This is a genomic window from Pseudomonas sp. B392_1p (genome assembly GCF_052245235.1).
In the GTDB taxonomy this organism is placed as follows: domain Bacteria; phylum Pseudomonadota; class Gammaproteobacteria; order Pseudomonadales; family Pseudomonadaceae; genus Serpens; species Serpens gallinarum.
In genome coordinates this window covers 1-54013 of the sequence record NZ_JBQPXM010000015.1, presented here as the reverse complement: position 1 = coordinate 54013, position 54013 = coordinate 1, and the positions used below count along the sequence as shown (strand labels likewise).

The 54013-nt window shown below is 61.9% G+C and carries 59 protein-coding genes (1 of these 59 cut by a window edge); 23 read left to right on the top strand and 36 right to left on the bottom strand.

Annotation, left to right across the window (positions count from 1 at the left end; translation table 11 throughout):
* A protein-coding gene (locus tag ACTV8E_RS18465) for a NapC/NirT family cytochrome c (protein WP_273534893.1) crosses the window boundary here: on the bottom strand, positions 1 to 435 show its 5' portion. It extends 174 nt beyond the left edge of the window; the window shows 435 of its 609 coding nt (coding positions 1-435); its start codon is at positions 433 to 435; the stop codon falls past the left edge of the window.
* Positions 436 to 498: 63 nt separating this feature from the next.
* Positions 499 to 2178, bottom strand: a complete 1680-nt coding sequence (locus ACTV8E_RS18460) for a nitrite reductase (RefSeq protein ID WP_273534894.1) — start codon at positions 2176 to 2178, stop codon at positions 499 to 501.
* A 293-nt stretch (positions 2179 to 2471) separates the two neighbouring features.
* On the opposite strand from ACTV8E_RS18460, the gene ACTV8E_RS18455 reads away from it, so the two are divergent.
* The 3 genes from ACTV8E_RS18455 to ACTV8E_RS18445 are packed head-to-tail and all read left to right on the top strand — an operon-like array spanning position 2472 to position 4039.
* A complete protein-coding gene (locus ACTV8E_RS18455; protein ID WP_251836429.1) occupies positions 2472 to 3206 on the top strand; it encodes a CbbQ/NirQ/NorQ/GpvN family protein in 735 nt (244 codons plus the stop codon).
* Complete coding sequence (locus ACTV8E_RS18450; protein WP_443200433.1) at positions 3190 to 3777, top strand: cytochrome c oxidase subunit 3 family protein; 588 nt, start codon at positions 3190 to 3192, stop codon at positions 3775 to 3777. The genes ACTV8E_RS18455 and ACTV8E_RS18450 overlap by 17 nt, the downstream gene beginning before the upstream one ends.
* 10 nt (positions 3778 to 3787) lie before the next feature.
* Positions 3788 to 4039, top strand: a complete 252-nt coding sequence (locus ACTV8E_RS18445) for a cytochrome C oxidase subunit IV family protein (RefSeq protein WP_251836366.1) — start codon at positions 3788 to 3790, stop codon at positions 4037 to 4039.
* Between the two features lie 53 nt (positions 4040 to 4092).
* Here the strand turns inward: ACTV8E_RS18445 and thiM are convergent, their stop codons facing one another.
* The 4 genes from thiM to ACTV8E_RS18425 form a co-directional block, all read right to left on the bottom strand.
* A complete protein-coding gene (gene thiM / locus ACTV8E_RS18440; RefSeq protein ID WP_251836365.1) occupies positions 4093 to 4944 on the bottom strand; it encodes a hydroxyethylthiazole kinase in 852 nt (283 codons plus the stop codon).
* A gap of 449 nt (positions 4945 to 5393) precedes the next feature.
* Positions 5394 to 6401, bottom strand: a complete 1008-nt coding sequence (locus ACTV8E_RS18435) for an NADP-dependent oxidoreductase (RefSeq protein ID WP_251836364.1) — start codon at positions 6399 to 6401, stop codon at positions 5394 to 5396.
* 169 nt (positions 6402 to 6570) lie between these two features.
* Positions 6571 to 7407, bottom strand: a complete 837-nt coding sequence (locus ACTV8E_RS18430; protein ID WP_251836363.1) for a pirin family protein — start codon at positions 7405 to 7407, stop codon at positions 6571 to 6573.
* Positions 7408 to 7457: 50 nt separating this feature from the next.
* Positions 7458 to 9041 carry a glycoside hydrolase family 17 protein gene (locus ACTV8E_RS18425; RefSeq protein WP_443200432.1) on the bottom strand — a complete coding sequence of 528 codons (1584 nt, stop codon included), beginning with the start codon at positions 9039 to 9041 and terminating at the stop codon, positions 7458 to 7460.
* A 227-nt stretch (positions 9042 to 9268) separates the two neighbouring features.
* Between ACTV8E_RS18425 and ACTV8E_RS18420 the strand changes: the two genes are divergently transcribed.
* The 3 genes from ACTV8E_RS18420 to actP all read left to right on the top strand — a co-directional run bounded on the left by ACTV8E_RS18420 (position 9269) and on the right by actP (position 11783).
* Positions 9269 to 9628, top strand: coding sequence for a DUF485 domain-containing protein (locus ACTV8E_RS18420; RefSeq protein WP_443200431.1), 360 nt, complete (start codon positions 9269 to 9271; stop codon positions 9626 to 9628).
* Positions 9629 to 9816: 188 nt separating this feature from the next.
* On the top strand, positions 9817 to 10122 hold the full coding sequence (locus ACTV8E_RS18415; RefSeq protein WP_443200430.1) for a DUF485 domain-containing protein: 306 nt from the start codon (positions 9817 to 9819) through the stop codon (positions 10120 to 10122).
* A complete protein-coding gene (gene actP / locus ACTV8E_RS18410) occupies positions 10119 to 11783 on the top strand; it encodes a cation/acetate symporter ActP (RefSeq protein WP_443200429.1) in 1665 nt (554 codons plus the stop codon). Before ACTV8E_RS18415 ends, actP begins: the two co-directional genes overlap by 4 nt.
* A gap of 88 nt (positions 11784 to 11871) precedes the next feature.
* Here the strand turns inward: actP and ACTV8E_RS18405 are convergent, their stop codons facing one another.
* Positions 11872 to 12786, bottom strand: a complete 915-nt coding sequence (locus tag ACTV8E_RS18405) for a LysR family transcriptional regulator (RefSeq protein WP_251836358.1) — start codon at positions 12784 to 12786, stop codon at positions 11872 to 11874.
* Positions 12787 to 12895: 109 nt separating this feature from the next.
* Between ACTV8E_RS18405 and ACTV8E_RS18400 the strand changes: the two genes are divergently transcribed.
* The 4 genes from ACTV8E_RS18400 to ACTV8E_RS18385 are packed head-to-tail and all read left to right on the top strand — an operon-like array spanning position 12896 to position 15453.
* Positions 12896 to 13711 carry a DODA-type extradiol aromatic ring-opening family dioxygenase gene (locus ACTV8E_RS18400; protein ID WP_251836357.1) on the top strand — a complete coding sequence of 272 codons (816 nt, stop codon included), beginning with the start codon at positions 12896 to 12898 and terminating at the stop codon, positions 13709 to 13711.
* A gap of 46 nt (positions 13712 to 13757) precedes the next feature.
* A complete protein-coding gene (locus tag ACTV8E_RS18395) occupies positions 13758 to 14552 on the top strand; it encodes an SDR family NAD(P)-dependent oxidoreductase (protein WP_443200428.1) in 795 nt (264 codons plus the stop codon).
* 57 nt (positions 14553 to 14609) lie between these two features.
* On the top strand, positions 14610 to 14900 hold the full coding sequence (locus ACTV8E_RS18390) for a DUF2218 domain-containing protein (RefSeq protein WP_251836355.1): 291 nt from the start codon (positions 14610 to 14612) through the stop codon (positions 14898 to 14900).
* A 28-nt stretch (positions 14901 to 14928) separates the two neighbouring features.
* A complete protein-coding gene (locus tag ACTV8E_RS18385; RefSeq protein ID WP_251836354.1) occupies positions 14929 to 15453 on the top strand; it encodes a cytochrome b in 525 nt (174 codons plus the stop codon).
* 134 nt (positions 15454 to 15587) lie between these two features.
* Here ACTV8E_RS18385 and ACTV8E_RS18380 read toward each other — a convergent pair whose 3' ends face one another.
* The 5 genes from ACTV8E_RS18380 to ACTV8E_RS18360 all read right to left on the bottom strand — a co-directional run bounded on the left by ACTV8E_RS18380 (position 15588) and on the right by ACTV8E_RS18360 (position 18655).
* A complete protein-coding gene (locus ACTV8E_RS18380) occupies positions 15588 to 16772 on the bottom strand; it encodes an MFS transporter (protein ID WP_443200427.1) in 1185 nt (394 codons plus the stop codon).
* Positions 16773 to 16897: 125 nt separating this feature from the next.
* Positions 16898 to 17371 (bottom strand): DUF3291 domain-containing protein, encoded by a 474-nt coding sequence (locus tag ACTV8E_RS18375; protein ID WP_443200426.1) that lies wholly within the window; start codon positions 17369 to 17371, stop codon positions 16898 to 16900.
* Positions 17372 to 17552: 181 nt separating this feature from the next.
* A complete protein-coding gene (locus ACTV8E_RS18370; RefSeq protein WP_443200425.1) occupies positions 17553 to 17873 on the bottom strand; it encodes a hypothetical protein in 321 nt (106 codons plus the stop codon).
* 52 nt (positions 17874 to 17925) lie between these two features.
* Positions 17926 to 18411: a DUF421 domain-containing protein gene (locus ACTV8E_RS18365; RefSeq protein WP_443200424.1), complete on the bottom strand. Its 486-nt coding sequence runs from the start codon at positions 18409 to 18411 to the stop codon at positions 17926 to 17928.
* Between the two features lie 85 nt (positions 18412 to 18496).
* On the bottom strand, positions 18497 to 18655 hold the full coding sequence (locus ACTV8E_RS18360; RefSeq protein ID WP_251836349.1) for a DUF3309 family protein: 159 nt from the start codon (positions 18653 to 18655) through the stop codon (positions 18497 to 18499).
* A 252-nt stretch (positions 18656 to 18907) separates the two neighbouring features.
* On the opposite strand from ACTV8E_RS18360, the gene ACTV8E_RS18355 reads away from it, so the two are divergent.
* The 4 genes from ACTV8E_RS18355 to ACTV8E_RS18340 all read left to right on the top strand — a co-directional run bounded on the left by ACTV8E_RS18355 (position 18908) and on the right by ACTV8E_RS18340 (position 21796).
* Positions 18908 to 19714 carry an SDR family oxidoreductase gene (locus ACTV8E_RS18355; protein WP_251836348.1) on the top strand — a complete coding sequence of 269 codons (807 nt, stop codon included), beginning with the start codon at positions 18908 to 18910 and terminating at the stop codon, positions 19712 to 19714.
* A 99-nt stretch (positions 19715 to 19813) separates the two neighbouring features.
* Positions 19814 to 20089 (top strand): hypothetical protein, encoded by a 276-nt coding sequence (locus ACTV8E_RS18350; RefSeq protein ID WP_273534909.1) that lies wholly within the window; start codon positions 19814 to 19816, stop codon positions 20087 to 20089.
* Between the two features lie 69 nt (positions 20090 to 20158).
* Entirely contained in the window at positions 20159 to 21301 is a 1143-nt protein-coding gene (locus ACTV8E_RS18345; RefSeq protein WP_443200423.1) for an MFS transporter, read from the top strand.
* A gap of 69 nt (positions 21302 to 21370) precedes the next feature.
* Positions 21371 to 21796, top strand: coding sequence for a hypothetical protein (locus tag ACTV8E_RS18340; protein ID WP_443200422.1), 426 nt, complete (start codon positions 21371 to 21373; stop codon positions 21794 to 21796).
* A 174-nt stretch (positions 21797 to 21970) separates the two neighbouring features.
* Here ACTV8E_RS18340 and ACTV8E_RS18335 read toward each other — a convergent pair whose 3' ends face one another.
* The 4 genes from ACTV8E_RS18335 to ACTV8E_RS18320 form a co-directional block, all read right to left on the bottom strand.
* Entirely contained in the window at positions 21971 to 22201 is a 231-nt protein-coding gene (locus ACTV8E_RS18335; RefSeq protein WP_443200421.1) for a YheU family protein, read from the bottom strand.
* A gap of 105 nt (positions 22202 to 22306) precedes the next feature.
* The gene (locus ACTV8E_RS18330) at positions 22307 to 23506 is read right to left on the bottom strand and encodes an osmoprotectant NAGGN system M42 family peptidase (protein ID WP_443200420.1); all 1200 of its coding nucleotides are present in this window, start codon (positions 23504 to 23506) and stop codon (positions 22307 to 22309) included.
* Between the two features lie 23 nt (positions 23507 to 23529).
* Positions 23530 to 25275, bottom strand: a complete 1746-nt coding sequence (gene ngg, locus ACTV8E_RS18325) for an N-acetylglutaminylglutamine synthetase (protein ID WP_443200419.1) — start codon at positions 25273 to 25275, stop codon at positions 23530 to 23532.
* A 173-nt stretch (positions 25276 to 25448) separates the two neighbouring features.
* A complete protein-coding gene (locus tag ACTV8E_RS18320; protein WP_443200418.1) occupies positions 25449 to 27218 on the bottom strand; it encodes an N-acetylglutaminylglutamine amidotransferase in 1770 nt (589 codons plus the stop codon).
* A gap of 186 nt (positions 27219 to 27404) precedes the next feature.
* Between ACTV8E_RS18320 and ACTV8E_RS18315 the strand changes: the two genes are divergently transcribed.
* Complete coding sequence (locus ACTV8E_RS18315) at positions 27405 to 27872, top strand: MarR family winged helix-turn-helix transcriptional regulator (protein WP_273534916.1); 468 nt, start codon at positions 27405 to 27407, stop codon at positions 27870 to 27872.
* 470 nt (positions 27873 to 28342) lie between these two features.
* Here ACTV8E_RS18315 and dacB read toward each other — a convergent pair whose 3' ends face one another.
* On the bottom strand, positions 28343 to 29815 hold the full coding sequence (dacB, locus tag ACTV8E_RS18310) for a D-alanyl-D-alanine carboxypeptidase/D-alanyl-D-alanine endopeptidase (RefSeq protein WP_273534917.1): 1473 nt from the start codon (positions 29813 to 29815) through the stop codon (positions 28343 to 28345).
* Positions 29816 to 30006: 191 nt separating this feature from the next.
* Here dacB and ACTV8E_RS18305 point away from each other — a divergent pair, with 191 nt between their 5' ends.
* The 4 genes from ACTV8E_RS18305 to ACTV8E_RS18290 all read left to right on the top strand — a co-directional run bounded on the left by ACTV8E_RS18305 (position 30007) and on the right by ACTV8E_RS18290 (position 32344).
* Complete coding sequence (locus tag ACTV8E_RS18305) at positions 30007 to 30351, top strand: YggL family protein (protein ID WP_443200417.1); 345 nt, start codon at positions 30007 to 30009, stop codon at positions 30349 to 30351.
* A 156-nt stretch (positions 30352 to 30507) separates the two neighbouring features.
* Positions 30508 to 31377: an alpha/beta hydrolase family protein gene (locus ACTV8E_RS18300; protein ID WP_443200416.1), complete on the top strand. Its 870-nt coding sequence runs from the start codon at positions 30508 to 30510 to the stop codon at positions 31375 to 31377.
* Positions 31374 to 31799: a MarR family winged helix-turn-helix transcriptional regulator gene (locus tag ACTV8E_RS18295; protein WP_443200415.1), complete on the top strand. Its 426-nt coding sequence runs from the start codon at positions 31374 to 31376 to the stop codon at positions 31797 to 31799. Before ACTV8E_RS18300 ends, ACTV8E_RS18295 begins: the two co-directional genes overlap by 4 nt.
* 161 nt (positions 31800 to 31960) lie before the next feature.
* Positions 31961 to 32344 carry a hypothetical protein gene (locus tag ACTV8E_RS18290; RefSeq protein ID WP_443200414.1) on the top strand — a complete coding sequence of 128 codons (384 nt, stop codon included), beginning with the start codon at positions 31961 to 31963 and terminating at the stop codon, positions 32342 to 32344.
* An 86-nt stretch (positions 32345 to 32430) separates the two neighbouring features.
* On the opposite strand, the gene ACTV8E_RS18285 is transcribed toward ACTV8E_RS18290, so the two are convergent.
* A complete protein-coding gene (locus ACTV8E_RS18285) occupies positions 32431 to 32841 on the bottom strand; it encodes an SDR family oxidoreductase (protein ID WP_443200413.1) in 411 nt (136 codons plus the stop codon).
* Between the two features lie 11 nt (positions 32842 to 32852).
* Between ACTV8E_RS18285 and ACTV8E_RS18280 the strand changes: the two genes are divergently transcribed.
* A complete protein-coding gene (locus ACTV8E_RS18280; protein WP_443200412.1) occupies positions 32853 to 33248 on the top strand; it encodes an SDR family NAD(P)-dependent oxidoreductase in 396 nt (131 codons plus the stop codon).
* Here ACTV8E_RS18280 and ACTV8E_RS18275 read toward each other — a convergent pair.
* From ACTV8E_RS18275 to ACTV8E_RS18260, 4 genes are all read right to left on the bottom strand, one after another.
* The gene (locus tag ACTV8E_RS18275) at positions 33200 to 34489 is read right to left on the bottom strand and encodes a serine hydrolase domain-containing protein (protein ID WP_443200473.1); all 1290 of its coding nucleotides are present in this window, start codon (positions 34487 to 34489) and stop codon (positions 33200 to 33202) included. The two genes, ACTV8E_RS18280 and ACTV8E_RS18275, sit on opposite strands and share 49 nt — an antisense overlap.
* Positions 34490 to 34710: 221 nt before the next feature.
* Entirely contained in the window at positions 34711 to 37671 is a 2961-nt protein-coding gene (locus ACTV8E_RS18270) for an HD domain-containing phosphohydrolase (protein WP_443200411.1), read from the bottom strand.
* Positions 37672 to 37741: 70 nt separating this feature from the next.
* On the bottom strand, positions 37742 to 39070 hold the full coding sequence (locus tag ACTV8E_RS18265) for an ATP-binding protein (RefSeq protein WP_251836332.1): 1329 nt from the start codon (positions 39068 to 39070) through the stop codon (positions 37742 to 37744).
* Positions 39067 to 39762: a response regulator gene (locus ACTV8E_RS18260; protein WP_251836331.1), complete on the bottom strand. Its 696-nt coding sequence runs from the start codon at positions 39760 to 39762 to the stop codon at positions 39067 to 39069. The genes ACTV8E_RS18265 and ACTV8E_RS18260 overlap by 4 nt, the downstream gene beginning before the upstream one ends.
* A gap of 271 nt (positions 39763 to 40033) precedes the next feature.
* Between ACTV8E_RS18260 and ACTV8E_RS18255 the strand changes: the two genes are divergently transcribed.
* Positions 40034 to 40669 carry a c-type cytochrome gene (locus ACTV8E_RS18255; RefSeq protein WP_251836330.1) on the top strand — a complete coding sequence of 212 codons (636 nt, stop codon included), beginning with the start codon at positions 40034 to 40036 and terminating at the stop codon, positions 40667 to 40669.
* 14 nt (positions 40670 to 40683) lie between these two features.
* Positions 40684 to 41688 (top strand): c-type cytochrome, encoded by a 1005-nt coding sequence (locus ACTV8E_RS18250; protein WP_443200410.1) that lies wholly within the window; start codon positions 40684 to 40686, stop codon positions 41686 to 41688.
* Positions 41689 to 41927: 239 nt separating this feature from the next.
* Here the strand turns inward: ACTV8E_RS18250 and ACTV8E_RS18245 are convergent, their stop codons facing one another.
* The 6 genes from ACTV8E_RS18245 to ACTV8E_RS18220 all read right to left on the bottom strand — a co-directional run bounded on the left by ACTV8E_RS18245 (position 41928) and on the right by ACTV8E_RS18220 (position 46444).
* Positions 41928 to 42908: an FUSC family protein gene (locus ACTV8E_RS18245; RefSeq protein WP_251836328.1), complete on the bottom strand. Its 981-nt coding sequence runs from the start codon at positions 42906 to 42908 to the stop codon at positions 41928 to 41930.
* A 379-nt stretch (positions 42909 to 43287) separates the two neighbouring features.
* Positions 43288 to 44616, bottom strand: coding sequence for a deoxyguanosinetriphosphate triphosphohydrolase (locus tag ACTV8E_RS18240; protein ID WP_443200409.1), 1329 nt, complete (start codon positions 44614 to 44616; stop codon positions 43288 to 43290).
* A gap of 273 nt (positions 44617 to 44889) precedes the next feature.
* Positions 44890 to 45246 (bottom strand): hypothetical protein, encoded by a 357-nt coding sequence (locus ACTV8E_RS18235; RefSeq protein WP_251836326.1) that lies wholly within the window; start codon positions 45244 to 45246, stop codon positions 44890 to 44892.
* Positions 45243 to 45629: a phage holin family protein gene (locus tag ACTV8E_RS18230; RefSeq protein ID WP_251836325.1), complete on the bottom strand. Its 387-nt coding sequence runs from the start codon at positions 45627 to 45629 to the stop codon at positions 45243 to 45245. Before ACTV8E_RS18230 ends, ACTV8E_RS18235 begins: the two co-directional genes overlap by 4 nt.
* Before the next feature lie 11 nt (positions 45630 to 45640).
* Positions 45641 to 46048, bottom strand: coding sequence for a DUF883 family protein (locus ACTV8E_RS18225; RefSeq protein WP_251836324.1), 408 nt, complete (start codon positions 46046 to 46048; stop codon positions 45641 to 45643).
* A 129-nt stretch (positions 46049 to 46177) separates the two neighbouring features.
* Positions 46178 to 46444, bottom strand: a complete 267-nt coding sequence (locus tag ACTV8E_RS18220) for a hypothetical protein (RefSeq protein ID WP_443200408.1) — start codon at positions 46442 to 46444, stop codon at positions 46178 to 46180.
* A 224-nt stretch (positions 46445 to 46668) separates the two neighbouring features.
* Between ACTV8E_RS18220 and ACTV8E_RS18215 the strand changes: the two genes are divergently transcribed.
* A complete protein-coding gene (locus ACTV8E_RS18215) occupies positions 46669 to 46905 on the top strand; it encodes a glutaredoxin family protein (protein ID WP_251836322.1) in 237 nt (78 codons plus the stop codon).
* Positions 46906 to 47071: 166 nt separating this feature from the next.
* Here ACTV8E_RS18215 and ACTV8E_RS18210 read toward each other — a convergent pair whose 3' ends face one another.
* From ACTV8E_RS18210 to ACTV8E_RS18175, 8 genes are all read right to left on the bottom strand, one after another.
* A complete protein-coding gene (locus tag ACTV8E_RS18210; RefSeq protein ID WP_443200407.1) occupies positions 47072 to 47794 on the bottom strand; it encodes a sulfite exporter TauE/SafE family protein in 723 nt (240 codons plus the stop codon).
* Entirely contained in the window at positions 47787 to 47996 is a 210-nt protein-coding gene (ccoS, locus tag ACTV8E_RS18205) for a cbb3-type cytochrome oxidase assembly protein CcoS (RefSeq protein ID WP_443200406.1), read from the bottom strand. The genes ACTV8E_RS18210 and ccoS overlap by 8 nt, the downstream gene beginning before the upstream one ends.
* Positions 47997 to 48024: 28 nt before the next feature.
* Positions 48025 to 50481 (bottom strand): heavy metal translocating P-type ATPase, encoded by a 2457-nt coding sequence (locus ACTV8E_RS18200; protein ID WP_443200405.1) that lies wholly within the window; start codon positions 50479 to 50481, stop codon positions 48025 to 48027.
* An 11-nt stretch (positions 50482 to 50492) separates the two neighbouring features.
* The gene (locus ACTV8E_RS18195) at positions 50493 to 50993 is read right to left on the bottom strand and encodes a FixH family protein (protein WP_273534933.1); all 501 of its coding nucleotides are present in this window, start codon (positions 50991 to 50993) and stop codon (positions 50493 to 50495) included.
* A 15-nt stretch (positions 50994 to 51008) separates the two neighbouring features.
* Complete coding sequence (gene ccoG, locus ACTV8E_RS18190) at positions 51009 to 52421, bottom strand: cytochrome c oxidase accessory protein CcoG (protein ID WP_443200404.1); 1413 nt, start codon at positions 52419 to 52421, stop codon at positions 51009 to 51011.
* Between the two features lie 125 nt (positions 52422 to 52546).
* Positions 52547 to 53470 carry a cytochrome-c oxidase, cbb3-type subunit III gene (gene ccoP / locus ACTV8E_RS18185; RefSeq protein ID WP_443200403.1) on the bottom strand — a complete coding sequence of 308 codons (924 nt, stop codon included), beginning with the start codon at positions 53468 to 53470 and terminating at the stop codon, positions 52547 to 52549.
* On the bottom strand, positions 53467 to 53652 hold the full coding sequence (locus ACTV8E_RS18180) for a cbb3-type cytochrome oxidase subunit 3 (RefSeq protein WP_443200402.1): 186 nt from the start codon (positions 53650 to 53652) through the stop codon (positions 53467 to 53469). Before ACTV8E_RS18180 ends, ccoP begins: the two co-directional genes overlap by 4 nt.
* 7 nt (positions 53653 to 53659) lie before the next feature.
* Positions 53660 to 54013 (bottom strand): cbb3-type cytochrome c oxidase subunit II (locus ACTV8E_RS18175; RefSeq protein WP_443200401.1); only part of this gene is annotated, 354 nt, incomplete at its 5' end.

Genomic DNA, 54013 nt, shown 5'->3' with positions numbered 1-54013 from the left:
ATCGGAAGCTTTCATGCGCTTCCATTCGCTGCGCGCCAGGGTCAGGCGCTTGGCTTCGAATTTCTCCGGTGTGTCGATGGTGCCGACCAGCTTGCCCCACAGTTCCCGTGAGGCTTGCGCCTTGCGCACCATCTTGTAGGTCCATTCCCTGGGAACGTGGCAATCCGGGCAGGTGGCGCGCACGCCGGTGCGGTTGCTGTAATGAATGGTCTCCTTGTATTCGGGGTACACGTTGTCGCGCATCTCATGGCAGGAAATGCAGAAGCTTTCGGTGTTGGTGACTTCCAGCGCGGTGTTGAAACCGCCCCAGAACAGGATGCCCAGCACAATGCCGGCCAGCAGGAGCGTGCCGAGCGAGTACTGCAGACTCGGGCGCCGCAGCGTGGCGAGGATTCGGCGGAACCGTCCGCCGGGTTGTTGCTTGTGATCTGTCATGGAGGTGTCCTTGACTACCCCCGTGCCGGAGCACGGGGGCATTCAGCAAGCGATCGGGAACGATCAGTAGACGTCGAACATGGTGTTGTAAACGTTGAACTTGCCGGTCGGCGTGACCATCTGCGGATCGGTGATTACACGCTTCACCTTCAGGGTCTTGTCGTCGTACACGACGATGGCGGACTGGTCGGTCTTGCCACCCCACAGGGAGATCCAGACTTCGTCGCCGGTCACGTTGTACTCGGGCTGTACCGCGCGGCGGATCGCCTGGCTCATCGGCAGGCCGGAGTCCTTGGCCACGTTCAGCTGCTTGGGCGGCTGGTTGAGGTCGTTCATATCGAACACGTACACCGATTCGGCCACGTCACGCTCGGGGTTCATCGGCGCGTCGGCCCAGAAGTGCTTGGACTTCGGGTGCGTCTTGACGAACAGGTTGCCGGCGCCGGGCATCTTCAGTTCCTGCACCACTTTCCAGTTGTGCGCCTTGTGCTTGGCGTGCTTTCGCTCCTCGGAGGGTGTGGAGATCAGCGAGACCACATCGTCGCCCAGGTGACCGGTGGCCCAGACGGGACCGAACTCCTTGTGCACGAAGTTGGCGCCACGGCCCGGGTGCGGGATCTTGGCGGTCTCCACCAGAGCCGCGAGCTTGCCGGTCTTGGTATCCACGGCCGCGACCTTGTTGGACGCGTTGGCAGCGACCAGGAAGTAGCGATGCGAGGCATCCCAGCCGCCGTCATGCAGGAACTTGGCGGATTCGATGGTGGTGGTCTTGAGGTTCTTGATGTCGGTGTAGTCGACCAGCAGGATCTGCCCGGTCTCCTTCACGTTCACCACCCATTCAGGCTTGATGTGCGAAGCGACGATGGACGCCACGCGTGGCTCCGGGTGGTACTCGCCATCGACGGTCTGGCCACGGGTGGAAACGACCTTGATTGGCTCCAGGGTCTCGCCGTCCATGATCGAGTACTGCGGCGGCCAGTAGGTGCCACCAATCAGGTATTTGTCTTCGAAGCCCTTGAACTTCGACACGTCCACCGAGCGGGCATCCGAACCCAGGCGTACCGTGGCGACGGTGGTCGGCTCTTCGAACCACATGTCGATGATAGTGGTCAGACCGTCGCGGCCCACGGTGTAGACATAACGGCCCGAGGCGGAAAGCCGGGAGATGTGCACCGCATACCCGGTTTCGAGGATCTTCCAGATCTTGTGCGTGTCGCCGTCCACCAGGGCCAGCTTGCCGGCATCGCGCAGGGTGATGGCGAAGACGTTTTTCAGGTTGATGCTGTTCATCTGCTTGGTGGGGCGTTCGGACACCGGCACGATCAGCTTCCAGCTGTCCTTCATGTCCTGCAGCGAGAACTCCGGCGGCACGTCCGGGGTGTGCTGGATGTAGCGCGCCATGAGGTTGATTTCATCCTTGGTGAGGATGTCGTCGTAGTTGACCATGCCGCCTTCAGTACCGAAGGCAATGATGTTCTCCAGGCGCTTGGTGCCCAGTTTGAGGGTGCCGCCCTCCAGCTTGCTGCCGTTGGCCTGCACCTGTTCCCAGTGCGGCTCCAGGTTCTTGCCGGTGGCGCCCTTGCGCAGCACACCGTGGCAGCCGGCGCAGCGTTCGAAATAGATCTGCTTGGCCGTTTCCTTTTCCGCAGCGGTCATCGCCGGCGCGTTGGCCTGGGCGATCGAGAAGCCGAGTAGAGAAACGCTGGCCAGCAGTCCTGCCAGTAGCGGTTTGGCGTACTTCATTGTGTATCTCCCCTAGATGAAGTCATCGGTGACTCCGTGTTGGTACTTCGGTGTGGCAATACCCGGGTACTTCTTTTTGTGTACGGCGCCGATGCTAGAGAGACGAATTGCCGATGCGCTTGATTGCGATCAAGAGAGGTCCCCATACCCCTTGAACGTGACGCCATGTCGCGGGTAGCGTGGCTTTAACCAACTGCTTTCGTGAGGTATTGCCGGTGAGTGCACTTGAGAAACTGAGGGGGACGGGCGTGCCGGACGTACCTTTCTACCAATCCCTGGGCAATGAAGAGGTAATGTTCGAACAGGCCTGGCGGCATGGCATGCCGGTGCTGATCAAGGGCCCGACCGGCTGCGGCAAGACCCGTTTCGTGCAGTACATGGCGCACCGCCTCGGTCTGCCGCTGTACACGGTGGCCTGCCATGACGATTTGTCCGCCACCGACCTGGTGGGTCGCCACCTGATCGGCGCCGACGGCACCTGGTGGCAGGACGGCCCGCTGACCCGCGCTGTGCGCGAGGGCGGCATCTGTTACCTGGACGAGGTGGTCGAAGCGCGCCAGGACACCGCCGTGGTGCTGCACCCGCTGGCAGATGATCGCCGCGAGCTGTTCATCGAGCGCACCGGCGAGCAGTTGCAGGCTCCGCCCGGCTTCATGCTGGTGGTGTCCTACAACCCCGGCTACCAGAATCTGCTCAAGGGCATGAAACCCAGTACGCGCCAGCGTTTCGTCGCCTTACGCTTCGATTACCCGCCCGCTGACGAAGAAACGCGCATTGTCGCCAATGAGGCTGGCGTGGATCACGCGTTGGCGGCCCAGGTGGTCAAGCTCGGCCAGGCGCTGCGTCGGCTGGAACAGCACGACCTGGAAGAGGTGGCCTCGACCCGCTTGCTGATTTTTACCGCACGGATGATCCGCGCCGGCATGAGTCCCCGCGAAGCGTGCCTGGCCTGCCTGGCCGAGCCGCTGTCGGACGATGTGCAGACCGTGGCGGCGCTGATGGATGTGGTCGATGTCCACTTCGAGTGAGACGTTTGCCAGGGTCGAACGGCGCGTGCCGGGCGATCTGGCAATGTGGATCTTCATCTTTGCCGAGCTGGCGGTGTTCGGCATTCTGATTCTCGCCTTCGCGACCACCCAGGCGCTGAACCCCGAGCTGTTCGCGCAGAGTCGTCAGGCGCTGGATAACTCCACCGGCCTGGCGCTGACCCTGAGCCTGCTCACCTCCGGCCTGCTCGCCGCACTGGCGGTGGAGCAGGTACGGGGCGGTGAGCAGGGGCGGGGAGTCTGGTTGCTGCTGGCGGCGCTGGTCTCGGCCTGCGTCTACGTGGTGCTCAAGCTGGGCGAGTACGGCCATTTGGCCGGCCTTGGCCTGGACCTGGAGTACAACACCTTCTTCACCCTGTACTGGATTCTGACCGGGTTTCATTTCCTGCACGTGCTGCTGGGCATGCTGATACTCGGCTACATGGCCAACCGCTGCCGGCTGCGCGCCTATGGGCCGGGCGCGTGCAGCGGGCTGGAATCGGGCGTGCTGTATTGGCACATGGTCGATCTGGTCTGGGTGCTGCTGTTCCCGCTGGTTTACGTGCTGGGCTGAGGAGGCTGTGATGTCCGCATCGATCACCCTGATCCTGTGTTGGATAGGGCTGGCTGTACTCTCGGTGGGCACCGTGGTGCTCGGCAACGCGGGCATGTCGCTGACGCTGGCCGGCGCGGTGCTGGCGGTGGCCTTCGGCAAGGCTTGGCTGATCACCGACGGCTTCATGGAGCTGCGTCACGCACCTTTGCGCTGGCGGGGATTGCTGCTCAGCTGGCCGCTGGTGATGGTCGTCGGTGTGCTGCTGGCGCTGGTGCTTTAAGCGGGCGGGAAACGCGGTGGACGAGCAAAGCGTCGTCCACCTTGCCGCTGTATTTACGGCGGGGAAACCAGGCTGGTAACGTCGATGCGCAGGTGTTGCTGGATACGTGCTTCGTCCAGTGCATACAACTCATCGATAAAGGCCACCGCGAACGAGCCCGGCGCCGCGTGACGTTCGGCGGCGAGTTTGCCGGCGATGGCGAAGCTGGCGTGGGCGGCAACGGTGGCCACCAGCGGCTCGGCGACCGCCTGGTACGCCGCGACCAGCGCGCCGAGGGCGCAGCCGGTGGCGGTGACCCGTGGCTGCAGGCAACTGCCGCCGTAGACGCGGATCAACGTCGGCCGCTCTTCGTAGTGACCGACCAGATGATCCACCGCCCCCGAAGCGCCGACGGTGCGGCAATGGCGGAGCAGTTCCAGTGCCGCCGGCACCGCGGATTCCGGTTCATCGGAGCTGTCCATGCCGCGGGCGCCGCTGCCAAGTCCAGAGAGGCCTTTGATTTCCGAAGGATTGCCGCGAATGGTGGTGGGGCGATGTTGCAGCAGTTCCAGCGCAATCGCGCCACGCCAGGGCAGGCCGCCGGCACCGATCGGGTCAAGCACCCAGGGTTTGCCTGCCTGCTGCGCCGCGGCCGCGGCTAGGCGCATCGATTCGACCTGGCTGTCGGTGGGCGTGCCCAAGTTGATCAGCAAGGCATCGGCAACGCCGGCAAACAGCCCGGCTTCCTGGGTGTTGTCGACCATGGCCGGCGAGGCGCCTGCGGCTAGGAGAATATTGGCCATGTAGTTGCTCGACACCACATTGGTAATGCATTGCACCAGTGGCGTGCGCGCCTGCAAGGCGCCATGCGCCTGGATTACCGCATTGTGCAGCACTTCTGCCGCCTGCCTGTTGCTACCAGCCATCTCACGCTCCCATCAGCGATTTTTTGCGAAGAGGGCACAGCATACGCGCAGATGGGGCGCAAGCGAGTGGCGAAATGAAGGGCGAAATGCCCGTTTGGACGACGCTCCGCACGATGTTGTCGGGGCTAATTCATTCGTCGGCACTGAGGCTGCCGGCACCTGCGTTGATGCGATTCGCTATGAAGCCAAGGCCCTTGCGTATGTCGCCGCTGCGGCATGGTTTGAACGTGATACGTCAGGCGAATGAATTCGCCCCTACAGCCCCGGGCCCGCACGCATCAGCCGGCCTTGAGCACCCGCGTGGATGCTCCTACCCGCCTTCGTGTTGCCGGGCAGCCCGCCGTTTGCCTGACACGCCGCTGGCGGGCTGCTTGGGAGGGTGTGCTTTCAGCAAAGGTCCTGCGGCGGGCGAGGCCGCCCAACACTAGTGTTACGCCCACGGCCCTTCGTTAATGGACCTTGAGCACCAGTTTGCCGAAGTTCTCACCTCTGAACAGCTTCAGCAGGGTGTCGGGGAAGTTCTCCAAGCCCTCGACGATATCCTCGCGGCTTTTCAGCTCGCCGCTGGCCAGCCAGCCACCCATTTCCTGCAGGGCCTTGGGGAACTGCGCCGCGTGGTCCATGACCACGAAGCCTTCCATGCGCGCGCGGTTGACCAGCAGCGACAGGTAGTTGCTCGGGCCTTTGACGGCCTCCTTGTTGTTGTACTGGCTGATCGCGCCGCAGATCACCACTCGCGCCTTGAAGTTGAGGCGGGTCAGCACGGCGTCGAGGATGTCGCCGCCGACGTTGTCAAAATACACATCCACGCCCTTGGGACAGGTGCGCTTGAGGCCTGCCGCCATGTCTTCGTGCTTGTAGTCGATGGTCGCGTCGAAACCCAGTTCATCGACCAGGTAGCGGCATTTTTCCTCACCGCCGGCGATGCCCACCACGCGGCAGCCTTTCAGCTTAGCGATTTGCCCGGCAATGCTGCCCACCGCGCCGGCGGCGCCTGAAATTACTACGGTTTCGCCAGCCTCGGGGGTGCCGACCTCCAGCAGGGCGAAGTAGGCGGTCATGCCGGTCATGCCCAGGGCCGACAGGTACAGCGGCAGCGGCGCGCGTTGGGGGTCGACCTTGTAAAAACCCTTGGGCTCGCCGAGGAAATAATCCTGGACGCCCAGCGCGCCGTTGACGAAATCGCCCACCGCGAACTGCGGATGCCGCGAGGCGATCACTTCGCCCACGCCCAGGGCGCGCATCACCTCGTCTATGGCCACCGGCGGAATATAGGATTTGCTGTCGTTCATCCAGCCGCGCATGGCCGGGTCGATGGACAGGTAACGCACGCGCACCAGTACCTGGCCTTCATCGGGCTCGCCCAGCGGGGCTTCAAGGTAACGGAAGGTGTCATCGGTCGGCAGGCCGACAGGACGCTGGGCCAGGCGGAACTGGCGATTGATCGTTGCGGACATGGGAGCTCCTCGGCCATGGGGGAAACAAGGTGATAGCCGGGATTGGTGTAGCGGGCAAGCCTGAGCCATGGGCGGAATGCCGGAGCATGGCCTGCGGTGATGGTAGTGATGTAGCGCAACGCAGCTCCCACACGGAGTTTGCGTGCGGGGGCTGGGCGGGGGTTAACGCCTAGGCCAGGGTGCCGTCGCGGAAGTCGCGCAGTGCCTGTTCGATTTCTTCGCGGCTGTTCATCACGAACGGGCCATATTGCACGATGGGTTCATTGAGCGGCTTGCCGGCAATCAACAGCACCCGCGCGCCGTCGCGACTCGACAGGTGCACATCGCCCTGTTCGCTCAGACGCGCCAATTGACCTGTAGCGATGTCGCGCTCGGCCAACTGCACATTGCCCTCGTAGACATACAGCATCACGCGGTGGCCATCGGGCACTTGCGGTGCGACCTGCCCACCGGCGGACAGATGCAGATCGAAGATCTGTGGTTCGGTGTGCGGACGCTGTACGGCGCCATCCTGATGAACCGCGTCAGTCGCGAACCGACCGGCAATGACCTTGACTTGGGTGCCATCGGCCAGCATCAGGTGAGGAATCTCGGCCGGCGTGAAATCGCGATAACCGGGCTCGCCCAGTTTGTCTTGGGCCGCCAGGTTGAGCCACAGCTGGAAGCCGCGCATCACGCCCTGTTCCTGTTGCGGCATTTCGCTGTGGATCACCCCGCGCGCGGCGGTCATCCATTGCACGCCGCCGCTTTCCAGCAAGCCGACGTTACCCATGTGGTCTTCGTGCTTCATGCGGCCTTCGAGCATGTAGGTGATGGTCTCGAAGCCGCGATGGGGATGGGCGGGGAAACCCGCTACGTAATCGTCAGGGTTGGCCGAGCCGAATTCGTCGAGCATGAGGAAAGGGTCGAAACGCTCCAGGCCCGGGCCGCCAATAATGCGGATCAGTTGAACGCCGGCGCCGTCGGAGGTGGGTCGACCGGTGTCGAGGGAAACAATCGTACGCATGGAAAACTACCTCGCTGCAATTGAGTTCAGGGTAAGCGAGAACCATCGCCTCATGGTTGCGATGTTTGCGCCATTACCATCGACTCATTCGATTGATTCGCCGGGACCCGGCATCGCAGGCTGCGCCACAAGGCGCCACACAGCAGCAGGCTGACCAGCGCCCAGCCCAGCGCCTGGGTGTTAGTCAGGCCTTCCTGGTACAGCTGCGGCACAATGCCGGCGCCAACCAGAAAACACAGTAGGGCGGTTTCACGGCGTCTGGCCGGCACCGGGCGGCACAGGTACACCACGGCCGGCAGCAGCAGGGACGCGTTGGGAAAGCTGCGGTAGCGGGCATCAAAGACCAGGCCGAGCATCAGCACCGCAGCGGCAAATCCGCTGGCGAGCAGCCACATGCCGGCGTGTTGTTCCAGCCAGGTAAACAGCCGGCCACGCCAGTCCTGCGGCTGGGTGATAGCCAGGGCGCCATGGGCCAGCACGATCAGGTTCAGCCCGAGCAACACAGCCGCCCAAAGCCACTCGCCGGCGAAGCGGCTGATGGCCACAGCCTGTTCCACATGCAGCAGGCAGCAGGCACTGCCCAGGGCGGCAAGCGCCGGCAGCGACCAGGCATCACGCGGCGTGGCGGGGCGCCCGGCCAGCCCCAGGACGGCACCGAACAGCACCAGCGACAGGCCGAACCAAGCAGGCCAGGTCGGCAGGTTGGACGCTGCTCCGGTGAACACCCCCTTGTCGCGGCGGTCGGCATCGAACAAGCCCCAATAGCCACCGACTGCGCCTTCGCTGGCGCGTTTCCAGGGCTGGTCGAAGGCTTCAATCAGGTTGTACTGCCAGCCATGGCTTTCCGACAGCTGCACGAAACCGCGCATGAAGCGCGCCTGATTGATCAGGCTGGGCACGGCGGTTTCACGCTGGCGACCGGCGCTGGGCCAGCCGGTCTCACCGATCAGGATGTCTTTGGGGGCGAAACGTGTACCGAATTGCTGGCGAATCGCACCGACATGTTCGAGGGCCTGGTCAATGCCGGCGGGATCGTCCTCCCAGTAGGGGAGCAGGTGAATGGTGAGGAAATCCACCGCCGGGGCGATTTCCGGATGGGCGAGCCAGAACTCCCAGACGTCGGCATAGGTGACGGGTTGTGGAACGGCTTCTTTGACTTGGCCAATCAGCCCGGCCAGCCGCTGGGCGGTAACTTCCCGGCGCAACAGGGTTTCGTTGCCGACGATAACCGCCTGTACGATGTCCGCATGGGCCGTGGCGGCCCTGATCAACAGGTCGATTTCCGCCGCGGTATCCACCGGGTCGGCATTTACCCAGGCGCCGAGCAGTAGCTTCAGGCCATGCTTGCGGGCCAGGTCGGGAATGGCCTCCAGACCAGTCATTGAATAGGTGCGCACGCACTCGAAGCGGCTGGCGAGCAGGGCCAGGTCGGCATCCATTTGCGCCGGGCGCAGGATGAAAGGTTCGTCGAAGGGCGATTGATCCTTGCCGAAGGGGCTATAGGACACACATTGCAACTTATGGCTGGCGCTGGCTACGTCGGGCAGCTTCACGGAGCGGCCCAGCCCGGCCCAGAGGCCGAGCAGCGCAAGCGCAAAGAGCAGGCAGGCGAGGATGTGGCGGGTAGCGGTCATGAGAGAAACTGCTAGAAAATGAGTTGCTTCAGCGTAGCTGAGCCAGGCACCCCAGTTTGGCGCGCGAAGGTTCCGGTTGTCCTGTGTGATTCAGAAAAAAGGAAAAGCATTCCTAAATCAATCGCTTACGATTAACGTCTGACTAAGACTAAGGTCGTCTTCTCTCAGTTGAGCATGGCTTTACAGTTCGCGTACCAGATCACACTGGCCAGGAATAAAAAAATAAGATGTATCTGCACGACCCAAGCTCCATGCGAACCGAACACAGCGCAGGCCGCGCGAACCGGATGGCCAAACGCAGCCGCTTCGCCTGGGGGCTTACTCTGCTTCTGAGTAGTCTTTATCTGATCTTTCTGCTTTTGATTGCTTCCGAATCGGAGCTGCTCAGCGCTTCGAACCCCCTCAGTCCCCTCATTTGGGGGCTGGGTCTGATGCTGCTTATCACCTCTTTTGTCCTGGCTGGTCTCTATTTCAAGCGTGCCAGTCAGGATTTTGAAAGCATGAACGCCGAACTGCGTTCGCATCCGGAAGCCACTGCAGAGACGCAGCCCAAACAAGACCTTTTAATGCCTGATCCGCGGAAATAACGCGATACCAGAGGCTTCATATCAGGGAGCTGGTATGTCGGGGTTGGTTCTTCAGGAGCCGACTACTGGGCAGGGAAAGAGTCAATCAACGTTGAATCGCGCCTTACAAGTAAAAAAAAGCTGCCAGCCACACTTGTTGCTGAGTCAAGGTGTGGTTGAGCGCAACGTGTAGTAAAGGAGAGTAACAAGTGAAAGACGTAGTAGCGGAGGTGCTCAAGCACCCTAAATATCAGGAACTGGTGCGGCGGCGCACCAACGTGAGCATGGCGTTTTTCGCTGTGACCCTGATTATTTATTCAGGCTTTATCCTGACCATGGCTTATCTGCCCGAGGTATTCGCTGAGCCTCTGGGCGCGAATTGGACGATGAGTGTGGGCTTGTTCGTTGGCTTGATGGTGGTCTGCAGCGCGGTGTTCCTGATCGCCTTGTATACCTATTTCTCCAACAAGGTGTTTGATCCGTTGCTCGACGCGATTGTGAGGGACGTGCAATGAAAAAGTTCTTGCTCAGCGCGTTGCTGTTGTCGTTCGCCTCGCCGGCCGCATTTGCCGCGAACGGCCATGGCGCCAATACCAGCGCCATCGTTATGTTCCTGGTGTTTATTGCCGGGACCATGGTCATCACCTGGTGGGCCGCGCGTAAAACGCAGACCACCTCCGACTTCTACACCGCGGGTGGTGGCATTACCGGTTTCCAGAACGGTCTGGCGATTGCCGGTGACTATATTTCCGCAGCCTCGTTTCTGGGCATTGCGGGGCTGGTGTACGTCTCCGGTTATTACGGGGTGATCTACGCCATCGGCTTCCTGTTTGGTTGGCCGGTCGTAATGTTCCTGGTGGCTGAGCGCCTGCGTAACCTGGGTCGCTTCAACTTCGCCGACGTGACAGCGTTTCGCCTCGAGCAAACGCCCATGCGTGTACTGGCGGCCAGTGCCTCGCTGACCATCATCGCGCTGTACCTGATTGCCCAGATGGTGGGTGCCGGTAAGCTGATCGTGCTGCTGTTCGGTCTCGAATACAAAGTTTCCGTGGTGATCATCGGCGCGCTGATGATGATTTACGTGTTTTTTGGCGGCATGACGGCCACCACCTGGGTACAGATCATCAAGGCGATCCTGATGCTGGCCGGCGGTACCTTGCTGTCCATATTGGTGCTGTATCAGTTCGGTTTCAGCCCGGATGCCCTACTGGCCGAAGCGGTCAATGTGCACCCATACGCTGAAAAACTGATGGCGCCGGGCGACGCCGTGAGCAGCAACCCGCTCAACGCGCTGTCCCTGGGTCTGGCCCTGGCCTTCGGTACTGCTGGTCTGCCGCACATCCTGATGCGCTTCTTCACCGTGTCCAGCGCCAAGGAAGCCCGTAAATCCGTGATCTGGGCGAGCAGCTTCATCGGCTACTTCTACGTCCTGACCTTCATCATCGGCTTCGGCGCGATTGCCCTGCTGGTTCGTCATCCGGAGTTCTTCAACGTCGGTGCCGACGGCAGCTTCGATATGCTGAAAGACTTGATCGGTGGCACCAACATGGCGGCGGTACACCTGTCCAACGCCGTGGGTGGCAGCCTGCTGCTGGGCTTCCTGGCTGCTGTGACCTTCGCCACCATCGTGGCCGTGGTCGCCGGTCTGGCCCTGGCTGGCGCCGCCGCCATCGCCCACGACCTGTATGCCAACGTGATTGCTCGCGGTCGTGCGACCGAGCAGCAGGAAATGCGTATCTCCAAGATCTCCACCCTGGTGCTGGGCGTCCTGGCCATCCTGCTGGGTATCGTCTTCGAGAACCAGAACGTGGCGTTCATGGTGGGTCTGGCCTTCGCCATCGCGGCGAGCGCCAACTTCCCGGTGCTGGTGTTGTCCATTTCCTGGCGCGGCTGCACCACCCGTGGTGCGACCATCGGCGGCTTCTTCGGCCTGTTCATCGCCACCCTGTGGGTGTTGCTGAGCAAGACCGTATGGGTCGACGTGTTTGGCAACGCCGAAGCCATCGTGCCGTTCCCGAACCCGGGTATCTTCTCCATCCCGCTGGCCTTCTTCGCGATCTGGTTCTTCTCGGTTACCGATAAGTCCGCCCGTGCTGACAAAGAGCGTGATGCGTTCGATGCCCTCACGGTTCGCAGCCAGACCGGTATCGGTCGCAGCGGTGCAGTTGATCACTAAGTGATCGTGTAACACGAAAAGGCAGCCTTCAGGCTGCCTTTTTCGTTTGGCAAGGTTGGTTCGGGTTATGTATCCAGCCGGCTGAAAACTAAACGCTTTGCCACAACGGATTATTCGCAAACGCCTCGGCCAGGTAGTCGATCATCACCCGCACCTTGGCCGGCGGGCGACGCTCCTGCGGGTAGACCGCATAAATCCCACCCAGTGAATAGGTGGGATGATCGAGTTCAAGGGCAACCAGCTCACCGCGTTTGAGCGCCTCCGAGACGATGAAGTCCGGTTGGTAGATCAGGCCTTGACCACCCACGGCAGCGGCCAGCAGGGCATCGCCATTGTTGGCAGCAAGATCGCCATGGATCGCCACGCGCACACTGCCGTCGCGGCCGAATGCCCATTCCTTGCCCCCGCCCCAGGACGACAGGGTGTAGCCCAGGCAATTGTGCTGGGCCAGCTCCGCCACCCGCCGGGGGATGCCGCGCTGATCGAGATAGCTTGGGGCCGCACAGACCATCTCCGCACAATCGCCGAGCTTGCGCGCCTGCAGCGGACTGTCGGCCAGCCGGCCGATGCGGATCGCCAGGTCCCAGCCGCCATCAAGCAGGTCGACGACGCTGTCGGTCAGCCCCAGCTCGATCTTCAGTGCCGGATGTTTGTGGCTGAACGCCGGTAGCAGTGGGGCGATGAAGCGGCTGCCGAATGACAGCGGGATGTTCATGCGCAGCAACCCGCGGGCATCGACCCGTTGCGACGCGGCGCTGGCTTCGGCTTCATCGATTTCCGGCAGGATGCGCAGGCAAGCTTCCAGATAATCACTGCCCGCTTCGGTCAGGCTCAGGCGGCGCGTGGTGCGGTGCAGCAGCTTGACACCCAGATGCGTCTCCAGAGCGTCCATATGCTTGGTAGCCATGGCCGGCGACATGCCCATTTGCCGGCCCGCCGCGGAGAGGCTGCCAGCGCTGACGGCGCGCACGAAAACGCGCATGCCCGTGACGCGATCAAGCATTTGATTTCTCACTAGTAGTAGGAAGTGAAAGCTGTATTGGGCGGATTATCAATGTAAATGATTCAAGCGATACTTACTGCATTCAATTAAACCGTGCGGAGAGTTCAGCATGAGTGCTATCAGCAATACCCGTATGCCCACCCTGTTCGTGCCCCATGGCGCGGGCCCCTGCTTCTTCATGGACTGGAACCCGCCCACCGCCTGGAACAAGATGGGCGACTTTTTGAAAAACGTGGCGTCGAGTCTGCCGGCTCGCCCCACGGCCATCGTGTTGGTTTCGGGCCATTGGCTGGAGCCGGCATTCAGCGTGACCAGCGGCCCGCAACCGGAGCTGATCTACGACTACTACGGCTTTCCAGAGCACACCTACGAGCTGCGCTATCCGTCTCCCGGCGAACCGCAACTGGCGGCGCGCATTACTGAACTGCTCGGTGAGGCGCACCTGCCGGCCGAACAGAATCCCACGCGTGGGTATGACCACGGCATGTTTATTCCGCTGAAACTGATGTTCCCCGACGCCGAAATTCCGGTGGTGCAACTGTCTTTGCGCCATGACCTGGACCCACAGGCGCACCTGGATGCCGGTCGCGCACTGGCCTCGCTGCGCGACGAAGGCGTGTTGATCGTTGGCAGCGGCATGAGCTTCCACAACATGCGTGGTTACGGCGACCCGCGTTTCGGGCCGATTTCCGATGAGTTCGACGCCTGGCTGGTAGAGGCTGTCCAATCTGCACCGCAACAACGCGAACACGCCCTGGCCAACTGGGCCCAGGCACCTTCGGCCCGTCTGTGCCATCCGCCGCGCGCCGAGGAGCACCTGTTGCCGCTGATGCTGGCGGCCGGCGCGGCGGGTGAGGACGCTGGCCAGCGCATCTTTACCGACCGAGTGATGGAAACCACGCTGTCGGCTTTCCGTTTCGGCTAGCAGGCCGCCTAAAAAACGGCCTGCTCACTCTCTAGAGGACTTTCCCATGATCATTAACCTTTCCGGCAAAACCGCCATCGTCACCGGCTCTACCGGCGGCATTGGCCTGGCCGTCGCCAAGGGGCTGGCGGATGCCGGCGCTACCGTGGTCATCAGCGGTCGCCACCAAGAACGCGTCGATGCCACATTAGCCGCGCTGCGGGGCACGCAAGCCGGTGCGCTGGCCCGTGGCGTGGTGGCCGATCTGGGCACGGCTGCCGGTTGCCAGGCACTGATCGAGGCTGAACCTCAGGCCGATATCCTGATCAACAACCTGGGCATTTATGCGGTGAAGCCGTTCTTGGACATCAGCGATGCGGACTGGGAAGAAATCTTCCAGGTCAACGTAATGAGCGGCGTGCGTCTGGCCCGTCACTATGCGCCGGGCATGCAAGCGCGCGGCTGGGGACGGATTCAGTTCATCTCCAGCGAGTCCGCCCTGAATATTCCCGGTGAAATGGTCCACTACGGCGTTAGCAAGGCGGCCCTGCAAGGCCTCTCCCGTGGCCTGGCCAAGGTGCTGGCCGGCAGCGGCGTGACCGTCAATACCGTCCTGCCGGGGCCGACCCGGACGGAGGGGGCTGTCGCCTTTATCGGCAAAATGACCCAGGAACGCGGAGTGAGCGCAACGGAGATGGAGGCGTTGTTCCTCGCCGAAAATCGCCCGTCGAGCCTGATTCGCCGCTTCGCCACGCCCGAGGAAGTGGCCAACCTGTGCGTCTACGCAGCGTCCCCTCAGGCCAGTGCCACCACCGGTGCTGCCTTGCGGGTCGAAGGCGGTATCGTCGAAAGCATTGCCTGACCCATCATTATCCTCGCCGCGCACTAGCCGGTGGGGCTGATTCACAGGAGGTTCATCATGTTGGTTTCTACTGCTCAGATCGTCACGGACAATCCGCAACGATTGATCAGGCGGCTGTGCAAGCACTGGAGTCACAAGTTTCCGGTCAGCTTCGACGAGCAACAGGGGGAGATTGAACTCAGCCTGGGGCATTGCCTGCTCAAGGCGCAGGAGGGTGGACTGCAGGTGCGTTTGCAAGCTGCTGAGGATGAGCAGATCCTGCGCCTGCAAACAGTGGTCGGCGATCACTTGCAACGCATGGCTGCCGTACCGCTGCCCGAATTTACCTGGAATCGGCAGGCGTCTTGATTCCGCATCACTATCAGGAAAATCACTCATGAATGACTCAGCACATCGTTATGGCGGTATGACCCGCCTTCTGCATTGGGCGATGGCCCTGCTGATCGTGTGGCAGTTTCTCAAACTGGGCGACCGCATCAGCGACGGCGAACACTGGATCGGCCAGACCCTCGTACCCTGGCATATTTCCATCGGGGCCGTGCTGCTGGTGTTGATTGTGCTGCGCCTGCTCTGGGCGCTGGGTCAACGGCAACAACGCCCGCAGCATGTCGGGCCGACCGCGCTGCTTGTCAAGGCCGGTCATGGTCTGCTGTACGCGAGCATGCTGCTGATGCCGATCACCGGCATTCTGCTAATGCTCGGCAACGGCTATGGGCTTAAGGTGTTTGGCATGCAACTGGCCGCCAAGACCGGCGTGGAAACCGGCTGGATGATCAGCCTGGGTAGCCTCCATTCGCCGCTGGCCTGGTTGTTCGTCGCCCTAGTACTGGGTCACATTACGGCTGCGCTGTTCCACCACTTCGTCAAGAAGGACGACACGCTCAAGCGCATGGCAGGCTGAAGCTTCTGCTCTACGCAAAACAGCACCTGTGGGTGCTGTTTTGCGTTTAGGCCAGGCGTGAGTCTCGATTGATGACTTCCTGCACAGTCGAGCTCAACCGAATGGCGTCCTGTGCTTGAAGGTGACAGCAACCCTCAGGAAGAGCGCAAGGTGCGCTTGGCCACCAGCGCAAGCAGGGCGGCCAGGACAAAACAAATCAGGGACAGGTAGACGATGCCGTTGATGCCGGCCTCCGGAAAGCGAGTCAAGAGAATGCCGCCAACCCAGGTGGCGATCATGATCGAGAAGTTGAACACGCTCGACTGCACCGAGGTGGCCACGTCCTTGGCTTTCTCGATCTGCTTGCTGACAGCGGTCTGATACATCGTCACCAGTGGGCCAAACGCCAGACCCCAGAGGAAAAACGCCACATGCGAGATGCCGGCTGACCCTTGGAAGATGAGGAACAGGGCCATGGAGATGCCGCCGCCGGCGAGCACGGACACGATCAGCGGGCGCAGATACGCATCGATGATTTTCGCGGACACGATGACGGAAATGACCGAGCCGATGCCGAAGATCAACAGGGCCAGCTCGATGCCGCCTGCGAAGTCGAACATTTCCACCAGTAACGTGATGTAGGTGTAGATGCCGTAGTGGGCGGTGACCCCGAGGAAGGTCAGCAGCAGCACGATCAGAATCGAAGGCTGTTTCAGCACTGCCAGGGGCGAGTTGGCCTTGCTGAGCTTTTCGCCTTCCACCGCGGGCAGGTGAAAATACGCCAGCACGGCGATGGCGGCGACGCTCAGCCCCAGGACCATGAATGCGCTCCGCCAGCCGAACGCGATGCCGATCATCGTCATGACGGGCAGGCCGATGCTGATGCCCAGGGTATTGCCCGACATGATCACTGTGATGGCCTTGCCGTGCATGTTCTCGGGTACCAGGCGCGTGCCGTAGGCGGCGATCATTGGCCACATCACACCCGCACAAATACCGCCGACGATGCGGCTGGCAATGATGACCGAGTAGGAAGACGCCAGCGCGACGATGATATTAGAGACGGCGAAGCCGATCAGCAGCACCAGTAGCAGTTGCTTGCGGTTGACCGCCAGGGTTGCGCTGACCAGCGGAATGGCGCACAGGGCAGAAGCCAGCGCGTAGACACCGACCAGGAAGCCGACCTGGGGTTCGGAGACGCCCAGGCCTTCGCTCATTTGCGGCAAAAGTCCGGACGGCACCAGCTCAGATAAAAGGCCGACGAAGGTGACACTGGCCATCAGGCCAAAGACAAACCATGAGATTTCCCGCCCTGGGACGGAGTGGTTGGTTGCGGACACGCTTGCTCCCTTTTTGTACATCGACAGGGTTCTTTTTGAATCGAACCGCGAACCTTATCACTGGCTTGAAGCGCGGGGGGTGCTGAAACTGCGTATGCTTATCTCATCGCTACGGGCGAGGCCGCCTACGAATTCATCGCGACCTCACATATCTGTCCAGGCGCAGAAAATGATTTCTTGTAGGTAAATGCTTCTTGCGCAGGTCCGTTGGCCCGTAAAAGACTCAACTTTTGCGCGGCTTCCTCAATGGATGGAATGTGGCCGGCCGGCACCCACCACAGCACCATGTGCGCTTCATGCATTTTTTGAAACCACTCCTTCTTGCGGCGCAAGATCTCCACGTGTGCAGAGTGGTAAACGTAAGTGTTCAGGGCTTCTATGGAGCGCCACACTGACAGGTTGACGATGTAATCAGCACCGAAGAAGTCGATGCCGGTGGCGTCTCCTTCCTCGGTTTGCAAGCGCCAGACAAAACCCGGTGCTTCATCCGCCAGTGCGTTGATCCTGTCCAGGTTGTCTACGAATTCTGACAGTGGCGGTGAATCAATTGGTGCCAGCAGTTTGGCAATGTTGAGTTGGGCAATGTGGTGAGAGCTCACACGATCTTCCTTGAAAAAAATCGTTTGGTTATGTAGCTGGCTAAAAGCAAACGATTTCTTAATGGGTTATTTTCTAGGTACGGTAACTTTAAACGCGCAGGACAGTAGCGCTTCGCAATCTACGAAGTCTTGCGATAGGTAAGCTAGCGGCTCAAACGCTGGGTAGGTACCCACACTGTGGCTAGCTCTTCACGACCGATGCGTACCAGTCCGCATACGGGGTGTTCTTGGCCAGATGGCGATTGAAGTCCTTGGCGCCGTCGGTCCACCAGACCGGGCCACGCTCACCCAGGGCAATCTTGACGTGGTCGACGGCTGCTCTTGCCCTGGCGAGAGCGTGGGAATCCCCGCTTCGTTTGGCAGCCTTTACTGCACGACGCTCATCCATGAGTGCGCGAACAAGCTGCAGGTGTCGCTCCGGCGAGAGATTCGGGTTAGCGGTGCGCCAGAGCCGTCCGCGGACGACGATGTAACGCTGATCGGGAGTGAGAAGCGGTTTCACATACCTGACGACTCCCTATCGACAGTTAATCGGCGCCGCGTGTGCACGGCAATCACCGCGACCTCAGTCGTTCTGCACGACACTGATTTTGCCCATCGACTTCCAGGATGGCCTGTTTCACATGGGCGATGTCGGCAATGCCTTGCTTGCGAAGGTTGGCGGTCAGCTCCTGCTCGGTCAGTTTTTCTTTGCGCAGGTTTTCCCGCAGGAGCACGCCGTGGTGAATCAGCAGTGTCGGGGAGTCCTGCGCGATGCCGCGAAACCGGGGGAAGTAGTACTCCGCCAGGTTGAACAGGTAGTCCCACAGGACGATGACCGCAATCATCAGGAGAAGGTCCAGCAGCGTGTGGGCTTCCCCTGTTATGGCGTCGGCGGCCAGGCTGCCGATGATGACCAGGGCAATCATGTCGTTGGGTGCAATGGTTCCTGCCTGCCGCTTGGGTATCAGCCGGAACACCAGTGCGATGGTGAAATAGACCGTGGTCCCGCGGGCGACGATCTCCCAAAGCGGTGTTACGAACAAGTAGGTTTCACCCATCGCTAAAACACTCCTCAGTGCGCTAACCGCGAGCGCTCCAAGCAATGCTTGAGCGCACGCGGGGGCTCGACTTAACTTGCCGTCGCTAGATCATGCCCAGTAGCACGAGCACCAGCAGGACAACCAGTACCGCGCCGATGATGCCCGAGGGGCCGTAACCCCAGCTGCGCGAGTGGGGGAAGACGGGCAAGCCGCCGATCAACAGCAGGATCAGGATGATGATCAGAATGGTGCTGACGCTCATGGTCGAGCTCCCTCAGTAAGGTCTTGGTACGAGGCCCGCTCAGACGGCTGCGGGAAACGATGAGGGCGGGCAGGAAATCCTCACTCGCCTCGTTTATTCCGACCATGGCAATGGATAAAAGTCCTGGACGATCAATATGGCCGCTCTCTGCCGCGGGTTTGCCGGGGCCATTCAGCGCTCTGATGGTGCAGGCGCCACGCAGGCGTCTGGTTACACTTGGGCATCGACCCACAACAACAAAAGGCGAGCGCAATGAACAACCGCATGATGATCACCGGCGCGGGCTCCGGTCTGGGCCGTGAAATTGCACTGCGCTGGGCCCGTGAGGGCTGGCAATTGGCGCTGGGTGATGTCAATCAGGCCGGTCTTGAAGAGACCTTGGCCTTGGTACGCGAAGCGGGCGGCGACGGCTTTGTGCAGCGCTGCGATGTGCGCGACTACAGTCAGCTGACGGCCTTCGCCGAGGTGTGCGAGGCGCGGCTCGGCGGCATTGATGTGTTGGTCAACAATGCCGGCGTGGCCTCCGGCGGCTTCTTCGCCGAGCTGAGCCTGGAGGATTGGGACTGGCAGCTGTCGATCAACCTGATGGGTGTGGTCAAAGGCTGCAAAGCGTTCCTGCCGTTGCTGGAGCGCAGCCAGGGACGAATTATCAATATCGCGTCCATGGCCGCCTTGATGCAGGCGCCGGCAATGAGCAATTACAACGTCGCCAAAGCTGGCGTGGTGGCGTTGTCGGAGAGTCTATTGGTGGAACTCAAGCCGCTGAGCATCGACGTGCACGTGGTCTGCCCGTCGTTTTTCCAGACCAACCTGCTGGATTCCTTTCGCGGTCCCGATCCGAAGATGAAGGCCCAGGTCGGCAGACTGCTGGAAAGCTCGCCCATCAGCGCGGCGGAGATTGCCGAATACATCTACCGGCACGTTGCCCAAGGCACGTTCATGATCCTGCCCCATGAACTGGGCCGCTTCGCCTGGAAGGTCAAGCAACAGAATCCGCAGGCAATCTATGACGAAATGATCACCATGACCGAGAAAATGCGCGCCAAGGCGCGCGGCTGATTTCCATCGTTGACTGAAGCTCCATAACGTAGCGAACGACTGGCCGGGCAAACCCTCAAAGCAGGTGAGATCCAACCCTTGGGAATCTGCGAGGTGCTTATGAGCGTTCTGCCGCAATTCGATATTCGGGGTCAGGGAGGCGACCGCGACAACGAGGACGTTGAGCGCGGCCCGGAAACCGGACAGCCACTGGAGGATGCCGACGAGCCGGAAGTCCTGCCTGACGACCCGGACATCGCCATCACTGAAAAGGACATTCCCAGCGGGGTCGATCGGGCCAACGTGAACGTCGAGGATCTGCCCGGCGCTGACGAGGGCGAGATTCCGCGTACGCGCAACGAGGATGGCGAACGCGAGGAAGTCAGTCAGGGCTAGCCAGCCCGCTTGTTCGCTCAGGGGAGGCTGGGGTAGGGTGGCGAGCTGTACATCTCGTGGACTTTTCCGGTGAATCCAGCCTCCCGCCTTACCTTGCTGGTGGCGCTGGTACTTGCGGCCATCAACCTGCGCCCAGGCATCACGTCACTCGCTCCTCTGATCGAACGCATCGCCGATGAACTGGCCCTGAGTCGCGGGTTGATCAGTCTCACCACGGCCTTGCCGGTGTTGTGTATGGGCTTGCTGGCGCCTGTGGCGCCGCGCTTGGCACAGCGCTTCGGGCTGGAACGCACCATCGCCGTATGTCTGGCATTGATTGGCGTGGCGCTGCTGTTGCGCCTGGCGGGGCAGGTTGCGGCACTGTTGATCGGCAGCGCCGTGCTGCTCGGTGCCGGCATTGCCGTGGCGGGTCCGCTGATGTCGGGTTTCATCAAGCGGCATTTCACTACGGGCATGGGTGGTGCAATCGGCTGGTACTCCTTGAGTATGGCGCTGGGAGGTGCCGGTGGTGCGGTGCTGACCTTGCCGGTGGTGCAAACGTTTAATGGCAACTGGACATTGGGGCTGGCTGCCTGGGCCTTGCCGGCTTTGCTCGCCTTGGTGTTCTGGCTGCGCCTGCCAAACCGTTCGGAACCGGTGGGTGTCGCTAAGGGCCTGCCGTGGCGCGAGCCGCGTGCGTGGCTGATTACGGTGTTTTTTGCCCTGCAGGCGGGGCTGTTCTATTCCCTGGCTACCTGGCTGGTGGCCCGCTATCAGGAGGCCGGACTGGGTGAGCTGCGCAGCAACGCACTGTTCAGCCTGTTCATGCTGATCGGGTTACCCTGCTCTTTCCTGGTGCCCTGGCTGGCCCAGCGTATCAGCCGGCAACTGCTGCTGTGCGTGTCGGCAATGCTGGCCAGCACCAGTCTGATCATGATTACTGTGGCGCCCCAACTGTGGCCGGAAGTGTGGGCCATCACCCTGGGCATGGGGCTGACCGGCTCCTTCGCCCTGGCCTTGATCCTGCCCATGTATGAGGTGCAGTCACCGCTTGAGGTCAGCCGCTGGACGGCGATGATGCTGTGCGCGGGTTACTGCATGGCGTGCGTGACGCCAAGCCTGACCGGCCTGGTGCGCGATTACGGCGGCACCTGGCAATGGCCGTTCGCGTTGCTGAGTCTGTTTGCGCTGTCGATGATCTTCTTGGCATTGCTGATGCGACCACGGCGCTAAGCAGCGGCCAGCGTTTTTTTCCCTCTCAGGCTGTGATAGAAGATGGCCAGTCTTTCAGGGAGCGCGCGCGTGGAATCCGAATCTATCGTCTATGGCTGCATACGCGGCTGGGCGGCCAGTGATCCGCGTGAGGGCGGGGAGCAGCACGCGCATAACCTGCAGGTGCTGGACGACTTGCCGGAAGGACTGTGGAGCTTTCTAGGTCGTGAGATGTTTTCCTGCTGTGAGCTGCCCGGTGCCGGGCGTTATCTCACGCCGGTGATCCATTTCGGCGCCAGTTATCCCGGCGTTCAGTACGAATGGAACCTGTGGGTCAAGCAGTTCGAGGCGTTGCTCAAGCGCCTGTACTGGTCCAGCGCGGTCGTGCACCTGGAAACCGAGCTCAACGGCAGCCACACCTTCCGCTGGGAAACCGACAATGGCCTGCACAGCCCTCATGAAGGCGAACTGCGCATGCGCTGCGCCTGGGAGCATGAGAGCAGCCTGCGGCTGTAGTGGCCGGTGCATCGCGAGCTTGGAAAGCGCCCGTGGTAGTGTTGAACCGTAGGGTGGATCGCGCTTCATCGATCCACCGGGCGGAGCCATGGTGGATGTAAAAACGACATCCACCCTACGACTGATCGCGAGCAAGCCGCTCCTACGGGTTAGTGCGTACGCATTGCTAGCCCCTTACTCTTCCAACAACTCCTTGGGCACCTGCTCCTTGAGCATCAGCATGCACTGTTGGCTTTCGGGGTCGAAGACGATCAGGGCGCGGCCTTTTTCCAGGGCGTGGCGAGCGCGGGCTACGCGGGTCTCCAGCGGGGTTTCATCGCCATTGTCGGTGCCTTCGCGGGTCACGAAATCTTCCAGCAGGCGGGTCAGGGTTTCGGCTTCGAGCAGGTCGTGGGGTATCAGCATGGGGCTCTCCAGAATGCCGCGCCATGCTAGCAGAGCGCATGGCCGACAGAACCCAGAATACCGCCCCATGGGAGAGGCGGTACGGGCACGGAGGTGACGGTTGGGTTACTGAGTCTTCTCCGGCTTGCAAGTGGTGATCACGCTGTCCACCGCCGGTACACGGGTTTCAGGTTCCATTTGCGCGTCGTGTTCCAGCTGATGACTGAAGGGCTCCAGCGAGTCTTGCGACGGCTTGGCGTCGCTGGCGAACACGGGCGGGCTGAGAAGGTAGGCGGTAATCAGGCGGGTCAAGGCTATCAGGCTGTCCCGGTGGGTGCGCTCATAGCCGTGGGTGGCATCGCAGCCGAAGGCGAGCAGAGCGGTGCGCGTGTCGTGGCCGGCGGTGATCGCCGATTGCGCATCGCTGTGGTAATAGCGGAACAGGTCTCGTCGCACGGGAAGGTCCTGCTGCTCGGCCAGTCGCAGCAGGTGGCGGGTCAGGTGATAGTCATAAGGCCCGCCGGAATCCTGCATGGCCACGGTGACGGCCTGTTCGCTGGAGGCCTGGCCGTCTGCAACGGGCGCGATGTCGATGCCGACGAATTCGCTGACATCCCAGGGCAGCGCGGCGGCGGCGCCGGAGCCGGTTTCCTCGGTGATGGTGAACAGGGGATGACAATCGATGGGCAGTGCCACGCCGCTGTCGACAATGGCCTTGAGTGCGGTGAGCAGCGCGGCGACGCCGGCCTTGTCATCCAGGTGGCGAGCACTGATATGGCCGCTTTCACTGAATTCCGGCAAGGGATCGAAGGCCACGACATCACCGATATTCACCCCCAGCGCCTGTACATCGGCTCGACTGTGAATCAGCGCATCGAGACGCAGCTCGATGTGGTCCCAACTCACCGGCAGTTTATCCACTTCGGTATTGAAGGCATGCCCGGACGCCAGCAACGGCAGCACGCTGCCGCGCACCACGCCGGTGTCGGTGAACACGCTGACCCGGCTGCCCTCGGCGAAGCGGCTCGACCAGCAGCCGACCGGTGACAGGCCCAGGCGCCCGTTTTCGTGGATCTCGCGCACGCTGGCACCGATGGTGTCCAAGTGCGCGGAGACGGCGCGGTCCGGGCTGTTGCGCTGGCCTTTGAGGGTGCCGCGAATGGTGCCGCGCCGGGTCAGCTCGAAGGGGATGTCCAGTTCTTCCAGGCGTTCGGCCACATAGCGCACGATGGTGTCGGTAAAGCCCGTTGGGCTGGGAATGGCGAGCATTTCCAGCAGGGTCTGGCGCAGGTAGGCGAGGTCGGGTTCGGGTACTCGATGGGGCATGGAAACTCCGAATTCAGAGATCACTACGGGAGCTGCGGCTGGCTGAGTGGAAACAGCAGGTCAATAAAGCGTTCGGCGGTGGGCTGCGGTTCATGGTTGGCCAGGCCGGCGCGCTCGTTGGCTTCGATGAACACGTAGTCCGGCTGGTCGGCGGCCTTCACCAGCAAGTCCAGGCCCACCACCGGAATATCCAGCGCGCGGGCCGCGCGCACGGCGGCGGCCGCCAGTTCGGGGTGCAGCGTGGCGGTAACGTCTTCCAGGCTGCCACCGGTGTGCAGGTTGGCGGTACGGCGCACGGCCAGGCGCTCGCCGGCGGGCAGTACGCTGTCGTAGTCATAGCCGGCATCGGCCAGGGTGCGCCGGGTTTCCTCGTCTAGGGGAATGCGGCTTTCGCCATGGGTCGCGGCCTGACGGCGGCGACTCTGGGTTTCGATCAGTTCGCCGATGCGGTGCCGGCCGTCGCCGATCACTTCGGCGGGGTGGCGAACGGCGGCGGCGACCACCTCGAACCCGATCACCAGGATGCGCAGGTCTTGGCCTTCGTGAAAACTTTCCAGCAGCACGCAGCTGTCGAACTGGCGGGCGGCGGCAATCGCCTTTTCGACCTGCTCGGGGTTGCGCAGGTCCACCGCCACGCCCTGGCCCTGCTCGCCATCCACCGGCTTGACCACGATGCGGCCGTGCTCGGCCAGAAACGCGGCATTGTCTTCGGCGCTGCCGGCCAGTTGCTGGGCGGGCAGGCTCAGGCCGATGCGTTGCAGGCATTGATGGGTCAGCTGTTTGTCCTGGCAGAGAGTCATGCTCACCGCGCTGGTCAGGTCGGACAGCGACTCGCGGCAGCGGATGCGCCGGCCGCCGTGGCTGAGGGTGCACAGGCCGGTCACCGGGTCGTCTACCTGCACGTCAATGCCGCGGCGCAGGGCTTCGTCGACGATGATCTTGGCGTAGGGATTGAGCCCCGCTTGCGGACCCGGGCCGAGGAACAGCGGCTGGTTGATGCTGTTGCGGCATTTAACGGCGAAGGTGGGCAGATTGCGAAAACCGAGCTTGGCGTACAGCGCCTTGGCCTGTTTGTTGTCGTGCAACACGGACAGGTCCAGGTAGGTCAGGCCGCGCGATTGGTAATGCTCGACCAAATGGCGCACCAACGCCTCGCCCACGCCGGGGCGTTGGCACTGGGGGTCGACCGCCAGGCACCACAGGCTGCTGCCATGTTCGGGATCGTGGAACGCTTCCTGGTGATTGAGGCCCATGACGGTGCCCAGTGCCTGGCCGCTGTCGCTGTCCTCGGCCAGCCAGTAGACCGGCCCACCTTCAGCGCGCGGGGTGAGCTTTTCCGGGTCGACCTGCAGCATGCTGCGCGACAGGTACAGCCGGTTCACCGACTGCCAATCGGCCGGGCTTTGCACACGACGAATATTGAACCCGCGAAAGGTGCGCCGTGCCGGACGGTAATCGGAAAACCACAGGCGCAGGGTGTCGGAAGGGTCGAGAAACAATTGTTGCGGGGCGTAGGACAGCACCTGCTGAGGCGCGGCGACGTACAGGGCGATATCGCGCTCGCCCGGTTGCTCAGCGAGTAATTCTTCAGCGAGGCTTTTAGCGTCGGGAAAGGTATGACCGATCAGCAGGCGGCCCCAGCCGCATTGCAGCACCAAGGGCTCAGCGGTTTCCTGCTGGCCATCCTCGGCCAGGCGCGCCTGCAGACGCTCATAGGATGGTGCCTGGCCACGGAGCAGGCGCTGGCCATAGGCCTGAGATTTTTGCATGACAGATTCCTCATCGGGCCGGCGATTTTTTTATTGGACCGGCCAGCACGGTGCGCAGGGGCGCCCCGTGATTAATGTAAGACGCTGCAGACAACCGTCGTGCGGGGCCGCGTACCGCGACCCTGCAGGTGACTCAGAAAGCCGAGCGGTTGCTGCCACAGTCATCGCAATACCTACAAGTTGTGCTCGCTCAACCATAGGTTGAGTGCTGCCAGCTGCCAGAGTTTCGAGCCGCGCAAAGGTGTCAGTTGCCCCTGCGGGTCGCTGAGCAGTCGATCGAGCATCTGCGGCTCGAACAGGCCGCGATCCTGGCTGGGGTCGAGCAGCAGGTCGCGCACCCAGTCCAGGGTCGCGCCTTGCAGATGCTTGAGGCCGGGCACCGGGAAATAGCCTTTGGGGCGATCGATGACCTGCGCGGGCAAGACTTGGCGGGCGGCTTCCTTGAGCACGTATTTGCCACCATCGGGCAGTTTGAAACGTGCCGGGATGCGGGCCGAGAGTTCCGCCACCCGGTAGTCGAGGAAGGGCGTGCGCGCCTCCAGACCCCAGGCCATGGTCATGTTGTCGACGCGCTTGACCGGGTCGTCCACCAGCATCACCGTGCTGTCCAGGCGCAAGGCCTTGTCCACGGCTGCTTCGGCACCGGGCTGGGCGAAGTGGGCCTTGACCAGTTCGGCGGAAAAATCCCGACTGACCCAGGCCGGCCGTACGGTTTCGGCGTATTCCGCAAAGTCGCGGTCACGGAAGGCGCGCAGGTAAGCGTCCAGCGGGTCGGCCGCCCCATCCACCTGCGGGTACCAGTGATAACCGGCGAACAGTTCGTCGGCGCCCTGGCCGCTCTGCACCACCTTGCAGTGCTTGGCGACTTCGCGCGACAGCAGGTAGAACGCGATGCAGTCGTGACTGACCATCGGCTCGCTCATGGCGCGAAACGCCGCCGGCAACTGCTCGAGGATTTCCGCTTCGTGGATGCGCAACTGGTGATGGCGGGTGTGGTACTGCTTGGCGATCAGGTCCGAATACATGAACTCGTCGCCGCGCTCGCCACCGGCATCGGCAAAGCCGATGGAAAAGGTCGACAGCTGTTCCACACCGGCCTCGCGCAGCAAGGCGACCAGCAGGCTGGAATCCACCCCGCCGGAGAGCAGCACGCCGACATCCACCGCCGCACGCTGACGAATCGACACGGCATCACGCAGGCTGTCGAGCACGCGGTCGCGCCAATCGCCCAGGACGAAATCACGCTCTTCCGCACGCGGGCCGTAATCCAATTGCCACCAGGTCTGCTGCTCGGTGCGCCCCTCGGCGTCGATACGCATCCAGGTGGCCGGCGGCAGCTTCTCGATGCCTTGCAGCAGGGTATGCGGCGCCGGCACCACAGCATGGAAGCTCAGGTAATGGTTGAGAGCGATGGGGTTGAGGGTCGTATCGATATCGCCACCCTGCAGCAGCGCCGGCAGGCTGGAGGCGAAACGCAGTCGTTCGCCGGTACGCGACAGGTACAACGGCTTGACGCCCAGGCGGTCGCGGGCCAGAAACAGGCGCTGACGGTCGCGCTCCCAGATGGCGAAGGCGAACATGCCGTTGAGCTTGGGCAGCAGCGTCTCGCCCCAGGCGTGATAGCCCTTGAGCAGAACTTCGGTGTCGCCGCCGGAAAAGAACGCATAACCCAGCTGTTCCAGCTCGGCGCGCAGTTCGGGGTAGTTGTAGATGGCGCCGTTGAAAACCATCGCCAGACCCAGGGCCGGGTCGATCATTGGCTGACCGGAGGCCTCGTCGAGGTCCATGATCTTCAGCCGGCGGTGGCCGAGGCCCAGTGGCCCCTGGCTGTGGAAGCCGCACGCATCGGGTCCGCGTGGGGCAAGGTGGTGGGTAATCCGGGCGACCGCTGACAGGTCACTCGGGTGTTGATCGAAACGTAGCTCTCCTGCAATTCCGCACATAGCCTTACCGGTTCTCCGTTGGGGGTTTGTGGCGAGCAAGTTGTTGAAAAAGACGGCGCGGTATTGCAAACGGCCTTTTCAAGAACCTGCATGAGCCTATTTACCTAAACAAACATATGCTTTCATGTCAAAGTTGTTTTTGGTTTTTTTGAGGCTTTTACGGGTTGTAACAATGATTAAATACTTATGACTGAAACTAATAAGTCCCTTGATAACAGTTATGCCGTGTCGATCTTCCGCGCGCTGCGGCGCTTGCAGCAGGCCGGTGAAGTGCATGCCAAACGACTTTCCCGCTATGGCGGGCTAACGCCTCTGCAGCTACTGATCCTCCAAGTTTTGGCTGTGGAGAAAGAGTTGACTGCCAGCCAGCTGGCGCGTTTCGTCAGCTTGTCGCCGGCCAGCTTGTCGGGAGTGCTGGATCGCCTGGAAAGCCGGGGCTTGATCACACGCCGCCGCGACGAACAGGATCGCCGTCGGCAATGGTTGCACTTGGAACCGCCCGGCTACGCAGCTTTGGACGAGGCCCCCTCGTTATTACCTGGCCACGTGCGGCAGCGCTTCGCGGCGCTGCCCGAATGGGAACGCCACGCGCTGCTCGCCGCCTTACTGCGCGCGGCGGAACTGTTCGAAACGCCGGAAGATGAGGAGGAGTAATCCGGCGGGGCACATGCCGTTGTATGGGGCGACTTTCTGGTGTTCGTCGCAGTAGCTGCGTCGCTTGAAGGTAATGCGCCAGGCGAATGAATTCGCCCCTACCGGTGTGCCAGGCTCGGAGTTTAGTGTTTGGTTACGACGGCGACTCGCAGCGGTTGGGCTGAGCCTGTGCTGGAAGCTCAGGCTACAGGCTGTTGTAGGGGCGAATTTATTCGCCTGGCACCGTGACTGCCGACACCTGCGGCGTTGCGACGAATTGCGCGGTTGAGGCTCTGCTGTTTGTCGCCGCGGCTGCTTGGCCTGACCTACAACGTAGGGTTGGGGCGCAAGCAAAGGACTTTACAGTTCAACCGGTGGCGTCGCGCCGATACCCATCAGCAGTCGAAGCCACGCGACGGGTATCGCTGCGCTCTGCCCGGCAAAAGCCTCTTACCGAAAGCTCGGATACAACGAACGCCCACACTGCGTGATCAGCGATGGGCCGTATTGCGCTGGTTTTTTGGTTGCTGGTAAAGGTCGAGCAGTACCTGATCAAGCACCGCCGAGGCGCCGTAGGGGCGCGGGTGGTTGAGGATGGCGACCACCGCCCAGGTGTTGCCGTTGATGTCGCGGCTGTAGCCGGCGATGGCGCGCACGTTGTTCAGGGTGCCGGTCTTGATGTGCGCCTTGCCGGCCACGTTGGTGCTGCGTAGGCGTTTGCGCATGGTGCCGTCCATGGCGGCCAGCGGCATCGAGGAAATGAATTCCGCCGCATAGGGGCTGCGCCAGGCATCTTGCAGCAGTTGGGCCATGCCCCGTGCGCTGACGCGCTCCTCGCGCGACAGGCCGGAACCGTTCTCCATCACCAGGTGCGACGACTTGATGCCCTTGCGCGCCAGCCATTGACGGATCACCCGTTGCGCGGCCATGGCGTCGTCGGGATCGGCCGGGGTGCGAAATTGTGCACCGAGGCTGAGGAACAGCTGCTTGGCCATGGTGTTATTGCTGTACTTGTTGATGTCGCGAATGATCTCGGTCAGGGCCGGCGACTGGGCACGCACCAGCATGCGCGCGTCTTCCGGGACGGCGTCGATGCGGTCGTTGCCGAGAATCTGGCCGCCCAGTTCCTTCCAGATCGAGCGCACCGCGCCGCCGGCATAGCTGGCATGGTCGAGCACGGACAGGTAGTGCTGGTGATCGCATCCTTGGGCCAACTCGCCGCTGACCACCACCGTGACGCCGTCTGATTGGCGGATCGGTTTGTAGTGCACCTGGGGCCAGGCGGAACAGGTCTTGGTGGCCGGCAGGGACCGCACCCGGTTGTCGATGCGCACGCTTTCAATTGGCGGTTCGGTGCTGATGTACACCCGGCCAAGCTCGTTGCGCGTGGTGAAACGCTGGGCGTTGAGGTTGATCAGCAGGGAGTCCGGGGCCACCAGAAAAGGCCGGGTTTCATCGCCGCCGTCATCGTCGAACTCCGGCAGTTGCGGCTGGACGAAATGGCTGCGATCCAGCACCAGGTCGCCAGACACCGTCTGCACGCCATGGGCGCGCAAGTCGCGCAGCAACAGCCAGAGCTTTTCCATGTTCAGCTTGGGATCGCCGCCACCCTTGAGGTACAGGTTGCCGTTGAGCACGCCCTCACGGATCGGCCCGTCCGCATAAAATTCCGTTTGCCATTGGTGAGCCGGGCCAAGCAGCTCCAGCGCCGCATAAGTGGTCACCAGCTTCATGGTGGAGGCGGGATTGACCGACACGTCGGCGTTGTAGGCCGTTGTCTGACCGGGGCCATTCAGTGGAATGGCCGCCAGCGACAGTGCATGGGATTCCAACTTATGGTGCTTGAGCGCCTTTTGTACGGTACGCGGCAGGGCATCGCCTGCGGCTGTCGAGGGAGCGCACAGCGGCAGTCCTAGAAACAACAGCACACCGCTGAGCGTCAGTGGACGCAGCAGGTTATTCATCGTTGTGTGTCCCTTGGGCAGGGAAATGAAGAGGGCGGCCTCTCCTTGGCCCGTTATGGGTTGGTCAGCAGTATGGCTACAAAGTTTGAGGTGCGAGGTGCCGCTCGACGGTTGGTTGGCGGACAAGAGAGGCGGGCGGTGCGAGAGCGAAGCTGGTAAAGTGCCGCGCAACATTTATCTGAGGAATACCCATGGCTACTAATCGTTCCCGCCGCCTGCGCAAGAAGCTCTGTGTCGACGAATTCCAGGAACTGGGTTTTGAAATCACCCTGACCTACAAGGAAAACCTCGCTGACGACCGACTGAACGACTTCCTCGACGCCTTCCTAGTCGAAGCCGTCGATTCCAATGGTCTGGGTTATGTTGGTGGTGAAGACTACGGTTTCGTCTGCCTCGGCAAGCGTGGCTCGGTCAGCGCCGAACAGCGCGCACAGGTCGAAGCCTGGCTCAGGGGCCGCGACGAACTGGCTGAGTTCACCGTCAGCCCGCTGATGGACGTCTGGTATCCGGAAAACCCGGTGAACAACCCGGCGTAATCGCGCTCGGGGCGGGTGCAATGCCCGCCCTGTATCACTCCAGGTTTCTTTCCTCCACTGATTCCCCTTTCTGACACGGCATCAAGCAGCGCTTGTTGGAAATTAGTTCGCATGTTAAATAAAAGGTTCACATGTGAATCAACTTGCGAGCGCGCCATGACAACAACAATTCATCCGATCCGCTGTGCCGACGGCTTTACCTTGCAAGCCACCCTGCACGCCAGTCAGTCAGCCGCCAAGGGGCTGGTCCTGCTCAACCCCGCCACGGCCGTCACCGAACGCCTGTACGCCCCGTTTGCTCGCCATCTCGCCGCCCAGGGTTTCCATGCTGTCACCTACAACTACCGAGGCATGCAGCAAGGCGCTGCGGCCAAAAACGTGCAGGCCGGTTTCAGCACCTGGGCGGATCAGGATGTCGAGGCGGTGACCCGCTGGGCCGCTGAACAGCATCCAACCCTGCCGCTGTTGGCGGTGGGTCATAGCTTTGGCGGGCACGCCATCGGCCTTTGCGAGAGCAGCAAACTGTTGAAAGGGGCGGTGATGATCACCGCCCACGCGGGCTGCCTGCGCTTTGTCTCACCGCTCGGCGAACGTCTCCGGGTCACCGCGATGCTCAAGGCCATCGGCCCGTTGTGCGCGCGCACTCTGGGTTATGTGCCCGGCAAAAAACTTGGTATCGGCGAGGACCTGCCGGGTCAGGTGATGCTGGAATGGAGCCGCTGGACGTCGTTGCCGCGCTATTTCTTCGATGACCCGCGCATGAACGCCGTCGAACGTTTCAGCCGTCCGAGCATGCCGGTGTTGTCGATTGGCTTTAATGACGATCCCTGGGCCCCCAGCGAAGCGGTCGATCTGGTCAGCGGTCACTTAATCGGCTGTGCAGTGGAGCGCCGGCAATACGGCCCCGAACACAGCCGTAACCAGGCCATCGGCCATATGGGCTTTTTTCGCGACCGGCATGCCGACACCCTGTGGCCGGAAGTCACCGCCTGGCTGCACCACCACGCGGAGCGCGCAGCGGTATGAGCCATGATCGCCGTTACATATTTCTGCTCAACCTGGCCCAGAAACGCCTGCAGCGGCATATCGAACAGCAGACCGAAAACCGTGCCGGCATCAGCGCTGTGCAAGCCGGCGCGCTGTTCATCCTGCAGAAACAGGACGGTGCACTGAGTGGCGAACTGGCCGCCGCGCTGGACATCGCCCCCTCGGCGATGACTGGCCTGGCCGACCGCATGGTGCGCGCGGGATTGATCGAACGGCGTACCGACACCCTCGACCGCCGTATTAACCGCCTGTGGCTGACCGACAACGGCCGCGCAGCCGCCACCCGCGCTTTGGCGGAACTGGCACCGCTGAACAAGACCCTGAGCGAGGGGTTCAGCGAGGAGGAAATGGCCGTGGTCTCGCGCTGGCTGGGGGCAGTGCAGCAGCGTTTTCAGCTTTAGAAGGCAGGGCTTGCCTGGCATGCATTCGGATACAAAGTCGGCCCCTGTAACTATTTGATTCTAAAAAGATTGCTATATGCTTGGCGGCAATAAGGCCGGCCAGCGAGGCCGGCCTGTTTCCGTGCATCAGCATGGAAGGTTATCCATCCGAGGAGAGTACGTTGAAAAACCTGAAATTCCCGAGCCTGGTTCTGGCTGGTTTGCTGGTGGGCGGCCTGGTGCCGGTTGAAGACGCCGAAGCGCGTGCCAAGCGTTCCAGCTCCAGCAAAATGATGAAAGCACCCGCCAAAGCCCCGGCCAAGGCACCCGCCGGCCGCTACGGTTCTTCCCCCAACGCACAAAACGCCGCGCCGGCTGCTGCACGTCCCGCCGCACCTGCACAGGCCGCTGCACCCGCTGCTGCTCCGGCAGCCGGCGGCGGCATGATGGGCGGTGTAATGGGCGGTGTGGTCGGCGGCATGGTTGGTGGCGCGGTGGTCAACAGTTTGTTTGCTGATGATGCGGTTGCCGATGAGGCTGTGGTGGAAGAGGGTGTTGCTCAGTAAGCCTTTCCAACGTGTGAAAAAGCCCGTGAGCGCTTTGGCGTTCACGGGCTTTTTACCTCTTGGACTGAGGTGGCTGCCTGTCGAGCTTAATCCAGCGTTTGCACGCCTCCGCCGTTGACGAACAACACCTGTCCGCTGACCCATTGCGATACAGGGGCAGCAAAGTAGAGAACAGCCCCCGCAATGTCTTCGGGTTCACCCAGGCGCTTGATCGGAGTATGTGCGAGCATGCGGGTTTCGATTTCCGGGGTGAGCACGGTAGCTAGTGCCCCCGTTCTGACTGCGCCGGGGCCAACCGCGTTGATGCGAATTTCCGGGCCGTAGTCATGAGCCAGATTCGCTGTCATGTGATTGATGGCGGCTTTGGAGGCGGCGTAGGCACTGATGGCGGGACTTTTGTTGATCGAGCTCATCGACGACATAGTGATGATTGAGCCATAGCCGGCCTTTTTCATGTGCGGTGCGCACAGTTGCGCCAGGCGCCAGGCACTGAACACATTGAGTTGAAATGGCCGTTCGAATTGTTCCTACAGCCCTTTTCGACTTGAACGGCAAAGTCGCCATCGTAACCGGTGGTGGCAATGGCATCGGCGCCGCTTGCTGCCGGATGCTGGCTGATTCCGGGGCCACCGTGGTCATTGCCGACTTGAGGGCCGCGGACGCGCAAAACGTTGCCGACGAGATTACAGCCCGCGGCGGTGAAGCCTTGGCGATGGAGTGCAACGTGCTGCATGACGAAGATTTAGTCGCGCTGGTGCAACGCACGGTCGTCGAATACGGCGGGCTTCACATTCTCGTCAACAACGCCGGCGCGGCGGCGCAGGCAAAGAAAGTCCGTTCGACATCTCTCTGGACTCATGGGGTTTCATTCCTTTCGATTAAATACTGTGCAACCGCTTCATAGGCGGGCAACGATGTTGGATCGTTGGCACTGTTGGTGGCGACGGGGTGCGAGGCGAAACGCACAATGACCATTTCGGCCTTGGGATCAATGTAGATGGCTTGTCCATGCACACCTCGCGCGGTAAAAGCGCCATGCGCGTTGCCGGTATGCCACCACATATCCCGATAAGACCAATTGGACAGTGCTGAATGTCCCGACTTTGCAAACGCAGCTTTGCTGCCGCCGGCGGCAATACCTTCGAGAGCGCGGACAGGCAAAACATGTTCGCCTTGCCAGCGCCCTTTGTTGCGAATCAACTCGCCAAAGCGGGCCATGTCGCGCAATCCGGCGTTGAAGCCGCCGCCGGCGAAGGGCGTACCGAGTTCGTCCACTGAATAGTAACTGTCTTGTTCCATGCCGATTTTGCTCCACACGCGCTCGGCCAGCAGTTCGTCCACCGATTGGCCGCTGGCGCGGGCGATGAGCCAGCCCAAGGCGTCAGCATTTGGGGTTTTGTAGCCGAAGGCTTCGCCGTGGGTATCTGCCTTTTTTATCGTTTGCAGCGCGGTGTAATAGCCGATCGGCCCGCTATAAGCCTTGGGCTTGGGCAGTGGGTTGCCCGCCGCTGAGAACGCCCAGATTTCTGCGTTGGGGTTCGCATAGTCTTCGCTGAATTGCAGCGCGGTGGTCATGTCCAGCACCTGCCGCACGGTGGCGTCGGCAAACGCGGAGCCTTTGAGTTCGGGAATGTACTCGGTGACCAGGCGGTTTTCATCCAGCGTGCCTTCGGCGACCAGGACGGCACCCAGTGTGCCGGTGAGTGACTTTGTCACTGACATCGCGGCGTGTGCTTTGTCGGGCGTTAGCGCGCCAAAGTAACGTTCGTAAACGATGTGGCCGCGGTGCAGGATCAGAATGCCATCGGTGTAGTTCTGCCACAGCGATTCTTCCCACGTCATGTCTTTAGCGGCATTCAGTGGGCGGAAGGTGATCGCGTCGATGCGAGGGTCGAGACGCTGAGGCAACTGGACCGGCGCGCCCAGCCCGCGTGACACATTGACGGTGGGCATGAATTCACGCATGTGAACCACACTCCAGCGTAGGGCCGGAAACTCGAAAAACGTACCCTCGGCAAAGCTTAAGCGCTTGTCCTGGGGGGGCGGGAAACCCTGCATCCAACCCATTTTGATCGGATCGCTTTCTTGCGCTGACGGAAACATGCTTTGGGTTTGAGCAGACCCCTGTGGCGAAAAGAAACTCATGCCTGAAAAAACAAATAAGCAAACAATAAAACCGCGATGGCGCTGCTTGATATTGCTTCGCATAAGGAGGTCCTCGGCAAGTCGTGAGTCAAAACGTAGCGCTGAATCGCCTCTATCTCGTAGACGCCTCAAAGCCTTTGGGTCCACGTCTGCGCGAGGACGACGGGAGTTACTCGTCATTCCCGCGCAGGGGGAATTGCCTGATTAATCAATACAGGCTGTCAGCCATCCGCCCCACACGCTGCCCTCTGCAACACCGCCTCAACATCCACGTCATCAATCTGCTCTTCCTGCAAATACCGCTTGGCATAGCGCCAGGGCACGTCGCTGCGTACGAACAGTTCGAACAACTCCGGGTCGATGTGCCGGTTGCGGCACATGGTGGCCATCAGGCCGAGAGCTTCGCTGAGGGTCTTGCCGCGCTTATAAGGGCGGTCGACGGCGGTGAGTGCTTCGAAGATGTCGGCGATGGCCATCATGCGAGCCGGCAGGCTCATTTGTGCGCCGGTCAGGCGACGTGGGTAGCCGTTGCCATCCATGCGTTCGTGGTGGCTGCCGGCCATGTTCGGTACGTCGCGCAGGTGGGCGGGGAAGGGCAACTGTTCGAGCATGATGATGGTTTGCACAATGTGGTGATTGATGATGTAGCGGTCTTCTTCAGTCAAGGTGCCGTGGCGGACGGAGAGGTTGTGCAGTTCGCCGCGGTTGAATTTGTGCTGCGGCACCTGCATGTGAAAACCCCAGGGGTTGTCGGGCTCAAGGCGTTCCTGGGCGGGCCATTCGATACAGTGCTCGGGGCGATCGGCGAGGAGTTTTTCTTCCACCGGAAGGGGAAGGGCGGGATGTTGCGCTTTGCGCTGGGCTTCTTCCCAGGACAGCCCCAGGCGGTCGTCGAGGGTGCGCAGCCAGCGGCGTTCAGCAATGCGCTGCAGGCGTTGCAGGTCGACATCGGCCATGTTTTCACCGCCCAGGTTGCACTGGGCGACGAAGGCGAAATCATCGTCCAGTTCGTTGAGCAGGCGGTCGCGTTTGGTGGCCAGTGCGGCGTCGTCCGCGCCGGCGGCGCGGGCCTGCCAGTAGTAGATCCAGACGTCGCGTTTGAGCACTTCAAAGCGCGTGCGGATTTCATGGATGCGGTCGTAGATCGTTTCCAGCTTGGTGGCTTTGTCGACCACATATTCGGGCGTGGTGACCTTGCCGCAGTCGTGCATCCAGGCGGCAATGTGCAGGGTTTCCCAGTCGTCGGCATTGGGACGGTAGTTGGCGAATGCCGGTGCGTTGCTGGCGGCGGCGGCCTTGGCGAGCATCATGGCGAGTTCCGGCACGCGCTGGCAGTGCCCGCCGGTGTAGGGGCTTTTCGCATCGATGGCGCCGGCGATGACCTGAATGAAGGCGTCCAGCAGTTGCTTTTGTTTATTCAGCAGACGCTGGCTTTCGATGCTCAGGGCAGCGGCACCGGAGACGGCCTCGACGAAGGCGATGCGTTCCGGTTGCAGTAGGCTCGGGTCGTCATCCTGGGCGCTGCTGTGCCGGTTGGCCAGCAGCAGCACGCCGATGGTGTCGCCCTGGCGGTTATGCAGCCCGCAGGTGAGCAGGTGGGCTTGCCGGCACTGGAGCGTATCCAGCAGTACGCGCAAGTCTTCGGCCTGTTCGTAGCCCAGGGCCAGTACCATGCTTTCGCCGCCCTCAGCGGGCTGGCGCAGCCACACCGGCGCGCTGGCGCTGTCGGCATAGCGGGTCAGGCGGTGGGTTTCCAGGCAGGAATCGGCATCGATGCCTTCGCAGATCCAGCCGTGGGGTTCCAGTCGTCCACTGTCGGCATCGCGCAGGTACAGCAGGCCGGCGTCGGCCTGGGCGATGCCTACGGTCTCGCGCAGCACGCGTTCAAGCAGTTCGTCGTAGCGGGTTTCGGCGGCCAGCGAGGCATTGATTTCCAGGAAGCTGGCCAGGCTGGTTTTCATGCGCTGCATGACCAGCGCCAGCTGATCGACCTCCAGTACCAGTGAGCGCCCCGTACCGGGATGGCTGAAATCGAAGCGGCCGATGGCTTCGGCATTGCGTGCCAGATCGCGCAGCGGCTTGACCACCAGCCGCGAAGCCAGCCAACCCAGCGGCAGGCAAAGCAGCAGCACGCCGAGAGTGATCAGCGCGCCCTGCCAGCGGATGCGCAAAGCATCGGCGAGCAGTTCATCTTCAGGTACCAAAATCGCCAGGTTCAGCCCCTTGGGACCGCCTTCGTACAAGTGACTGCGGGAGACGAGCCAGTTGCGCCCCGCTAGATGCAGGCGGCCCTGGAGCAGGTCGGGCATGTCCAGCAAGGCCGCCAGGCCAGGGCTGAGTTCGCGTGCCTGGATCAGGTCGTTGGCGTCGTTACCCACCACGAGACGCTCGCTCAACGGATAGGCCACGGCGCGGCCCTGGCTGTCGAACAGCACCAGTTGGGTATCCGGGGTGACGTTGTGACGGGCCAGCGTGGCGGACAGATTGGCCAATGTAAGGTCGGCGGCCAGCACCGGGCCCATGCCGATGCGCCGGGCGAGGGTGGTGCCGACTTGGCGGCTGGAATAAAACACATAGGGTTCGGTGGTGATCTGGTCATCGCTTTCTCCCGCGCTGGCGTACCATTCGCGTAGCCGGGGATCGTAGGGCTCCACGGCTTGTGGCACCTGACTGATCAGCTGCATGTGGCTATCGAAAAACTGATGAAGGGAATGTTGCTCGCCATTGCGACGCTCGATGGACCACACCTGATAGGTGGCTTGCGCTGGCGCATTGAGGAGAGCCTTCAAGTGCGCGTGTCGCAGGGGGCGGACCATGAAAAAATCGCCGTCCGGGTAGCCCAGGTAAAGCGAGTCCAGCTGCGGGTTGTCGCGCAAGGCCTGGATGAAGGGTTCGAACAGCGCCATACGCTGTGGCAGGCTGTCACTTTGTGCGGCGGGTGCGAGGGCGAGCAGGTTGAGCAAGTGGCGAATCGGCGTGAACGTCTGTTGAAGGTCCTGCTCTACGGCAAGCTGGATCTGCTGGGACAGCTTGGCGCTGCTGTCATAAATAATCTGGCTGGTTTGCCGGTAATGAAAAAAACCGAGAATCAGTGCGCTGATCAGTAGCAGGGCGCCAATCAGCAGGGCGATGTGAACATGCAGGGGCAGGCGTCGGGCGTAGCTACGAGCCGAGTGGAACATGCAGAACTCCTGTGGCAGCCATCTTCCAATGAGGCCCAGAGGGCTTGCTTCTCAGCTTAGCGATAGGGCCTCAGGTCTGCCTGCGCAGGCGGGTGGTCAGGCTGGCTGAAAGACCGCCTAGGCCATTGGCAATGCTCAGGGAGCAGCCGCAGCGTTGCGCGATGGCCTGTACGATGGCCAGCCCCAGTCCGCTACTGCCGCCCTGGCCGTGTCGCCAGAAACGCTGGGTGAGATGTTGCATGTGCTCATCGGCGATGCCGGGGCCATGGTCACGCACGGTAAAATCGACAGTGTCGTCGATGTGTTCTACCTGCAGTTCGACGGATGTGCCTGGCGCGGTATGGCGCACCGCGTTCTCCAGCAGGTTGCGCAGTGCGGTGATGGCCAGAGAAGGCGGCATGTCCAGCGGGGCGGGCGACAGGTCTTCGCCCAGGTGCAGGATGATGGGCGTGTCATGGGACGTGCTGACATCCTCGATGGCCAACCGGGCAATGTCCGCAGCGTTGCACCGCAGACCATCGTCGAACGGCACGTCGCCGTCCAGGCGCGCGAGCAGCAGCAGTTGTTCCAGGGTGCATTGCAGGCGGTTGGCACCTTCTTCGGCGTGGGCCAGCGCCTGGGCGGCGGTGGCGCCTTCGGTCATGCGCGCCACCTGCAGGTGAGTCTTGATCGCGGTCAACGGGCTGCGCAGTTCGTGGGCGGCGTTGTCGGTCAGGCTGCGTTCGCGTTCAACGGCCTCGGCAATGCGTCGTAAGAGCTGATTTTGCGAGGCCACCAGCGGTCGCAGTTCGCTCGGTAGCGCCGGCACCTGCAGGGGTTGCAGGTCGTCGGCACCGCGCTGAGTCAGCGCATCGCGGATGCGTTGCAGCGGCGCCAGGCCATGGGCAATGCCGAGCCAGAGAATCATCAGGCTGCCCAGCAAGGCCAACCCGACCGGCACGGCGGCGCTCAGCCAGATCGAGTGTTCGATGACAGTGCGCTCATCGATGCGGTCGGCGGTGGTGATGCGCAGGTCGTCCTGGATCAGCGTGAAGCTGCGCCAGGGAATACCTTCGATGACCTGGGTGCGGAAGCCTTTGCCGCCGGCATCCAGTTGGCGATCCGGGGTGGAATGGCTGCGCGAGAGAATTTCGCCGCGCAGTGAGCTGACCTGGCAGGTCAGCCCGTTGGGAATACCTAGCTGTTCGGCGCTCAGGCGGCGTTCGTGCATCTCGTTGCGCACCGGTTGCGGCACCTGGGCGATCAGCCCGGCGACCATGCGTGCGGAAGAGGCCAGGCGCTGGTCGAGCGACCGCATCATCTCATCGCGCAGGTCATAGAGCATCCAGGCTGCCGCCAGTGACCAGAGCAGTAGAAAGGCCGTGCCAAGGATCAGCGACAGACGCAGGCGCAGGCTCATGGCTCGGCAGTCGCGCGCACGGGCATGGAGTCGCCGACGGGGCCGAGGCGGTAACCCAGGCCACGCACGGTTTCGACGATGCTGGGGCCCAGCTTGCGACGAAGGTGGTGGATGTGCACGTTGAGGGCGTTACTTTCCACATCGTCGCTGAAGCCGTAGACCGCATCCTTCAATTGCGCGCTGCTCAGCACGCGATCACGGTTGTTCAGCAGGGTTTGCAACAAGGCTTGTTCGCGGCGTGACAGGTCCACCGGCACGCCATCGAGGAAGGCTTGGCAACCGCTCGGGTCGTAGCGCAGGCGACCATGCTCGATCAGGTTCACGCAGCGTCCGGCGGCACGCCGCAGCAGGCTGTGCAGGCGCGCGGCCAGTTCGCGTAGGTCGAAGGGTTTGAGCAGGTAATCGTCGGCGCCGGCTTGCAAGCCGGCAACCCGCTCGGCCACTGCGTCACGGGCGCTAAGAATCAGTACCGGCAGGTTCAAGCCCTGGCGGCGCAAACGCTGCAGCAGGGCAAGGCCGTCTTCATCAGGCAGGCCGAGGTCAAGGATCAGCACATCGAAACAGGCGGCGTGCAGCATAGCCTCGGCCTGCGCAGCGGTGGTGGCATGGTCGACGGTCAGCCCTTGGGCGTTCAGCCCGGCGACGATGCCGTGGGCGATCAGGGTGTCGTCTTCGGTGAGTAAGACATGCATGCGCATTCTCACGGCAAGAAAAGAGAGGTTGGCATTATGCCCAGCTGGTCATCACTTGGCTGCCGTAGGCGGTGTCGAGGCATTCAGAAAGGGAGTGGCGGCGCCCGTAGCGCCTAACGCTCTCGCTTTACGGGAGAGTGCTTTCAGAGTTTCCCTTAATGCTCCGTTAATTCTGCCCCAGCAACATATCCCTATGTGGCGTGTGAGTTTTTTTGTCGCACCCAATTGATGCGTGGTTTTCTCGATGTTCGCAGGGGGAAGAACAATGAAAATGAAACGTACATTCACGGTGGCCATTGCGGCCCTTGGGTTAGGGATTGCCAGCGCCCATGCCGTGGACGGCGACGCCAAGTCCGGCCAGCAGGCGGCTGCCATCTGTGCCGCCTGCCACCAGGTTGACGGCAACGGCATGAACATCCCAGGCGGGGAATCCTGGCCGCGTTTGGCCGGGCTGGATGCCGATTATCTGCTCAAGCAACTGCAGGATATGAAGAGCGGCAAGCGCACCAGTGCGACCATGACGCCGTTCGCGAACATGCTCAGCGAGCAGCAGATGCGCGATGTCGCGGTGTATTTCAGTCAGTTGCCCACTCGCTCCGCCAAGGGCGGAGAAAAGGCCAGCGCCGACGAGCTGGCCCACGGCGAAAAACTCGCGACCGTAGGCGACTGGGATCGCTACATCGTGCCGTGCCAAAGCTGCCACGGGCCGGACAACCAGGGTGTGGGCGCGCACTTCCCGGGAATTGCCGGACAGCACGCCGATTACCTTGCCGGCCAATTGCGCGCCTGGAAGAACGGCACGCGTGACAACGATCCGCAACATTTGATGCTGGCCATTGCCGAGCGTCTGGACGAGCGTGACATCCGTGCGGTGTCGCAGTGGCTCTCGCGTCAATCGGCCCGGTGATCAGGAGCGAATCGATGAACATCTCCACACGTTATTTTCCACAGGCCTGGGCGTTCGCCGCTCTGGTCAGCCTGGTCAGTCTGAATGTGCAGGCCGAGGCGCGTTATCCGGCCAATGTCCCGCAGCCCAAGGAAGGGCAGTTCGTGCATGTACCGCCCACCATGGAAGACCTGGAAAAAAACAACATGCACCCGGAACTCAAACGGGTGATTCGTCGGGGGCATGACCTGTTCGTGAACACCCAGCAACTGCGCGGCAAGAACGTGTTCAACAACATGAACTGCAGCAGTTGCCACATGGGCGAAGGGCGTCAGCCGTTTGCCGGTCCGGTGTGGCCGGCGGCGGTCACTCTGCCGGACTTTCGCGGCAAGAACGGTCATGTGAATAACCTGGAGGAGCGCATTGCCGGCTGCTTCAGCTACTCCATGAACGGCAAGCCGCCCGCCTATGGCAGCGATGACATGATTGCCCTGGCGGCCTATCACCAGTGGCTGGCCAAGGGCGTGCCCATGTATCCCGGGGGCCAGATCTATGGGCGTGGCTACCCACGCCTGCCAGAGCCGGCCAAGGGCATGGACTATGCCCGCGGCAAAAAGGTCTTCGAAACCAATTGCGTCATGTGCCATGGCGCCGACGGCAGCGGCCTGGTGCAAAATGGCAAGGTGGTGTTCCCGGCTACCTGGGGCGACGGCTCGAATAACTGGGGGGCTGGCCTGGTCCGGCATTTCACCCTGGCCTCGTTCGTCAAACACAACATGCCGCTGGGCCGGCCGAACAGCTTGAGCGATCAGGACGCCTGGGATGTGGCCTATTACATCAACAGCCAGGAACGTCCGCAGGAGCCCCGTTACACCGGCGATGTACGAGAAACCCGCGAGAAGTATCTGAAGACCTTTCACGCGAACACCAGCTACGGCCTGAAGGTGAACGGTCGACTGTTGGGTGATCATGACAACGTCGGCGAAAAGGACTTCCTCAAGCCCGACGTGCTGCGGCCACGCACCTTTACCGCAGAGTAACGAGGGCAGTCCATCGCGCTCGGTCGACGGGCTGTGAGCCTGCCTGCTGTGCTAAACGCCACGTCTTCCTGCTTGGGAGACGTGGCGTTTTTATTGGCGCGAATTTATTGGTTGTGTTTGCTGGGGCACTCGTTACGCAGGGGTGGGATGGAAGTGCGCAGTGACCGGGCAGCCTGCCGCAAGAGGTGACTTCGTCGGCGGGTGTTTACGATCGGCGCTGATTACGGACATGCTGCCCGTCAGGCAATGGCCTTGTTGCGTCGGGTCAGCAGCCGCTTGATGAGATGCGTCAACAGCGCCACCAGCAGCACCAGCAGGCTGCCGAGCAGAACGTTGAGCAGACGGCTTTGTGGATCGTTCCAATCCAGCGCCAGGCTTTCGCGCAACAGCAGGCAGCACAGCGTGGTCTGCAGGGAAAACAGCAGGTAATGGTTGGCCTGCAGCGCACGGTTGAAGAACAGTACGGGCAGCAGGCAGGCGCTCAGCATCAGCGGGGTGAGTAGGCTATGCCCAACGGCGGTGAGCAGCGCGCTGGCGATCAGCACCACCACAACTGTTTGCAGCACGCGCTTGAAGCTGGGCACCACATTCAGCTGCAGGGTAATCACCACGGTCAGGCTCAGCCAGTAGCCATGACCCAGTTGCAGCACGTCATTCAGCCAGCCGGCTACGCCAAGGGCCACCATGCACGCCAGTGCGTGCAGGGCCCATTGCTGTTGGGGGGCTTGCCGAGCATGGTTGCGCAGCACCTTGAGCACGGCGAGCAGGCGCGGCATGGGAGGCCAGGTGGGCAAGGCATGCAAGCCGCGCAGGATGAAGGCGAGCAGGGTGGTCCACAGGCCGCCGAGAATGAACAGGGCGGACACCGCCGCCGGCGAATGCAGGTCCCCTTCGCCGTAGCTGCCCTGGCCCAGGCACAGGCAAACCGCCAAGGCCAGGCCGAGCTTGCCGGCCTCGTTGCCATAGCGCTGCAAGAGGGCCAATAGCAGCCCCATGGCGGCGAACAACATCAGGCTGGCCAGCGGTTGCGTGCCCGACCAGTACCCCACACCGGCGCTGCAGGCGCCCACGAGCGTAATCAGCAGCATGCGCAGCATGCCAAAGCGATGCAGGGGGTTGGCCAGCGATGCCTGGAAAGCGCCCAGCGCAGCCCACAGAAACCCGTTGTGGCCACTGACCAGACCCAGTGCCAACGGCAATGCACAGCCGACAGTCGCCATGCTGGCGATGCTCCAGGCCGAGGCACGGATTCGCCAGCGACGGGCGTGAGGTCGAACCTGGGCCATATCAGCAGCGAAGGCAGGCAAGGAAGTAACGAGGCGAGACGTTATCAGCTTGCGTAGGGTACGGAACAACACGCGGCGCTACCCACACCACGGGTTTTAACGGCCTACAGAGAATTCCCCGGGACATTACATTGAGCTTCCTGTCAGGCCATTCGGGCATCTGCGCAAGACGCACCTGGCTGTTGCAGATTAAGAATATTGCGACGGCTAACCCTTAGAGGGACGCCCATGGGCAGCCTCGTATCACCGCCATACGGCTGCTGCGCTCGGCTTGCGCCTGGAGGATAGACTGGCCGTTATGACGAATGTTCAATCACAGCGGCCTGGCGCGCCCGGTCAGTTCCAGGGCCATTTCACTGGCGTAGCTGTCGGTCATTCCCGCGATGAAGTCGATCATACGCAAAAAGGCATGGTGCAACGGCCGGCGGGGATCAGGGGCATTATTGCCGAGCAGATCCAGAACCCGCCGATGCTTGAACGAGGGCGTGCGCCCGCCGTGCTGTTCCAGCGCGGCGCCGCAAAAAGCGTTGAGCAGGATTTCCAAAGTGGTGTAGGCGCCGATCTCATGCAAGGTCTTGCGTTTGTCCTGAAAGATCTTCTCCCTCGCGGTGGCCTTGGCTTGCTGTACGCAATAGCGCGCCGGGCCATGCATGTGTTCGACCAAATCGCCGCGTAGTGTACCGGCCAGCAGGTTGTCGCGCTGTTCGACGAAGGCACGAGCTGCAGCGTTGGTCAGATGCTCGATGGCCTTGCCGCGCAGGATCGCCAGCTTGCGCCGCCGCGAGTCGTTGGGGCCGAGCATGCGGTAGGTTTCCGGCAGGTCGTCACCGACCAGACTGAGCAGCAGCGACTCGACTTCCGGATAGTCGAGCAGGTTCATTTCCAGGCCGTCTTCCAGATCGATCAGCGCGTAGCAGATATCGTCCGCCGCCTCCATCAGGTACACCAGAGGATGTCGGGCCCAGCGGTGCTCGGCAATTTGTGGCAGGCCTAGCTTCTGAGCGACATTCTGCAGAATCGGCAGTTCGCTCTGGTAACAGCTGAATTTGTGTTTCTTGTAGCCCTGGGCTTCGGCGTGCTGCGCGCTCCAGGGGTATTTGAGGTAGGTGCCCAGGGTGGCGTAGGTCAGGCGCATGCCGCCGTCGAACTGGTGATATTCCAGTTGGGTGAGCACACGGAACCCTTGGGCGTTGCCCTCGAAGTTAAGGAAGTCGCTGCGCTCGATTTCACTCATCTCGTCCAGCCAGCCGCGTCCGGCAGCCTGCTGAAACCAATGGCGGATGGCATCTTCGCCGGAATGGCCGAAGGGCGGATTACCGATGTCATGGGCCAGGCATGCGGACTGCACGATCATGCCGAGGTCGGCGGGGTCGCACCAGGCGGGTAATTCATCCCGTAACACTTCGCCGACGCGCATACCCAGGGACCGGCCGACGCAGCTGACTTCCAGCGAGTGGGTCAAGCGGGTATGGATATGGTCGTTGCTGGTGACCGGGTGCACCTGGGTCTTGCGACCTAAACGGCGGAAGGCGCCGGAAAAAATCACCCGGTCGTGGTCCTTGTGGAACGGACTACGTCCAGGTTCTTCGCTGCTGAGCGGCTTGCCGAGACGTTCTTGGTTAAGCAGGGTCTGCCAGTCCACAGGCCTATCCTCATCCAGGGAAAGGCCGTTAGCTTCGACGTTAATGAACCACCCTGCAAGCGAGCCGGCGAGTGGCGCAGGGGTGACGGTTGGCAGGGTGGACAACAGTTTCGATTGCTCACCGAGCGCGATCGTTGGAGGTGGAAAGTGGCCTACGGGTCTCCTCGGAAGTTGTAAGAGCCAGCTTGCTGGCTACTCGTTGCAATCAAGTCCGTCATCGTCAGCAAACTGGCTCCGACCTGATGGAACCGATGGCGCGGCTGACTCACATTGCTAAAGTCGATGCTGGATTGGCCGGCGTTGCAATGTGGGGTGGGGATTGCCGTTCTCTGCTTTTTTTTGCATGGCGCGCACCACCGGATAGACCAACAGGCCGACCCGGGCAAGCTTGCCGATGACTCCCAGACGTTTGCCGAACAAGGCCAGAAACGCGGTGCCGGCGAGCATCATCGGCGTGGTGTTGCTCGCTCGCGACTGCGAAGAGCTGGCGCTGAACAATTGGCGAAGGCCGTTCAACGGGTGGCGGATGGGCTCAGAGTGGTAGCGCAATTGCTGGCGGTGCATTTCCATGCGCAAGCGCACCAGCTCCTTGCGTTGTTCGTGCAGCGGTGGGGTAGTGAGGGGGCTCATGGCAGCAGGCGCTCCCGGTTGCGGGCCAATTCTTCCACGGTGGCATGAAAGAGTTTTTCTCCCTGGCGAGCCAGATGCACGACCTTGACCAGGCAGATCGCCAGGCCGATGGCATACAGCACGCACAGGGCAATGATGGCGAGCATGCGGTGGGTTTCCCAGGCGGCGATCACGATGGCTGCCGACAGGCCTATCACCACCAGCAAGCCAAAGATCAGGCTCAGCGCGGCGTAGATAAACAGACGGAAGGTACGCGACTTTTCTTCCTTGAACTCCAGGCCGAACAGTTCCAGGTGACCCTGCAGCAGACCGAGCGCCGCGCCACCGAGCCGCTTCAGGGAGGGCTCGGTGCCTGGCTCGCCAGTGGGGGTGGTTGCGTCCATCACAGGACCTCTCAGCGCCGCGGAGCAGTTAACAGGCCTAGCAGGAAGCCCACTCCGGCAGCGATGCCCAACGATTGCCAAGGGTGGGTGTAAAGGTAATCCTCGGTGGCCTGCCGGGCCGCCTGGCCTTGCTCGCGCATGCTCGCTTCGCTGTCCTTGAGCATTGACTTGGCCCGTTCGATGTTCTCGGTGATCTTGCCGCGCAATTCTTCGGTTTGCCCGCCAGCACTGTCCTTGGTCTGGTTCAACAAACGCTCGGCATCGCCAATCAGTGTCTGAAACTCCGCTCGCAAGGCCCGCTGCGCGTCATGCAGGTTGCGCCGGTGGGCTTCCTTGTCGATGGGGGACCGGGATTGGGTATCGAACGAGCTCGAGGTGTCGGGCTGTTGGGACGGGTCAAACGGGTCGTTCAGGGCCATGATTGTCTCCTGATGCCGATGGGTGTCCCTGTTTCTGAGCATCGAAGCGGGGCAAGGTTCCTTGAGAAAACGCGAGATCCTTCGCTGAGGGATTAAATGGCCGACGTAGGAAGAATAGAAAACGCAGCATCATCCACGAAGTGTGCCGGTGTAGCGCTCCATGTATTTGGCGATCAGTTGTGCCTCGGTCAGTGCGGGCGGGGCTCGGCGGATGCCGCTGAGCTCACCGAGGTGCTCGCCGAGGGCGCGGGTCTCGGCGCTCGTCGACTGTGCGCACAATTCAAGCATGCGGGGCACCGCATCGCTCTCACCTAAATGGAGGTCCAGCGCAAATTCTTTGCGTAACTGGCGCCGTATGTGTTGCATGCACGCGAGAATTTCCCTGGTCAGTTCCACGCCTGTATTCCTCTAGTTGGTGGTAACTCCACAGAGCACCAGCCGAGCAAGAGCCATACCAGTCACGGCAATGCCAGGAATGACGCGGACATGCAGTCGCTTGCCATTGGCGAAGTGCACAGCAGGGGTGCGTATTGCACCGTTTCTGCGAAGGAGCATCCGGCAGGGATGCCCCGTTGCAGGGCGCGCGCTAAACTGCGCACATCAACATGAGGAGTATTGCGATGCCTCCCGAATGCCAACTCTTCGGCACCCTGGGCTGTCATTTATGCGAAGTGGCCGAGGCACTGCTGATGCCTTTTGTCGAACACGGCTTGTTGGTCGAGCTGGTGGATATCGCCGAGCATGAGGAATGGATGGAGAAGTACGCGCTGACCATCCCCGTCTTGCGCCGCTGCGATACCGGTGCGGAGTTGAACTGGCCGTTCGACGGTGAACAGGTGGTTGAATTTCTGCGATAACGAGCCTGCTGATCGCCAGCGAGTTGGCTCTACAGCTGCACATCACTCACCTCCGCTCGGTGGACAATAAAAACGTTGTCCACCCTACAGGCAACTGAGGCCTCGTTTGCATCGACCGAGGCCAGCCGGAAGCCTCGCGAGCGACAGCGAGCCGCCCGCCGCTCAATTAATGCTGATGCAGTTCACTGGTCGGTTGTGCATGGCTGCCATGACCCATCAGCCACGCCTGGTGTGGCCCGGGCAGCGTCCACAAGCCGAAGAGAATCACCAGCAGGCCACCGGCGATACGCACGCCGCGTTTGCGCAGCAGGGCGGTAAGGCGCTCGGCGGCAAGCCCGGTCGCCAGAAGCACCGGCCAGGTGCCGAGGCCGAAGGCGAACATCAACAGCGCGCTGTCCAGGGCATTGCCCTGGCTGGCAGCCCATAACAGGGTGCTGTACACCAGGCCGCAGGGCAGCCAGCCCCACAGCGCGCCGAGAATCAATGCGCGGGGCACGCTGCTCACCGGCATGAAACGCCTGGTCAGCGGCTGGATAAACCGCCACAAGCCACGGCCCAGGGCCTCGATGCGCGTCAGACCACTCCACCAGCCGGCCAGGTATAGCCCCATGCAAATCAACAGCAGGGCTGCGACCACACGCAGCGCCATGGCGGCCGGACTGCTGGCCACGGCCCAGCCGGCCAGGCCAATCAGCAAGCCAGCGGCGGCATAACTGAAAATTCGCCCAAGGTTGTAGCCCAGCAGCAGCCGCACCCGGCGCCCGCGCTGTTCAGCCGGGATAGCCAAGGTCAGCGCGCCCATCAGGCCGCCACACATGCCCAGGCAATGGCCGCCCCCCAACAGGCCGAGGATCAGCGCCGAAACCAGCTGCGGGGCGAGTTCAAGCACGCGGGTCGTCCTGCTCCGGTTGTTTGTCGTCGGCCTTGTCGACACCGGCCAGGTGCTTGGGATCGTCGTCGTCGAACAGGATGCTGTGGGCGGGGCTGTCCAGGTCATCGTACTGACCATTGTCCACGGCCCAGAAGAATAGCCAGATGGCCAGGCCGACGACGATGACGGCCACGGGAATCATGAAATACAGAGCGGCCATGGGAACCTCCGGTAGGCTGCGAGCGGCGTCAATCCGCCGTTGCTGGCGAAAGTGCCGTGCCGGCGCTGGCCTGGTGTCCAGGTGTGGGCTGGCCAGACAGGCGCAAGGCATTCAACACCACCAGCAGGGAACTCACCGACATGCCGATTGCCGCCCAGGCCGGGGTTACCCAGCCAATGGCGGCGAAGGGCAGGATCAACCCATTGTACGCCGTTGCCCAGCCCAGGTTTTCAATGATGATGCGCCGTGTGCGCCGGGCAATCGGCAGCGCCTGGACCAGGCTGTCGAGTCGGTTGGAGAGCAGCACCGCGTCCGCACTGGTCTTGGCCAGGTCGGTGGCCGAGCCCATGGCCACGCTGATATCGGCGGCGGCCAGTACCGGCACGTCGTTGACGCCATCGCCAAGCATCAGCACTTTGCGACCTTTGCTGCGCAGTTGTTGCAGCACCTCAAGCTTGGCATCCGGTGTAAGCCCGCCACGAGCCTCTTCAATACCCAGTTGGCGGGCAATTTCACCGACCATCGGCGAGCTGTCGCCCGACAGCAGGAGGATGCGCCAACCCTGTTCGCGGCAGGCCTCGATCAGCGCCGGCGCATCGGCACGCAGACGATCATCAAGCACCAGCCAGGCCAGCGGGCCTTGTTCATCGCCGAGCAACAGCCACTGGCCTTGGTCACCGGGAATCGCCGGCGCCGGTTGGTCGTGCAGCGCGGCAACAAAGTCCGGCTGGCCGATACGCAGGCGACGTTCCTGGACCCAGCCTTCCAGACCCAGGCCGGGGTGGCTTTCCACTTGGTCGGCGGCCTGTGCGGCGCGGCCGAACGCGCGAGCGATGGGGTGTTCGGAACGGTTTTCCAGCGCGGCGGCCAAGGCCAGGCAGGCATCCTGGTCAAGATCGCGCAATGGGTGGATCGCGCGCAGGGTCAGACGGCCTTCGGTGAGCGTGCCGGTCTTGTCAAAGATCACCGTATCGATCTGGTTGAGGCCTTCCAGCACATGTCCGCGGGTGAGCAGCAGGCCGAGCTTGTGCAGACTCCCGGTGGCGGCCGTCAGCGCAGTGGGGGTGGCCAGGGACAACGCACAGGGGCAGGTGGCGACCAGCAGGCTGAGCACCACCCAGAAGGCGCGGTCCGAGTCGATCTGCCACCAGACGAGGCCAATCACAGTGGCCACCAGCAGCACGATCAGCAAGAACCAGTGCGCAACTCGGTCAGCCAGTTCGGCCAGGCGCGGCTTTTCGCTCTGGGCGCGTTCCAGCAGACGCACGATGGCTGACAGCCGCGTGTTATCACCCAGCGCCTGTACTTCCACGGTCAGCGGACCTTCCACGTTCAGGGTTCCGGCGGTGACCTGATCGCCGACACCACGCGGCAGGGGCAGGTATTCGCCGGTGAGCAGCGATTCATCGACGCTCGACTGGCCACTGAGGATGCGTCCATCGGCGGGCAGCAGGGCGCCGGGCTGGACCAATACCTGGTCGCCCAGTTGCAATTCGCTGAGCAGAATGCGCTGGCTCTGGCCGTCAGCGTCCAGGCGCAGGCAGGAGCCCGGCAGCAGGTTCACCAGCTGCGCGGTGGCCGCAGCGGTGCGTTCGCGGGCGCGGCGTTCAAGGTAGCGGCCGGCGAGTAGGAACAGCGCGAACATGCCCACGGCATCGAAATATAGCTCGCCCTGGCCGGTCAGCGTCGACCAGATCCCGGCCAGGTAGGCGCCGCCAATGGCCAAGGACACTGACACGTCCATGGTCAGGTGACGGGTGCGCAGGTCGCGCCAGGCACCGCGGAAGAATTGTCCGCAACAATAGAAGACGATCGGCGTGGTGAGAATCAGCGCCGTCCAGCGCAGGATCACGTGGAAGCTGTGGGACAGGTCGAGGTTGAATTCCGGCCAGGTGGCCATGGTCGCCATCATGACCTGGAACCACAGCAGGCCGGCCATGCCGATTTGCCGCAGGGCGCGGCGGTTCTCGCTGGCCAGTTGTTCGGCAGCCTTGTCGGCCTGGTAGGGGTGGGCGGCGTAGCCGACCCGGCGCAAGCTTTTCAACAGCTCGCTGAGGGGAATCTGACTGTCAGCCCAGCGCACCTGCAGGCGGTGATTGGACAAGTTGAGCCGCGCTTCGGCGACGCCCGGTAGGCTGCGCAAGTGCTTTTCGATCAGCCAGCCACAGGCGGCGCAACTGATGCCTTCCACCAGCAGGCAGGTCTCGGCGAGGTCGCCCTGGTGCTGGACGAAGGGCTGCTGAACGTCGGGCCGGTCGTACAGCGCCAGTTCGTCGCTGAGTTCCTGGGGAAATGTCTCGGGATTGGCCGACGGTTCGCTGCGGTGTCGATAATAGCTTTCCAGGCCGCCCTGGACGATGGCTTCGGCCACCGCCTGGCAACCGGGGCAGCAGAACTCACGGCGCTCGCCCAGTACCGGCGCGACAAAGCGGCTGCCGGAGGGAACCGGCAAGCCGCAGTGGTAGCAGGGGGTCGGATGGCTCATCGTGGCGCGGTTCAGTCGCCGAGGCTGACCGGTTCGCCGGACTGCAGATCCTTCTCTTCATACAGGCGCCAGGCCTGGCCGCCTTCCTGGCCGAGCAGCTCGATGAAACGACGGCCCTGGATGGTGTCGTCCTGCATCATGCCCTGGTAGCGACCCTCGCCTTGCGGTTGCAGGATGATGCGCCGGTCCTTTTCTTCCTGGGTCGGCGAAATCACGTTCAGCTCCAATTGCGGCGGGTTGCTGTAGCCGTCGAGCTGCAGCGTCGCCAGACCGGTCTCGTTATCGAGCGTGAGCATGGCTTTGAGGTTCAGCTTGCGCGCCAGTTGTTCTCGCTGCAGCGAGGTATTGATGCCCTTGCCGACGTCATAGTAATTGTCCACCACCATGCTCATCGGGTTCTTGATGGCGATTACCAGCAAGCTGGTGCCTAGGATCACGGCCATGGCAAGGATGCCGATGACGAACCAGGCCCAGAACTGCTTGTACCAGCGACTTTCGGATTGCGACTGCATACTAGCCCTTTTGCTTTAACGGACGACGGGGCCGATGAATCGGCTGTCGGCGTCATTGTTGATGCGTGCGTCATCCGCGGATTGGACGCGGAAGAAGATGGTGTTGGTGCTCGACGGCAGTTTTTCCGGCTCGATGGACAGCTCCACCGGAACCGAGAGCACTTCGCCGGCAGCGACGCGCACGTCGCGCCTGCCTTCAAAAACCAGGCCGTCGAGGCCATCGGCCTTGAGCGTGAACGTCATGTCCTGTTGTGCCTTGTTCATGATTTTCACGGTGTAGACGTTCTCGATGCGGCCTTCCTCGTTCTCGCGATACAGCACGCGGTCTTTGAGGACGTCGATTTGCACCAGCGGGCGGGCAGCTACGGCATAGATGAACAGGCTGAACATGGCCAGCAACGCTGCGGCGTAGCCGATCAGGCGCGGACGAATGAGACGGGTCTTTTGTCCGGACAGGTTGTGCTCGGTGGTATAGCTGATCAACCCGCGCGGGTAGTCCATCTTGTCCATGATGCTGTCGCAGGCGTCGATGCACGCGGCGCAGCCGATGCATTCGATCTGCAGGCCGTTGCGGATGTCGATACCGGTCGGGCAGACCTGCACGCACATGGTGCAGTCGATGCAATCGCCCAGGCCTTCGGCTTTGTAATCGGCGCCTTTCTTGCGCGGGCCACGGGCCTCGCCGCGGCGCGGATCGTAGGAGACGATCAGCGTGTCCTTGTCGAACATCACGCTCTGGAAGCGAGCGTAGGGGCACATGTAGATGCACACTTGCTCGCGCAGGAAGCCGGCGTTGCCGTAGGTGGCCAGGGTGAAGAAACCGATCCAGAACAGCGCCCAGCCGCTGACGTCGAGGGTCAGCAAGTTGGGGACCAGTTCGCGGATCGGTGTGAAGTAGCCGACGAAGGTGATCGCCGTGGCCAGTGCGACGCCCAGCCAGATGGCGTGCTTGGCGAGACGGCGGAAGAATTTGTTGGCGCTCATTGGCGCCTTGTCAAGCTTGATGCGCTGGTTGCGGTCACCTTCAGTGACCTTTTCGGCCCACATGTAGACCCAGGTGAACACGCTTTGTGGGCAGGTGTAGCCACACCAGACGCGACCGGCAAACACGGTGATGAAGAACAGGCCAAAGGCACAGATGATCAGCAGCGCGGACAGCAGGATGAAATCCTGGGGCCAGAAGGTGGCGCTGAAAATATGGAATTTACGCTCGGGCAGGTCCCAGAACACCGCCTGGCGGCCGTTCCAGTTCAGCCACACCGTGCCGAAATAAAGCAGGAAGAGCAGGGCACCGCCGAAACGGCGGAAGTTGCGGAACACGCCGGTAAAGGCGCGGGTAAAGATCTTTTCACGCGTGGCGTAAAGGTCGACGCTTTCGGCCGATTTGACCGTGGGAGTCACATTTCTAACGGGAATCTGTTCGCTCATCAGTACGTACCACAGCTTTAAGTGGATGCCCTGGGTGATGCATGCCACCCAGGGTCAATTAGCCAGCTACCTATGGTACGCCTGAAGGTTCCTTTTACAGTGCGACCTTAGGTCGCATTGGAGCGTTAGTTTTTCTCTCCAGCGCTCTGAGACAGGCTGTACACATAGGCAGCAAGCAGGTGCACCTTGTCGTTGCCCAGGAAGGCTTCCTGGGCCGGCATGTGACCGTTACGGCCGTGGCGCAGGGTCTGCGAGATCTGCGCGAAGCTGGAACCGTACAACCATACGCGGTCGGTCAGGTTCGGTGCGCCCAGCATCTGCAAGCCCTTGGCATCCGGACCATGGCAGACTACGCAATTGGTCTCGAAGATCTTTTGACCTGCGGCAAGATCAACCTTAAGTCCTTCCGGATTTTCCAGGCCAGACAGGCTGCGTACATAACCCGCAGTGTGGCGGATGCCGTCTTCGCCAATCACGTCCTTCCAGCCCGGCATGGCGGCGGTGCGGCCGTGCAGGATGGTGGTCTTGATGGTGTCCGGCTCGCCGCCGTACAGCCAGTCGTCGTCAGTCAGGTTGGGGAAGCCATAGGCGCCCTTGGCGTCGGAGCCGTGGCATACCGAGCAGTTGGAGGCGAACAGACGACCGCCCATTTTCAGGGCTTGCTCGTCCTTAGCCACTTCGGCCACCGGCATGGCAGCGTACTTGGCGAACAACGGGCCGTACTGCTCGTCGGCCTTGGCCACTTCCTTTTCCCACTGGGCAACGCCCGTCCAGCCATTTTCGTAGCCGGGCAGGATGCCTTTCCAGTTACCCAGGCCAGGGTACAGGGCCAGGTAACCGAGGGAGAAGACGATGGTGCCGATGAACATCATGAACCACCACTTGGGCAGAGGATTGTCATATTCCTCGATGCCGTCGTAGGTGTGTCCGGTGGTTTGCTCCGAACTGTCCGGACGCTGGCCCTTGCGGGTCGCGAACAGCAGCCAGGTCAGCGCCGCAATGGTGCCGAGGCTGAGAATGGTGACGTACCAATTCCAGAAACTGGTCATTCGTTATTACTCCGGGAATCTTTTTCTTCGCGCTGGTCGGACTTGGACTCATCGGCGAAGGGCAGGTTGGCGGCTTCGTCAAAACCCTTCTTGCGTTTGCTGTTGTAAGCCCAGAGCACCACGCCGATGAAGGCGATGAATACCACCAGGGTTCCGAGACCGCGTATGAGCCCAATTTCCATAGCTGCGTTACCGTTTGTTCGTGAGCGAGGTGCCAAGGACCTGCAGGTAGGCAACCATAGCGTCCATTTCGGTCTTGCCCTTCACGGCATCCTTGGCAGCGGCGATGTCTTCGTCGCTGTAAGGCACGCCCAAGGTGCGCAAGGCCTGCATTTTCTTGGCGGTGTCCTTGCCGTCGAGGCGGTTTTCCACCAGCCAGGGGTAGGACGGCATCTTCGACTCGGGCACTACGTTGCGCGGGTTGTACAGGTGCGCACGGTGCCAGTCATCGGAGTAACGACCGCCAACACGGGCCAGGTCCGGACCGGTACGCTTGGAGCCCCACAGGAACGGGTGATCCCAGACGCTTTCGCCGGCCACGGA

Excerpts from the sequence above, each read along its gene's own strand:
- ACTV8E_RS18460 (WP_273534894.1), bottom strand. The coding sequence starts at position 2,178 with ATGAAGTACGCCAAACCGCTACTGGCAGGACTGCTGGCCAGCGTTTCT.
- ACTV8E_RS18455 (WP_251836429.1), top strand. The coding sequence starts at position 2,472 with ATGTTCGAACAGGCCTGGCGGCATGGCATGCCGGTGCTGATCAAGGGC.
- ACTV8E_RS18450 (WP_443200433.1), top strand. The coding sequence starts at position 3,190 with ATGTCCACTTCGAGTGAGACGTTTGCCAGGGTCGAACGGCGCGTGCCG.
- ACTV8E_RS18445 (WP_251836366.1), top strand. The coding sequence starts at position 3,788 with ATGTCCGCATCGATCACCCTGATCCTGTGTTGGATAGGGCTGGCTGTA.
- thiM (WP_251836365.1), bottom strand. The coding sequence starts at position 4,944 with ATGGCTGGTAGCAACAGGCAGGCGGCAGAAGTGCTGCACAATGCGGTA.
- ACTV8E_RS18435 (WP_251836364.1), bottom strand. The coding sequence starts at position 6,401 with ATGTCCGCAACGATCAATCGCCAGTTCCGCCTGGCCCAGCGTCCTGTC.
- ACTV8E_RS18430 (WP_251836363.1), bottom strand. The coding sequence starts at position 7,407 with ATGCGTACGATTGTTTCCCTCGACACCGGTCGACCCACCTCCGACGGC.
- ACTV8E_RS18425 (WP_443200432.1), bottom strand. The coding sequence starts at position 9,041 with ATGACCGCTACCCGCCACATCCTCGCCTGCCTGCTCTTTGCGCTTGCG.
- ACTV8E_RS18420 (WP_443200431.1), top strand. The coding sequence starts at position 9,269 with ATGTATCTGCACGACCCAAGCTCCATGCGAACCGAACACAGCGCAGGC.
- actP (WP_443200429.1), top strand. The coding sequence starts at position 10,119 with ATGAAAAAGTTCTTGCTCAGCGCGTTGCTGTTGTCGTTCGCCTCGCCG.
- ACTV8E_RS18405 (WP_251836358.1), bottom strand. The coding sequence starts at position 12,786 with ATGCTTGATCGCGTCACGGGCATGCGCGTTTTCGTGCGCGCCGTCAGC.
- ACTV8E_RS18400 (WP_251836357.1), top strand. The coding sequence starts at position 12,896 with ATGAGTGCTATCAGCAATACCCGTATGCCCACCCTGTTCGTGCCCCAT.
- ACTV8E_RS18395 (WP_443200428.1), top strand. The coding sequence starts at position 13,758 with ATGATCATTAACCTTTCCGGCAAAACCGCCATCGTCACCGGCTCTACC.
- ACTV8E_RS18390 (WP_251836355.1), top strand. The coding sequence starts at position 14,610 with ATGTTGGTTTCTACTGCTCAGATCGTCACGGACAATCCGCAACGATTG.
- ACTV8E_RS18385 (WP_251836354.1), top strand. The coding sequence starts at position 14,929 with ATGAATGACTCAGCACATCGTTATGGCGGTATGACCCGCCTTCTGCAT.
- ACTV8E_RS18365 (WP_443200424.1), bottom strand. The coding sequence starts at position 18,411 with ATGGGTGAAACCTACTTGTTCGTAACACCGCTTTGGGAGATCGTCGCC.
- ACTV8E_RS18360 (WP_251836349.1), bottom strand. The coding sequence starts at position 18,655 with ATGAGCGTCAGCACCATTCTGATCATCATCCTGATCCTGCTGTTGATC.
- ACTV8E_RS18355 (WP_251836348.1), top strand. The coding sequence starts at position 18,908 with ATGAACAACCGCATGATGATCACCGGCGCGGGCTCCGGTCTGGGCCGT.
- ACTV8E_RS18350 (WP_273534909.1), top strand. The coding sequence starts at position 19,814 with ATGAGCGTTCTGCCGCAATTCGATATTCGGGGTCAGGGAGGCGACCGC.
- ACTV8E_RS18335 (WP_443200421.1), bottom strand. The coding sequence starts at position 22,201 with ATGCTGATACCCCACGACCTGCTCGAAGCCGAAACCCTGACCCGCCTG.
- ACTV8E_RS18330 (WP_443200420.1), bottom strand. The coding sequence starts at position 23,506 with ATGCCCCATCGAGTACCCGAACCCGACCTCGCCTACCTGCGCCAGACC.
- ngg (WP_443200419.1), bottom strand. The coding sequence starts at position 25,275 with ATGCAAAAATCTCAGGCCTATGGCCAGCGCCTGCTCCGTGGCCAGGCA.
- ACTV8E_RS18320 (WP_443200418.1), bottom strand. The coding sequence starts at position 27,218 with ATGTGCGGAATTGCAGGAGAGCTACGTTTCGATCAACACCCGAGTGAC.
- ACTV8E_RS18315 (WP_273534916.1), top strand. The coding sequence starts at position 27,405 with ATGACTGAAACTAATAAGTCCCTTGATAACAGTTATGCCGTGTCGATC.
- dacB (WP_273534917.1), bottom strand. The coding sequence starts at position 29,815 with ATGAATAACCTGCTGCGTCCACTGACGCTCAGCGGTGTGCTGTTGTTT.
- ACTV8E_RS18305 (WP_443200417.1), top strand. The coding sequence starts at position 30,007 with ATGGCTACTAATCGTTCCCGCCGCCTGCGCAAGAAGCTCTGTGTCGAC.
- ACTV8E_RS18300 (WP_443200416.1), top strand. The coding sequence starts at position 30,508 with ATGACAACAACAATTCATCCGATCCGCTGTGCCGACGGCTTTACCTTG.
- ACTV8E_RS18295 (WP_443200415.1), top strand. The coding sequence starts at position 31,374 with ATGAGCCATGATCGCCGTTACATATTTCTGCTCAACCTGGCCCAGAAA.
- ACTV8E_RS18280 (WP_443200412.1), top strand. The coding sequence starts at position 32,853 with ATGGCCGTTCGAATTGTTCCTACAGCCCTTTTCGACTTGAACGGCAAA.
- ACTV8E_RS18275 (WP_443200473.1), bottom strand. The coding sequence starts at position 34,489 with ATGAGTTTCTTTTCGCCACAGGGGTCTGCTCAAACCCAAAGCATGTTT.
- ACTV8E_RS18270 (WP_443200411.1), bottom strand. The coding sequence starts at position 37,671 with ATGTTCCACTCGGCTCGTAGCTACGCCCGACGCCTGCCCCTGCATGTT.
- ACTV8E_RS18265 (WP_251836332.1), bottom strand. The coding sequence starts at position 39,070 with ATGAGCCTGCGCCTGCGTCTGTCGCTGATCCTTGGCACGGCCTTTCTA.
- ACTV8E_RS18260 (WP_251836331.1), bottom strand. The coding sequence starts at position 39,762 with ATGCATGTCTTACTCACCGAAGACGACACCCTGATCGCCCACGGCATC.
- ACTV8E_RS18255 (WP_251836330.1), top strand. The coding sequence starts at position 40,034 with ATGAAACGTACATTCACGGTGGCCATTGCGGCCCTTGGGTTAGGGATT.
- ACTV8E_RS18250 (WP_443200410.1), top strand. The coding sequence starts at position 40,684 with ATGAACATCTCCACACGTTATTTTCCACAGGCCTGGGCGTTCGCCGCT.
- ACTV8E_RS18245 (WP_251836328.1), bottom strand. The coding sequence starts at position 42,908 with ATGGCGACTGTCGGCTGTGCATTGCCGTTGGCACTGGGTCTGGTCAGT.
- ACTV8E_RS18235 (WP_251836326.1), bottom strand. The coding sequence starts at position 45,246 with ATGAGCCCCCTCACTACCCCACCGCTGCACGAACAACGCAAGGAGCTG.
- ACTV8E_RS18230 (WP_251836325.1), bottom strand. The coding sequence starts at position 45,629 with ATGGACGCAACCACCCCCACTGGCGAGCCAGGCACCGAGCCCTCCCTG.
- ACTV8E_RS18225 (WP_251836324.1), bottom strand. The coding sequence starts at position 46,048 with ATGGCCCTGAACGACCCGTTTGACCCGTCCCAACAGCCCGACACCTCG.
- ACTV8E_RS18215 (WP_251836322.1), top strand. The coding sequence starts at position 46,669 with ATGCCTCCCGAATGCCAACTCTTCGGCACCCTGGGCTGTCATTTATGC.
- ccoS (WP_443200406.1), bottom strand. The coding sequence starts at position 47,996 with ATGGCCGCTCTGTATTTCATGATTCCCGTGGCCGTCATCGTCGTCGGC.
- ACTV8E_RS18200 (WP_443200405.1), bottom strand. The coding sequence starts at position 50,481 with ATGAGCCATCCGACCCCCTGCTACCACTGCGGCTTGCCGGTTCCCTCC.
- ACTV8E_RS18195 (WP_273534933.1), bottom strand. The coding sequence starts at position 50,993 with ATGCAGTCGCAATCCGAAAGTCGCTGGTACAAGCAGTTCTGGGCCTGG.
- ccoG (WP_443200404.1), bottom strand. The coding sequence starts at position 52,421 with ATGAGCGAACAGATTCCCGTTAGAAATGTGACTCCCACGGTCAAATCG.
- ccoP (WP_443200403.1), bottom strand. The coding sequence starts at position 53,470 with ATGACCAGTTTCTGGAATTGGTACGTCACCATTCTCAGCCTCGGCACC.
- ACTV8E_RS18180 (WP_443200402.1), bottom strand. The coding sequence starts at position 53,652 with ATGGAAATTGGGCTCATACGCGGTCTCGGAACCCTGGTGGTATTCATC.